Origin of the sequence: Devosia sp. 1635, from assembly GCF_013185955.1 — a bacterium.
Lineage (GTDB): Bacteria > Pseudomonadota > Alphaproteobacteria > Rhizobiales > Devosiaceae > Devosia.
Genome location: NZ_JABAOM010000002.1, coordinates 685065 through 740483 on the forward strand (window position 1 = coordinate 685065; position 55419 = coordinate 740483).

General features: G+C 63.4%; 54 protein-coding genes, 1 other RNA gene and 1 riboswitch (2 of these 56 running past the window's edge). Of the genes, 23 read left to right on the forward strand and 32 right to left on the reverse strand.

All coding sequences use genetic code 11. From position 1 onward, the window contains the following. The 8 genes from fliN to HRU92_RS10185 all read left to right on the forward strand — a co-directional run. Positions 1-6: the end of a flagellar motor switch protein FliN gene (gene fliN, locus HRU92_RS10150; protein ID WP_248307110.1), read on the forward strand. 288 nt of this gene lie to the left of the window's left edge; only the last 6 of its 294 coding nucleotides appear in the window; its start codon lies beyond the left edge, outside the window; the stop codon is at positions 4-6. A 12-nt stretch (positions 7-18) separates the two neighbouring features. Next, entirely contained in the window at positions 19-1386 is a 1368-nt protein-coding gene (locus HRU92_RS10155; protein ID WP_172124073.1) for a sigma-54 dependent transcriptional regulator, read from the forward strand. Positions 1387-1394: 8 nt separating this feature from the next. Further along, complete coding sequence (locus tag HRU92_RS10160) at positions 1395-1589, forward strand: hypothetical protein (RefSeq protein ID WP_172124075.1); 195 nt, start codon at positions 1395-1397, stop codon at positions 1587-1589. Further along, entirely contained in the window at positions 1586-3724 is a 2139-nt protein-coding gene (gene flhA, locus HRU92_RS10165; RefSeq protein ID WP_127753922.1) for a flagellar biosynthesis protein FlhA, read from the forward strand. The genes HRU92_RS10160 and flhA overlap by 4 nt, the downstream gene beginning before the upstream one ends. 85 nt (positions 3725-3809) lie before the next feature. Continuing rightward, positions 3810-4874, forward strand: coding sequence for a putative zinc-binding peptidase (locus HRU92_RS10170; protein WP_172124077.1), 1065 nt, complete (start codon positions 3810-3812; stop codon positions 4872-4874). 44 nt (positions 4875-4918) lie between these two features. Next, on the forward strand, positions 4919-5380 hold the full coding sequence (locus HRU92_RS10175) for a GNAT family N-acetyltransferase (RefSeq protein WP_172124079.1): 462 nt from the start codon (positions 4919-4921) through the stop codon (positions 5378-5380). A gap of 275 nt (positions 5381-5655) precedes the next feature. Further along, on the forward strand, positions 5656-6303 hold the full coding sequence (locus tag HRU92_RS10180; RefSeq protein ID WP_172124081.1) for a PRC-barrel domain-containing protein: 648 nt from the start codon (positions 5656-5658) through the stop codon (positions 6301-6303). A 75-nt stretch (positions 6304-6378) separates the two neighbouring features. After that, positions 6379-7314 (forward strand): PRC-barrel domain-containing protein, encoded by a 936-nt coding sequence (locus HRU92_RS10185; RefSeq protein ID WP_172124083.1) that lies wholly within the window; start codon positions 6379-6381, stop codon positions 7312-7314. Positions 7315-7323: 9 nt separating this feature from the next. On the opposite strand, the gene fliJ is transcribed toward HRU92_RS10185, so the two are convergent. Together fliJ and fliI are read right to left on the reverse strand one after the other, a co-directional pair. Then, positions 7324-7734: a flagellar export protein FliJ gene (gene fliJ, locus HRU92_RS10190; RefSeq protein WP_127753927.1), complete on the reverse strand. Its 411-nt coding sequence runs from the start codon at positions 7732-7734 to the stop codon at positions 7324-7326. 48 nt (positions 7735-7782) lie between these two features. After that, positions 7783-9111: a flagellar protein export ATPase FliI gene (fliI, locus tag HRU92_RS10195; protein ID WP_127753928.1), complete on the reverse strand. Its 1329-nt coding sequence runs from the start codon at positions 9109-9111 to the stop codon at positions 7783-7785. Positions 9112-9542: 431 nt separating this feature from the next. Between fliI and ctrA the strand changes: the two genes are divergently transcribed. Then, complete coding sequence (ctrA, locus tag HRU92_RS10200; protein WP_127753929.1) at positions 9543-10247, forward strand: response regulator transcription factor CtrA; 705 nt, start codon at positions 9543-9545, stop codon at positions 10245-10247. A 110-nt stretch (positions 10248-10357) separates the two neighbouring features. Further along, positions 10358-11518 carry a hypothetical protein gene (locus HRU92_RS10205; protein ID WP_172124085.1) on the forward strand — a complete coding sequence of 387 codons (1161 nt, stop codon included), beginning with the start codon at positions 10358-10360 and terminating at the stop codon, positions 11516-11518. Between the two features lie 62 nt (positions 11519-11580). Here the strand turns inward: HRU92_RS10205 and HRU92_RS10210 are convergent, their stop codons facing one another. The 3 genes from HRU92_RS10210 to HRU92_RS10220 form a co-directional block, all read right to left on the reverse strand. Next, the gene (locus HRU92_RS10210) at positions 11581-11964 is read right to left on the reverse strand and encodes a response regulator (protein WP_127753931.1); all 384 of its coding nucleotides are present in this window, start codon (positions 11962-11964) and stop codon (positions 11581-11583) included. A gap of 51 nt (positions 11965-12015) precedes the next feature. Further along, a complete protein-coding gene (locus tag HRU92_RS10215; protein WP_172124087.1) occupies positions 12016-12720 on the reverse strand; it encodes a histidine phosphotransferase ChpT in 705 nt (234 codons plus the stop codon). A gap of 67 nt (positions 12721-12787) precedes the next feature. Continuing rightward, positions 12788-13246 carry a YHS domain-containing (seleno)protein gene (locus tag HRU92_RS10220; protein WP_172124089.1) on the reverse strand — a complete coding sequence of 153 codons (459 nt, stop codon included), beginning with the start codon at positions 13244-13246 and terminating at the stop codon, positions 12788-12790. A 136-nt stretch (positions 13247-13382) separates the two neighbouring features. Between HRU92_RS10220 and HRU92_RS10225 the strand changes: the two genes are divergently transcribed. Both HRU92_RS10225 and HRU92_RS10230 read left to right on the forward strand, forming a co-directional pair. After that, the gene (locus tag HRU92_RS10225) at positions 13383-13949 is read left to right on the forward strand and encodes a DUF1134 domain-containing protein (RefSeq protein WP_127753934.1); all 567 of its coding nucleotides are present in this window, start codon (positions 13383-13385) and stop codon (positions 13947-13949) included. Positions 13950-14116: 167 nt separating this feature from the next. After that, positions 14117-15100, forward strand: coding sequence for a hypothetical protein (locus HRU92_RS10230; RefSeq protein WP_172124091.1), 984 nt, complete (start codon positions 14117-14119; stop codon positions 15098-15100). Here the strand turns inward: HRU92_RS10230 and HRU92_RS10235 are convergent. Beyond that, positions 15097-15462: a DUF6476 family protein gene (locus HRU92_RS10235; RefSeq protein ID WP_173088119.1), complete on the reverse strand. Its 366-nt coding sequence runs from the start codon at positions 15460-15462 to the stop codon at positions 15097-15099. The two genes, HRU92_RS10230 and HRU92_RS10235, sit on opposite strands and share 4 nt — an antisense overlap. Between HRU92_RS10235 and HRU92_RS10240 the strand changes: the two genes are divergently transcribed. Next, positions 15461-16489: an RluA family pseudouridine synthase gene (locus HRU92_RS10240; protein WP_173088121.1), complete on the forward strand. Its 1029-nt coding sequence runs from the start codon at positions 15461-15463 to the stop codon at positions 16487-16489. The genes HRU92_RS10235 and HRU92_RS10240 overlap by 2 nt on opposite strands. A gap of 222 nt (positions 16490-16711) precedes the next feature. Further along, complete coding sequence (gene rpoH, locus HRU92_RS10245; RefSeq protein ID WP_127753938.1) at positions 16712-17587, forward strand: RNA polymerase sigma factor RpoH; 876 nt, start codon at positions 16712-16714, stop codon at positions 17585-17587. Between the two features lie 582 nt (positions 17588-18169). Here the strand turns inward: rpoH and HRU92_RS10250 are convergent. Beyond that, positions 18170-18871 carry a thiamine diphosphokinase gene (locus HRU92_RS10250; RefSeq protein ID WP_172124095.1) on the reverse strand — a complete coding sequence of 234 codons (702 nt, stop codon included), beginning with the start codon at positions 18869-18871 and terminating at the stop codon, positions 18170-18172. 25 nt (positions 18872-18896) lie between these two features. Further along, positions 18897-18997: riboswitch (TPP riboswitch) on the forward strand. A 57-nt stretch (positions 18998-19054) separates the two neighbouring features. On the opposite strand from HRU92_RS10250, the gene thiB reads away from it, so the two are divergent. The 3 genes from thiB to HRU92_RS10265 all read left to right on the forward strand — a co-directional run bounded on the left by thiB (position 19055) and on the right by HRU92_RS10265 (position 22509). Next, the gene (gene thiB / locus HRU92_RS10255) at positions 19055-20071 is read left to right on the forward strand and encodes a thiamine ABC transporter substrate binding subunit (protein WP_173088123.1); all 1017 of its coding nucleotides are present in this window, start codon (positions 19055-19057) and stop codon (positions 20069-20071) included. A gap of 226 nt (positions 20072-20297) precedes the next feature. Continuing rightward, the gene (locus tag HRU92_RS10260) at positions 20298-21884 is read left to right on the forward strand and encodes a hypothetical protein (RefSeq protein WP_172124099.1); all 1587 of its coding nucleotides are present in this window, start codon (positions 20298-20300) and stop codon (positions 21882-21884) included. Continuing rightward, entirely contained in the window at positions 21871-22509 is a 639-nt protein-coding gene (locus HRU92_RS10265) for an ATP-binding cassette domain-containing protein (protein ID WP_172124101.1), read from the forward strand. Before HRU92_RS10260 ends, HRU92_RS10265 begins: the two co-directional genes overlap by 14 nt. 22 nt (positions 22510-22531) lie before the next feature. On the opposite strand, the gene HRU92_RS10270 is transcribed toward HRU92_RS10265, so the two are convergent. The 3 genes from HRU92_RS10270 to HRU92_RS10280 form a co-directional block, all read right to left on the reverse strand. Then, positions 22532-22957, reverse strand: a complete 426-nt coding sequence (locus tag HRU92_RS10270) for a VOC family protein (RefSeq protein ID WP_172125098.1) — start codon at positions 22955-22957, stop codon at positions 22532-22534. 203 nt (positions 22958-23160) lie between these two features. Next, on the reverse strand, positions 23161-25323 hold the full coding sequence (locus HRU92_RS10275) for a hypothetical protein (RefSeq protein WP_173088125.1): 2163 nt from the start codon (positions 25321-25323) through the stop codon (positions 23161-23163). Positions 25324-25370: 47 nt separating this feature from the next. After that, positions 25371-26660, reverse strand: a complete 1290-nt coding sequence (locus tag HRU92_RS10280; protein WP_172124103.1) for an adenylosuccinate synthase — start codon at positions 26658-26660, stop codon at positions 25371-25373. A 133-nt stretch (positions 26661-26793) separates the two neighbouring features. Between HRU92_RS10280 and HRU92_RS10285 the strand changes: the two genes are divergently transcribed. Beyond that, positions 26794-27744, forward strand: coding sequence for a DMT family transporter (locus HRU92_RS10285; RefSeq protein ID WP_172124105.1), 951 nt, complete (start codon positions 26794-26796; stop codon positions 27742-27744). A gap of 59 nt (positions 27745-27803) precedes the next feature. On the opposite strand, the gene serA is transcribed toward HRU92_RS10285, so the two are convergent. Together serA and HRU92_RS10295 are read right to left on the reverse strand one after the other, a co-directional pair. After that, positions 27804-29387: a phosphoglycerate dehydrogenase gene (serA, locus tag HRU92_RS10290; protein WP_127753946.1), complete on the reverse strand. Its 1584-nt coding sequence runs from the start codon at positions 29385-29387 to the stop codon at positions 27804-27806. 154 nt (positions 29388-29541) lie between these two features. Next, positions 29542-30717 carry a phosphoserine transaminase gene (locus tag HRU92_RS10295; RefSeq protein ID WP_173088238.1) on the reverse strand — a complete coding sequence of 392 codons (1176 nt, stop codon included), beginning with the start codon at positions 30715-30717 and terminating at the stop codon, positions 29542-29544. A 328-nt stretch (positions 30718-31045) separates the two neighbouring features. Here HRU92_RS10295 and HRU92_RS10300 point away from each other — a divergent pair, with 328 nt between their 5' ends. Next, the gene (locus tag HRU92_RS10300; protein ID WP_172124107.1) at positions 31046-32392 is read left to right on the forward strand and encodes an MFS transporter; all 1347 of its coding nucleotides are present in this window, start codon (positions 31046-31048) and stop codon (positions 32390-32392) included. Between the two features lie 173 nt (positions 32393-32565). Here HRU92_RS10300 and HRU92_RS10305 read toward each other — a convergent pair whose 3' ends face one another. The 14 genes from HRU92_RS10305 to ruvC all read right to left on the reverse strand — a co-directional run bounded on the left by HRU92_RS10305 (position 32566) and on the right by ruvC (position 46900). After that, positions 32566-33309 (reverse strand): hypothetical protein, encoded by a 744-nt coding sequence (locus HRU92_RS10305; RefSeq protein ID WP_127753948.1) that lies wholly within the window; start codon positions 33307-33309, stop codon positions 32566-32568. Between the two features lie 175 nt (positions 33310-33484). Next, positions 33485-34828 carry a phosphoglucosamine mutase gene (glmM, locus tag HRU92_RS10310; protein WP_172124109.1) on the reverse strand — a complete coding sequence of 448 codons (1344 nt, stop codon included), beginning with the start codon at positions 34826-34828 and terminating at the stop codon, positions 33485-33487. Positions 34829-34957: 129 nt separating this feature from the next. Next, positions 34958-36889, reverse strand: a complete 1932-nt coding sequence (gene ftsH / locus HRU92_RS10315; protein WP_127753950.1) for an ATP-dependent zinc metalloprotease FtsH — start codon at positions 36887-36889, stop codon at positions 34958-34960. Positions 36890-37059: 170 nt separating this feature from the next. Then, the gene (gene tilS / locus HRU92_RS10320) at positions 37060-38337 is read right to left on the reverse strand and encodes a tRNA lysidine(34) synthetase TilS (RefSeq protein ID WP_172124111.1); all 1278 of its coding nucleotides are present in this window, start codon (positions 38335-38337) and stop codon (positions 37060-37062) included. Further along, a complete protein-coding gene (ybgF, locus tag HRU92_RS10325) occupies positions 38322-39287 on the reverse strand; it encodes a tol-pal system protein YbgF (protein ID WP_172124113.1) in 966 nt (321 codons plus the stop codon). The genes tilS and ybgF overlap by 16 nt, the downstream gene beginning before the upstream one ends. A gap of 174 nt (positions 39288-39461) precedes the next feature. Continuing rightward, positions 39462-39959 carry a peptidoglycan-associated lipoprotein Pal gene (gene pal / locus HRU92_RS10330; RefSeq protein ID WP_127753953.1) on the reverse strand — a complete coding sequence of 166 codons (498 nt, stop codon included), beginning with the start codon at positions 39957-39959 and terminating at the stop codon, positions 39462-39464. A 229-nt stretch (positions 39960-40188) separates the two neighbouring features. Then, positions 40189-41499: a Tol-Pal system beta propeller repeat protein TolB gene (tolB, locus tag HRU92_RS10335; protein WP_248305116.1), complete on the reverse strand. Its 1311-nt coding sequence runs from the start codon at positions 41497-41499 to the stop codon at positions 40189-40191. A 61-nt stretch (positions 41500-41560) separates the two neighbouring features. Beyond that, entirely contained in the window at positions 41561-42850 is a 1290-nt protein-coding gene (locus HRU92_RS20365; RefSeq protein ID WP_210258561.1) for a hypothetical protein, read from the reverse strand. A gap of 8 nt (positions 42851-42858) precedes the next feature. Then, on the reverse strand, positions 42859-43302 hold the full coding sequence (tolR, locus tag HRU92_RS10345) for a protein TolR (protein ID WP_172124115.1): 444 nt from the start codon (positions 43300-43302) through the stop codon (positions 42859-42861). Position 43303: 1 nt separating this feature from the next. Continuing rightward, a complete protein-coding gene (gene tolQ / locus HRU92_RS10350) occupies positions 43304-44005 on the reverse strand; it encodes a protein TolQ (protein WP_127755285.1) in 702 nt (233 codons plus the stop codon). Between the two features lie 210 nt (positions 44006-44215). Then, the gene (gene ybgC, locus HRU92_RS10355) at positions 44216-44608 is read right to left on the reverse strand and encodes a tol-pal system-associated acyl-CoA thioesterase (RefSeq protein ID WP_172124117.1); all 393 of its coding nucleotides are present in this window, start codon (positions 44606-44608) and stop codon (positions 44216-44218) included. A gap of 33 nt (positions 44609-44641) precedes the next feature. Further along, positions 44642-45640, reverse strand: coding sequence for a Holliday junction branch migration DNA helicase RuvB (ruvB, locus tag HRU92_RS10360; RefSeq protein WP_248305348.1), 999 nt, complete (start codon positions 45638-45640; stop codon positions 44642-44644). Positions 45641-45779: 139 nt separating this feature from the next. Beyond that, positions 45780-46397 carry a Holliday junction branch migration protein RuvA gene (gene ruvA / locus HRU92_RS10365; RefSeq protein ID WP_173088127.1) on the reverse strand — a complete coding sequence of 206 codons (618 nt, stop codon included), beginning with the start codon at positions 46395-46397 and terminating at the stop codon, positions 45780-45782. Next, positions 46394-46900: a crossover junction endodeoxyribonuclease RuvC gene (ruvC, locus tag HRU92_RS10370; protein WP_172124119.1), complete on the reverse strand. Its 507-nt coding sequence runs from the start codon at positions 46898-46900 to the stop codon at positions 46394-46396. Before ruvC ends, ruvA begins: the two co-directional genes overlap by 4 nt. Before the next feature lie 311 nt (positions 46901-47211). Between ruvC and HRU92_RS10375 the strand changes: the two genes are divergently transcribed. Then, positions 47212-48003, forward strand: coding sequence for a GGDEF domain-containing protein (locus HRU92_RS10375; RefSeq protein WP_172124121.1), 792 nt, complete (start codon positions 47212-47214; stop codon positions 48001-48003). Between the two features lie 16 nt (positions 48004-48019). Here HRU92_RS10375 and HRU92_RS10380 read toward each other — a convergent pair whose 3' ends face one another. The 4 genes from HRU92_RS10380 to ssrS all read right to left on the reverse strand — a co-directional run bounded on the left by HRU92_RS10380 (position 48020) and on the right by ssrS (position 50424). Beyond that, the gene (locus HRU92_RS10380; protein ID WP_173088129.1) at positions 48020-48766 is read right to left on the reverse strand and encodes a YebC/PmpR family DNA-binding transcriptional regulator; all 747 of its coding nucleotides are present in this window, start codon (positions 48764-48766) and stop codon (positions 48020-48022) included. 72 nt (positions 48767-48838) lie between these two features. After that, the gene (locus HRU92_RS10385) at positions 48839-49654 is read right to left on the reverse strand and encodes a TIGR00282 family metallophosphoesterase (RefSeq protein ID WP_172124123.1); all 816 of its coding nucleotides are present in this window, start codon (positions 49652-49654) and stop codon (positions 48839-48841) included. Then, positions 49654-50238 (reverse strand): 5-formyltetrahydrofolate cyclo-ligase, encoded by a 585-nt coding sequence (locus HRU92_RS10390; protein ID WP_172124125.1) that lies wholly within the window; start codon positions 50236-50238, stop codon positions 49654-49656. The genes HRU92_RS10385 and HRU92_RS10390 overlap by 1 nt, the downstream gene beginning before the upstream one ends. A gap of 27 nt (positions 50239-50265) precedes the next feature. Continuing rightward, positions 50266-50424, reverse strand: a non-coding RNA gene (ssrS, locus tag HRU92_RS10395) — 6S RNA. Between the two features lie 252 nt (positions 50425-50676). Between ssrS and HRU92_RS10400 the strand changes: the two genes are divergently transcribed. Continuing rightward, entirely contained in the window at positions 50677-51582 is a 906-nt protein-coding gene (locus tag HRU92_RS10400; protein ID WP_172124127.1) for a lytic transglycosylase domain-containing protein, read from the forward strand. Positions 51583-51584: 2 nt separating this feature from the next. On the opposite strand, the gene HRU92_RS20750 is transcribed toward HRU92_RS10400, so the two are convergent. Both HRU92_RS20750 and HRU92_RS10410 read right to left on the reverse strand, forming a co-directional pair. Continuing rightward, entirely contained in the window at positions 51585-51962 is a 378-nt protein-coding gene (locus HRU92_RS20750; protein WP_127753965.1) for a cell division protein ZapA, read from the reverse strand. Between the two features lie 3 nt (positions 51963-51965). Next, positions 51966-52253, reverse strand: a complete 288-nt coding sequence (locus HRU92_RS10410) for a DUF4164 family protein (protein WP_127753966.1) — start codon at positions 52251-52253, stop codon at positions 51966-51968. A gap of 191 nt (positions 52254-52444) precedes the next feature. Here HRU92_RS10410 and tkt point away from each other — a divergent pair, with 191 nt between their 5' ends. Further along, positions 52445-54424 (forward strand): transketolase, encoded by a 1980-nt coding sequence (tkt, locus tag HRU92_RS10415; protein ID WP_172124129.1) that lies wholly within the window; start codon positions 52445-52447, stop codon positions 54422-54424. Between the two features lie 46 nt (positions 54425-54470). Further along, positions 54471-55419 carry the 5' portion of a type I glyceraldehyde-3-phosphate dehydrogenase gene (gene gap, locus HRU92_RS10420; RefSeq protein ID WP_172124131.1) on the forward strand. It continues 59 nt past the right edge of the window, so 949 of the gene's 1008 nt are visible here — the first part of the coding sequence; its start codon is at positions 54471-54473; the stop codon falls past the right edge of the window.

The following is a 55419-nucleotide window of genomic DNA, read 5'->3' on the forward strand; positions in this document are numbered from 1 at the left end:
CAATAAGGGAGCACCGCCATGCGTCTACTCATCGTCGGAGCTCTCGAAGGCCAGCTCAGCACCGCCACCAAGATGGCCATGGATGGCGGCGCCAAGGTCGCCCATGCCCCCTCGGTCGATATTGCCCTCGCGACGCTGCGCGCCGGCCGCGGCGCCGATCTGCTGCTGGTTGACGTGATGATGGACATCGCCCGGCTCATCGGCGGGCTCGAAGCCGAGCGCATCGCCGTGCCCGTTGTTGCCTGTGGCGTGGAAACCAATGCCGCGGCCGCGGTCAACGCCGTCCGTGCCGGCGCCAAGGAATACATCCCCCTGCCCCCCGATGCCGAGCTGATTGCCGCCGTGATCGCCGCCGTCGCTCGGGATTCCTCCGAATTCCTGTTCCGCGACCCCGCCATGGCCCGCATCGTGAAAATGGCGGACCAGATCGCGGGCTCCGACGCTTCCATCCTTATCACCGGCGAGTCCGGCACCGGCAAGGAAGTGATCGCCAAATATGTTCATTCCCGCTCCAAGCGCGCTGGGAAACCCTTCATCTCGGTCAACTGCGCCGCCATCCCTGAGGCGCTCCTTGAAAGCGAGCTCTTTGGTCACGAGAAAGGCGCCTTCACCGGCGCCGTCGCCCGCCGCATCGGCAAGTTCGAGGAAGCCTCGGGCGGCACGCTCCTGCTCGATGAAATCTCCGAAATGGATGTGCGGCTGCAGGCCAAGCTGCTGCGCGCCATTCAAGAGCGCCTGATCGATCGCGTCGGCGGCGGCAAGCCGGTGGCCGTGGATATCCGCATCCTCGCCACCTCCAACCGCAACCTCGCCGACGCCGTGCGGGAAGGCTCCTTCCGCGAAGACCTGCTGTTCCGCCTCAACGTCGTCAATCTCAAGCTCCCCGCCCTGCGGGACCGGCCGGGCGACATCATCGCCCTGTCCGAGCATTTCGTGGCCAAATACAGCAAGGCTAATGGCCTGCCGCCGCGCAGCCTCGCCGAGGATGCGCGCGACGCGCTGGTCCGCGCTCCTTGGCCGGGCAATGTCCGCGAACTCGAAAATACGCTGCATCGCGCCGTGCTGTTGTCCTCGGGTGAAAGCATCACCGCCGACGCCATCGTCCTGCCCGACGGCATGGGCCTGCATGAAGTGGCATCCGCGGGCTCCCTTTCGTCCCAGCTGGCGCAAACCGCCGAAGCCATGTCCCGTGCCCTTGTGGGCCGCACCGTGGCCGATGTGGAGCGCGACCTGATCCTCGACACCCTCGATCACACGCTGGGCAACCGGACCCACGCCGCCAATATCCTTGGCATCTCCATCCGCACTCTGCGCAACAAGCTCAACCAATATTCCGATGAAGGCACTTTGGTGCCCGATCCCGGTGAACGCAGGGCCGTGGCATGATGGGCCCCGTGAGCGCCCTTGCGGGCAAGCCCGAACTCGCCTCGCGCGAGCCGTCGGCCTTGGCGCTGGCCATCATTGCCGCCCTGACCCTTGCTGTCAGCACCGATCAGCTCGGCACGGCGTCGGCGGCAGCCCAGGCCTGGGAAACTGCCCAAGCCTTTCCCGCTGAGCACGACACCATCCCGGACCAGGCCACCGCATGAGCGAGCTGCCCACCCTGCGCACCCGCCCGGCCTTCAAGCTGCCGACTGGCGCGGCCGTGCTCGATACCCTGCGCTCAGGCGATATTGCCCTTGCGACAGGGGTCATGGGCCTCATCGTCATTCTCATCGTGCCTATGCCGCCGCTCCTGCTCGATGGGCTGCTGGCAGTCTCAATCGTCTTTTCCGTGATGATCCTGATGACGGCACTCTTTATCCAGAAGCCGCTGGAATTCTCGTCCTTCCCGACGGTTCTGCTGATCGCCACCATGCTGCGGCTCGGCCTCAACCTTGCCACCACCCGCCTCATCCTGTCGGAAGGTCACACCGGCACCCACGCCGCCGGCCATGTCATCGAAGCCTTCGGCAACTTCGTGATGCGCGGCAATTTTATCATCGGCGTCGTGGTCTTTGCCATTCTGGTGCTGGTCAACTTCATTGTCATTACCAAGGGCTCGGGCCGCATCGCCGAAGTGGCGGCCCGCTTCAGCCTCGACGCTATGCCCGGCAAGCAGATGGCCATTGATGCCGATCTGTCGGCGGGCCTGATCGATGAAGCCACCGCCAAGGTGCGCCGCGCCGAACTCGAAGGCGAAAGCGCCTTTTTCGGCAACATGGACGGCGCCAGCAAATTCGTGCGCGGTGACGCCATTGCCGGCCTCATCATCACCTTCATCAACGTCGTCGCCGGCATGGTGATCGGCATGATGCAGGAAGGCCTTACCGTCCAGGAAGCTGGCAATGTTTATACCCTGCTGACCATCGGCGATGGTCTGGTCTCGCAGATCCCTGCCCTCATCGTGTCCACCGCCGCCGGCATTCTCGTGTCCAAATCTGGCGTCACGGGTTCCGCCGACAAAGCCCTTTCCGCCCAGTTCACCGGCTATCCGCGCGCCCTGGGCATGTCCGCCGCCGTGATGGGGCTCCTGGCCTTTCTGCCTGGCATGCCGGTCATTCCGTTCCTCGCCATCGCCGCGGGCGTCGGCTACTTGGCTTGGCGCTCCGCTGCGACCAAGAGCGAAAAGCAGGCCGATGCCACGCGCCTCGCCGCGCTGGCAAACCCGCCCCAGATCGGTAGCCCCGGCGGCCCCGCTCCTGAAGTGCCGATCACCGATAGCCTCAAGATCGACGAACTCAAGCTTGAGCTCGGCTATGGCCTGCTGTCGCTGGTCAAGGAAGACGAAAACGGCTCCGACCGTCTCACCGAACAGATCAAGGCGCTGCGTCGTCAGCTCGCGACCGAGCTGGGTTTTGTCATGCCGCCCGTGCGCATCCTCGACAACATGCAGCTCGAGCCCAATGACTACAAAGTGCGCATCAAGGAAGTGGAAGCTGGCCACGGCCAGATCTGGGCCAGCCAGCTGATGGTGATGGACCCGATGGGCCGCTCCATCGACCTGCCCGGTCACCACACCACCGAGCCCACTTTCGGTCTGCCCGCCACCTGGATCGAGCCAGCTCTGCGCGACGAGGCCGAACTGCGGGGGCTGTCGATCATCGATCCCTCTACTGTGATCTCCACCCACCTGACCGAAGTGCTCAAGGCCAATGTCGCGGACCTGCTGAGCTACGCCAATGTGCAGTCGCTCCTGTCCGGCCTGCCCAAGGAGCAGCAAAAGCTCGTCGAGGACATCGTCCCCGGACTCATTACCGTTTCGGGCATCCAGCGCGTGCTGCAGACTCTCCTCAACGAGCGCATCTCCATTCGCGACCTCTCGACCATCCTCGAAGGTGTCGCCGAGATCGCCGGCCCGGGTCGGTCCATGCAGATGATCGTCGAGCATGTCCGCTCGCGCCTCGCCCGTCAGCTCTGTGCCGCCAATCTCGGCCCCGATGGCAACCTGCCGCTCCTGACTTTGTCGCCCACCTGGGAGCGCGATTTTGCCGAGGCCATGATCGGCGAAGGCGACAACCGCCACCTCGCCATGGCCCCCTCGCGGCTGCAGCAGTTCATTGGCGCCATTCAAACCGCCTTTGAACGCGCCGCCCAGCAAGGGGAACTGCCAGTGCTGATCACCTCTCCCGGCATCCGCCCCCATGTGCGCTCCATTATCGAGCGTTTCCGCCCGCAAACCGTGGTGATGAGCCAGAACGAGGTGCATCCCCGCATCCGCCTCAAAACCATTGGCAGCGTTTAACCGGCCCCCTCCTCCAGCCTGGGGCAAGTGGTGGAACTGCCCCCCCCGTTAATCATTGAGGCCTGGCATATCTCTGGGGCCTTCCATGAAGCTGTTCAACTGCGACCATTGCGGCAACACCATCTATTTCGAAAATGCCGTTTGCGAAGTATGTGGCCATCAACTTGGCTATATCTCCGGCAAGAACGCCCTGGTCTCCCTGGTGCAGAACGACGGCGGCAACTGGACCTCGCCCGCCTTTTCCGATCAGCCCTATGTCTTCTGCGCCAATGCCCAGCACGGCGCCTGCAACTGGCTGATCGAAGCGGCCCCGGGCGGTGATGTGTTCTGCGCCGCCTGCCGCCACAACGAAACCATTCCCCCCATTGAGGAACCGGTTAATCTCGCGCGCTGGCAAACCATTGAGCGCGCCAAGAAGCGCCTGATCTATTCCCTGCTCGAACTCGGGCTGCCGCTGCAAACGCGCGGGGAAGATCCCCAGCACGGCCTCGCCTTCCGTTTCCTTGCCGACGAACCCGCCGGCACCGCCCCGGTGATGACCGGCCACGAAAACGGCATCATCACCATCGCCCTTGTGGAAGCTGACGACGCTGAGCGCGAAAAGCGCCGCGCCCAGATGGGCGAGCCCTATCGCACCTTGCTGGGCCATTTCCGTCACGAAATCGGCCACCACTATTGGGACCTGTTAGTCGACAACACCCCTGCCATCGAGCCCTTCCGCGCCCTCTTTGGTGACGACCGGGCCGATTATGGCAAGGCGCTGCAAACCTATTACGCCAATGGTGCCCCGCTCGGCTGGCCCCAGACCCATATCTCAGCCTATGCCACCTGCCATCCCTGGGAGGATTTTGCCGAAACCTGGGCCCATTATCTCCACATCACCGATACCGTGGAAATGGCCGCCGCCTTTGGTGTGCACGCCCGCCCCAAGGGCCAGGACGAAAGCCTTGCCGTGGACGCCGATTTCAACCCGTATCGCCAGCAGGATTTCGCCACCATTGCCGATCACTGGGTGCCGCTCGCCCTGCTGCTCAACAATCTCAATCGCGCCATGGGTCACCCCGACGCTTATCCCTTCGTGCTCACCCCCGCCGTGGTCGAAAAGCTCGCCTTCGTGCATGATCTGGTGCATGGCCGCTTTGCGCACTGACGCAGCCAGTTCCCAGCGGGGCCGACATGAGCTATGGCCGTGCTATGCAATCGCCTCTCACCATCCTGCCCGTCCCGGTCTTTTCCACCCTCTGCAACGCCGCCTTCGCGCTGCGGCGCGAAGTTTTCGTCTGGGAGCAAAAGGTGCCCGAGGAAGAAGAGCACGATAGCTATGATCTGACGGCGACCCATCTTGTCGCCGTAGCGGAGGGCGAAGTGGTGGGCACGCTCCGGCTCATTGCCTTGCCCGAACACACCAAGATCGGCCGTGTTGCCGTGCGTCAGCATTGGCGCGGCCGCGGCATCGCCAAGGCGATGATGGCCGAAGCCACCCGCCTGGCTGCCGCCGCGGGACAGCACCGCCTTTATCTGACCGCGCAGTCCGATAAGCTGGGCATGTACGAAAAGCTTGGCTTTGTCGCCTTCGGCCCTGAATTGATGGATGGTGGCATGCCCCATCGGGCCATGCGCAACTACGACCGCGACACCGCCGCCCTCGCCGATTGAGGATCGCGCGCGGCCCGACTATCAGCGCCGCCCACATTCACTCCCCTCCCAACAGCCCCGCGGCCTGTGGGTCCCGCCAGCACCCGGCGCGGCCTCGCCTTAACCCATGTATCGGCCCCAGCGCGGGCTCGGCTTGCGACGCAATGTCGGCAAATCCGGGAACCCCTCGCACACAGCTGCGTTACCACAGCATCAAGGGCCGCACGGTGCGCCACCTCGCAAGTTTAGCACCGCACGGCCCTGTTCATAACAACAATGAACCTATGGAGCCTATAATGATCCGCACCCTTTTGGCCACTACGGCATTCGCAGCACTGATGACTGCAGGCGCCATCGCTCAGGACGCAACTCCGGTACAGAGCACCGACGCACCTGCCAACAACGAAACCACCACGACCACCACCGAAACCGCACCGGCGACCACTTCGGCCCCTACGGCTCCGGCACCGGCTGCCAATGCTCCGGCTCCTGTTGAAGCTGAGCCAGGCGCTGCGGTTGAAACCTTTGAAATGTCGTCTGGCTATGTTGCCGTAGACAGCGACAACCTGGGCTCCCAGCTGATCGACCAGGCCGTTTATTCGTCCGCTGGCGATGACGCCGAGGAAATCGGCAACATCACCGACATCGTGTTCAATCAGGATGGCCAGATCACTGCCGTCGTGATCGGCGTGGGCGGCTTCCTCGGCATTGGCGAAAAGTCCGTGGCCGTTCCCTTCGACGTTCTCGAATTTGTCATCGCTGCTGACAACACCGAACGTTGGGTTGTTCCCACCACGGCTGATGCCCTGACCAGCGCTCCTGAATTCGTCTGGGAAGAAGACGAGCCAGCTGACGCAGAGACCGATACCACCACGGCTCCTGCCGATGGCACCGCTCCTGCTGCCGGTGGCGCCATGGCTCCGGCTGCTCCCACCACCAACTAATCCCCTGTGGATTAGCGCTTCAGGGCCGGCCTTTGGGTCGGCCCTTTCTGTTTGAGCCTCTTTCTGGAGACCGCTATGCTACGACCCCTGACCCTGGCTTCGACGTTCGCGCTCTTGCTCGCAGCTCCGGCCCTCGCGCAGTCCCCCGCTGCAACGCCACGCAGCGGAACGCCAAGTCAGCTTCAGCAAAGTGGCCTTACCCCTCCCACGATCCTGTCGGAGGGATATTCCAGCCGGGGCGAGGACATCCTGGTGACGGTGCTGCTGGGCGAAACGGTTTATGCCGGGCCCGAAGACGACGCCGAACAGATCGGCACCGTCAAGGACATGGTGGTCACTTCAGGCCAAGGCGTTTCTGCCGTAGTGCTCGGCGTAGGCGGCTTTCTGGGCGTCGGCGAGAAAGACGTTGCCGTTGACTTCACCCAGCTCCAGCAGATCGAGCGCGAAGACGGCAGCCGCCGTTGGGTCCTGCCCACCACTGCCGAAGCATTGACCGCGGCACCCGCGTTTATCTGGAGCGAAAGCGAAGCGGCCACCGGTCCCGAGATGACGCCGGACGAAGAACAGGAGCAGATGGTCGATGGCGACCCCAATGCCGCGCCCATCGATCCCGAACTCACCACCGATCAGCCCGATGCGCCCGTCGAAGCAACCGCGCCGCTCGATCGCACCGGCTTCAGCGAAGTCGACCAGTCCGGCCTAACCGCCGATCAGCTGCGCGGTATTGCGGTTTACGGCATCAATGACGAGCAGATTGGCACCATCGGCAATGTCGTCGAAACGCCCGAAGGCGCCATCGATGCCGTGGTTGTCGATGTCGGGGGGTTTCTGGGCCTGGGTGCCAAGCCGGTCGCCGTGGGCTTTGATAATCTGGTGTTTTCCGCCGATACGGCGGGCATGCGCTATCTCTTCATCAACGCCTCGCGCGAACAGCTCGAAGCGCAACCGGCCTTCGACCCCCTCACCTATGCCACCGCCCGCGACGAGCAGCGCATGGTGATCGTGCCCTAGCCCCTCGGGCTAGCGGCGAAACCGCAGCCGGCCGATTTCATCATAGTCGGATTGCTCTTGCTTGAGCTGTTCGACCGCGTCGCGCTGATGCTCGCGCTGCTCCAGCAGCTCGACCTTCTTGAGGTCTTCGAGCGCTTCAGCCAATGCGTCCTGCGCGCTTTCAAGCTTGCCACGCATGTCATTGGCGGAAGCCAGCAGGTTGTCGCGCCGGATCTGGGCGGCCTTGGCGAAGGTCGAATAAGCGAAATGGGCGACATCCGAGATGCCGGTCTTGCTGTGCTCGATCTCGATCTGCTGGTCGAGCTCGCTCGCCATGCGCTCGAAGTCGTTGACCATCATTTCGATCTGCGTCACCTGGCGGCGCTTCTCGTCGACCTGGAACTTCTTGAGCCGAATGAGGCTCTCGCTACGCGATTTCAAGACCTGTACTCCTTACACACCAAGTCAAACCTCCGAGCAGCGGGCCTTTCAGCCCGGTGCACCCGCCTCCGCAACAATGGCCTCGAGCATATGGTAACCCTCGGCAATCGTGGTCGTTTCTTCCCGCTCCTGGCTCAAGAACGCCTCGAGTGCAGGAAAAACGGCGATGGCGCGGTCCACTTTCGGATCTGATCCCTTCCGGTAAGCTCCCAGCCGGATCAGCTCCTCCATGTCCGAATAGATGGACATGAGTTCACGCGCCTTTGCCAGGACCGGCCTGAACGAGGCCGGAACGCACCCTGGCATGGTGCGCGAGATGGACCGGAGCACGTTGACCGCCGGATAACGCCCCCGTTCGGCAATCCCGCGCTCCATTACGATGTGCCCATCAAGAATGCCGCGTACGGCATCCGCTATGGGCTCATTGTGATCATCACCTTCAACCAGAACGGTAAAGAGTCCGGTAACGGAGCCCGTAAAAGCTGTCCCAGGACCCGCACGTTCCAACAATCGTGGCAATTCTGTGAAAACCGTGGGCGGATATCCCTTGGCCGTTGGCGGCTCGCCGATCGCCAGCCCGATCTCGCGCTGTGCCATGGCAAACCGGGTCAGGCTATCCATCATGCACAAGACCCGCTTGCCCTGGTCGCGGAAGAACTCGCTCAGGGCCAGCGTCAGATAAGCTGCCTGCCGCCGCATCAGCGCCGCCTCATCGGACGTGGCAACCACCACCACCGCCTGCTCGATCCCCACCTCCCCCAGATACTCCTGGATGAACTCGTGCACTTCGCGCCCGCGCTCGCCGATCAGCCCGATCACGGCAACATCCACATTGGTGTTGCGCGCCAGCATGCTCATCAGCACCGACTTGCCCACGCCTGAGCCGGCAAAGATCCCCAGCCGCTGCCCCTCGCAGACGGTGGTGAAGGTGTTGAGCGCCCGCACCCCTAGATCAAGCGGCTCGCCCACGCGCACCCGGTCATGGGCCGCCAGGGGTGACTGGCGCAGCGGATAGGCCTGCGCCCCGCGCCCGAGCGGCCCCTTGCCATCGATCGGCTCGCCATTGGCATTGATCACCCGCCCCAGCCAGTCATGGGCAGGAAACACCGCCCCGTCGCTGCGCTGGAACACGGCCTTGCACCCCAGCCGAACCCCGGCGAGTTGCCCGAAAGGCAGGCACAGTGCGTGGCCATCCTTGAACCCGATGATTTCGGCGGCCAGTTGCCCGTCATTGCTGGTTTCGATCTGCACGCGTCCGCCCACCCGCAACTCGCGGACAGGGCCAACAATTTCCACCAGCAGTCCCTGAACGGACTTGACGCGGCCAAAGACCTCAATCTCGTCGATTGCCTCGATGGCTGAAATCAGCGCCTTCATGCCGGATCTCCCGTCGCCTTAACCGCTCCCGAAAACGTGTTCACGTCGGGATGCCGGTGGCTAAAAACTCGAATCAAACAGTAACCCCGCGTTAAGCAAAAAGCTCTATCGCTACCGCAAGGGCCCCTTCATGCGGGATTTTCCGCCACGCGCCCCTGCTCCCCTTGCCATCGCCGCAATGCTTGAATCCGCCGAGTCACTTGGCCGGGCTACTTAAACCATTTTCTTAAGAAAAACGCGGCCACTTTTTCGTTTAGTTTCAGACAGTTAGATATAATTCACCTTACCAGCTTTTGCGTATTGCGTGATGGAATTAAACTTTGTTAACTATTTGGGCTTAGGGTTCAGTCATATCCAGTACGGGTGACGTGGGGCGAGCATTGGCCGCTGGCTTCACTGTTCCAGCAGGAACGAATCACAAGGGGAATATAATGCGGGTACTCCTTATCGAGGACGATAGCGCGACAGCGCAGAGCATCGAGTTGATGCTCAAGTCCGAAAGTTTCAACGTCTACACCACCGATCTGGGTGAGGAAGGCGTCGATCTGGGCAAATTATACGACTACGATATCATCCTGCTCGATCTGAACCTGCCCGACATGAGCGGCTATGAAGTGCTGCGCACCTTGCGCGTGGCCAAGGTGCAGACGCCCATCCTGATCCTTTCGGGTCTGGCCGGCATCGAGGACAAGGTTCGTGGCCTCGGCTTTGGTGCCGATGACTACATGACCAAGCCCTTCCACAAGGACGAGCTCGTGGCCCGCATCCACGCCATTGTCCGCCGCTCCAAGGGCCATGCGCAGTCGGTGATCTCGACGGGTGAACTCACCGTCAATCTCGACACCAAGACCGTGGAAGTGCAATCGCAGCGCGTGCACCTCACCGGCAAGGAATACCAGATGCTGGAGCTGCTTTCGCTCCGCAAGGGTACGACGCTCACCAAGGAAATGTTCCTCAACCACCTCTACGGCGGCATGGACGAGCCCGAGCTCAAGATCATCGACGTCTTCATCTGCAAGCTGCGCAAGAAGCTCAGCGTTGCGACGGGCGGTAAGAACTACATCGAAACCGTCTGGGGCCGCGGCTATGTGCTGCGCGAGCCCGACGAGAACGAGCTTTATTCCGAAAGCGCCTAAGCTTTCCCCTTCCCTTGTGCAAGGCCCGGCGCAGTGATGTGCCGGGCCTTTGCTCTTGCGGAACTCCCCAACCCGGTTATCGTTAGCTCCCAATCAAGGGGGCCCACGACATGGACAGTTCACTCGCGCAGCGTCTTCGCGAACCGCTCGTTCTTACCATTCTCATTATTGCCATTGTCGGCTGGATTGCCTTTTTGGCAACCTGGATCAGCTCGAGCTCAACCAATGGCGACCTGCAAGGCCAGGTGTCCGCGCTGACCGACGAGCGTAGCGCGCTGCAGATGCAGTTGGCGGACCTCGAAACCGCAAGCGGCGATCTCGAGGCGGTCCAGGAGCAAACCACCGCCGCCCAGGCCCAACTGGACGAACTGACCACCCAGCGCGACACCGCTCAGGGCGAACTGGATGGCGTCAGTGCTGAGCTGGCCAGCACCACTGAAACCCTCAATTCCCGCCGGGCTGAAATTGCGGCGATCCAGGAAGAGTTCGCCCAAAGCGATCAGCGCCGCGCCGAAGCAGAAGCCGCCCGCGAAGAAGCGCAGAACCAGGTTACTGCCCTTAACGAGCAGATGACCGCAATTGGCCAGCGGCTTGAACAGGCCCGCGCCCAGGAAGCCGAAACCCGCGCCGCCGTCGCTCAGCTGACCGAGGAAGCCGCTGCGGTGACCAGCCAGCTCGCCCAGGGCGAACAGCAGCTGCAGGCCGCCCGCGGACAGGAAACCGAGATCCAGACCCGCCTGGCCGATATTGCCGCCCAGACCGAGACCAGCGGCACCCAGCTGGCGGACCTGCAGACCCAGATCGCCGATCTCCAGTCCCAGCGCGACCAGCTCTCCAAGGATGTCGCCGGCTACCAGACCCAGCGCGATCAGCTGCAGCCGCAGGTGACGGACTTGACCAATACGCTGGCTGCCCGCGGCAAGGAGCTCTCGGACCTTGAAGCCCAGATCGCCTCGGCCACCGCCCAGCGCGACGCCGCCAATGCCGCCCTGGTGGGTCGCTACGAGGCCAATGCCGAAGGCCCCGCCGGCGGCATTGCCGTGGTGCTCAATGATGACGACAGCTTTACCATGACCGATCGCCACGGCCGCTCGGTATCGGGCCGCTACACCGCTACCGCCGAGGCGCTGACCTTCACCGATGCGACCGGCAATATCGGCTCGGCGACCTTTCCGATGACCTGCCCCATCCAGGGCTCTGGCCCGGCCTTCACCATCGGCGAAGCACCCGATTGCGTCCTTGCCGGCGCAAGCTTCACCCGCACCCCTTAGGCGCGGCTGGCTCGCTCAAGACGGCAAAAGGCCCGGGCGGTTCTCGCCCGGGCCTTTTGCTGTTAGGCGATTTCGGCTGACGGAAGCGCGCGGTCCAGGTCGAACTTGGCTTCCAGCAAGGCCCGGTCAAACGGCTTCATCATATAGTCGCTGGCGCCGGCCTTGAGCGCCATGGCAATAGCGCCAATATCGTTCTCGACCGTGCAATAAACGACGTGCGGCCGCTCGCCTCCGACATAGCCGCGCAGATGCTTGAGGAACTCGAGCCCACCCATGATGGGCATGCTCCAGTCGAGAAGGATCGCGTCGGGCATCTCGAGGCGGCATTTGTCGATAGCCTCCTGCCCGTCCTCGGCCTCCTCGACAATATAGTCCATGTCTTCGAGAATGCGGCGCGCCACTTTGCGCACCACACTCGAGTCATCGACGATCAGGCACGACTTCATGAATGTGTTTCCCCGGCCAAAGGCTCGGAAACAACTATGAATGGCAACTGCCTACGGAATGGTTAGCGCCTCGGGTGCAGCTTCTTCCTGGATGGGCGGCTTGGGCAGCGCACGCAGGTAGAACTTGCCGTCCTCAAGCCCGATGCTGATCTCCATATCGGTCATCCGAGCCAGCAGGCCTGTATAAAAGGGCTGGATGCCGCGCGCATCCACGGCGCCCTCTTCGGGCATGCCCGAGAGCAATCCCGCCGCGCCTGACGGCACGAGCGTCTTTTGCCGCTTCTCGGGATCGCTGTACGAGGTGAACTCAAACACCTCCGCTCCGGCCGGTCCAGTGATACTAGCCGTAACCGTGCCACCGCGCGGCACCGAGCCTGCTGCGATCAGCAGCATGTTCATGAACAGCTTGGCCTTGTGCTTGGGAAGCAGGATCAGCGGCACCTGCCACTCCAGATCGGCCTTCTCGATCTCGAAATAGATCCGCGCCACCCGCTCGCATTCGCGCGTGTCGATATCGGTGCCCGCCGTCGAGGAGGCACCATAAGCCAGGCGCGCAAATTCGAGCTTGGCCCGGCTTTGATTGGCCGCGCTGGCGATCAGGTCGCGGGCGCCTTCAGCCATGTCACCCTGCGTGGGGTCGGCCAGAACCTCAAGCCCGTTGCCAATCGCCCCAATCGGGTTGATCAGGTCGTGACAGACCCGGCTGCACAACATTGCCGCAAGGTCGGTTGCCTTGAGCTCGATGATATCGGCCATGGGTTTTCTCCATCAGGGGCGCGTTCGAATCACTTGCGCCGACCTTAGTGGGGGTTGCGCTTCTGCACTATTGCCAGACCAGAGATTTGGACAAAACCGCCCAATTGGCTTGTGCCTCGCGGGCCGCGGCGTTGGGCGCCAGCAAAAAGGCTTCCCGGCTCGCCGCCGAATAAAACAGATAAAGACGCTGCTTGAAGACCGTGTAGATTGCCGGGTCGCCGTCCGACAAAAAGCCGCGCGCCATGCTCATCGCCGCATGGCCCCCGAACTGGGGTGCATAGATCTGCGGCGCCCGCGCAAAGGCGTCGCGGTTGGCCGCGCTGCTAAACTGCCAGGGTGCCCCGCCCCACTCATATTCGAACTCGCTGCGTCCCGGCACCGGCTGGCTTTCCACGAAATAGGAGACCGGATCCATGCCCCCGAGCGCCAGCCCGGTAAGGGGATCGCTTACCACGGCCGTGTTGATTGACTGGCTCCATGCCGGTGCCGCGCCGCCCCCCAAAAGCGGCAGAACAAAGGCAAGCATGGTTAAGATTTGTTTACGGGTTTGCGTCATCATTGATCCACGGGCCAGCCCTTGTCCAGCGCTGGCCCGACCAACCATGACCGAGAAACTTTAAAGTCTTGCGAAGTCCCGGCTCGCCTGTTTTAGGGGGAACACCATGTTCAAACGCCTGCTTTGCACCCTGACCCTGCTCCTCGCCCTCGCTGGCGCCGCTCCTGCCTTTGCCCAAGGCTCGCTCAGCGACAGCTATTCCGGCGATGAGTTGGTCGACAAGGGCCACCAGTTTTTCGGCTCCGCTGCCCAGGGCCTCGCATCCCTCGTTGAGCGCGCCGTTTCCGAGTTCGGCCTGCCCAACGGCTACATCCTGGGCGAAGACGCTGGCGGCGCGCTGTTTGCCGGCGCCCGTTACGGCGAAGGCCGGCTTTACACCCGCAATGCCGGCGAGTTGCCCCTTTATTGGCAAGGCCCCAGCCTTGGCTTTGACGTTGGCGGCGATGGCTCCAAGGTCATGATGCTGGTCTACAATCTCTCCAGCACCAATGACGTGTTCGGCCGCTTCGCCGGCGTTGATGGCTCCGCCTATGTGGTGGGTGGCTTCGGCATGACGGTGATCAAGTACGGCAACGCCATCATGGTCCCGATCCGCTCGGGCGTGGGCGCGCGGCTGGGCGTTAATATCGGCTATCTCAAGTTCACCCAGCAGCCCACCTGGAACCCTTTCTGATATCAGCGCTTTGGTAGATGCTGCGAGCCGGAGGCGTGCACCCTCCGGCTTTTTCGTGACGTAGACCACCGGAACCGCTAAGCAATGGCCCGACCACTACCCTTTGCGGCGCTTAAGTCAGCTTCCTGTCGACCGCATCTGGACGGCCTGGTTCCGGAGTTCGCACGATGATGATCGAAAACATCATGTATTTCGCCCTCGGCCTGCTGTTTGCCGGGCTCTTGGCCGTGATCATCCTGCCCGCGGTGTGGAAACGCGCTGTCCGCCTCACCAAAAAGCGCATCGAGGCCGCGACCCCCATCACCCTCGCAGAATTCCGTGCCGACAAGGATCAACTGCGCGCCGAATTCGCCCTCCAAACGCGCCGGCTCGAAACCACAATCGAGGGGCTGCGCGCCCGTCTCGCCGAACAGGTGGGCGAATACAATGACCGACGCGCAGAATTTGGCGCCATGCGGGCCGAGCGCGACAGCGCCGTCGACAAGATGACGGAACTCGAAGCCCGCGAAGCGGCATTGCGTGATCGCGTGCTCGAACTCGAGCGCGAAACCACCGATCTTGCCCAGCAACTGCGCATGCGTGAGCGCGACCTTGAAAACCGCACGGCCGAGATCCAGGCGTTGCGCGACGAATACGCGCAGGCCGCGCTCGAGCAGGCCGCCCTGGAAGAAGCCGCGCTCGAAGAGGCCGAAAGCATTGAGATCGCCCAGGCGCGCATTGCCGAAGCCGGCTCCAGCCTGGACGCCATGGCCGGGCAAACCGCCGCCCAGGCCGATGGCACCATGCCCCCGGCGCTTGCAGAAGAGCTCAACCTCGAAGACCAGCTCGGCCAGTTGCATCGTCGCATCAACCATGTGGAAACCACCATCATGGCCGATTGGGAAACCGAGCGGCTCGATGAAACCGCCTTGCGCGCCCAGCTCGACGCCATTGCCGCCGATACCAGCCGCATCGTTTACGCCGCCGATACCGAGCCGCCCCAGCAGCCCCCGCCAGCCGAAGAAAGCCTGTTTGATCGCATCCAGCGCTTTGCCGATGGGCGCGAGGAAACCCCTGCGGCGCCACCACCACCTGGGCCTATTGCCACAGCCAGACGCGGCGGCAGCGTCACCGACCGTATGGCAGCGCTGCGCGAAATCCAGGGGCGCTAAAGCCGGGGCGCACCGTCCGCAACGATCTGCACCGAACTGATATGTTCGCCCGTGCCCCGATCGAACAATGCCAGCACCATCGCCCCATCAAGACGATACAGCACATTGATCGCGCCATCGCCCGTGGTGGCCGAAACCACTTCGGCCCCGGCGGGCACGCTCAGCGTTTGGGCCATGCTGGGCGGCGGTGCGTCGCGCATCACCCGATAGACAATGGCAAAGCCAATCGCCATAAAGCCCAGCAGCAGAATGCCGATGGAGATGCCGAACGACCGGCGCGCCTTTCCCAGCACGGCTTGTGCTTCGGGCGACAAACGCTCGGCATCTTGGCCCACCGGGCCGGTATTTGAAGGATCGCTCATGGAACACCTAACCGCTGACGACTTCGAGGGCGACGAAGTCCAATTCACTATCACTACCGAACAGGCCGGCGGCCGGCTCGATGCCGTTCTGGCCAAGGCACACCCGGCGCTCAGCCGCAGCCGCCTCAAGGACCTGATCCTGGGCGGAGCCGTATCCCTTAACGGCCAGCCGATCAGCGAGCCCAAATATCGCGTAACGGCCGGCGAAACAATCACCCTCCTCGCCCCGCCGCCCGAAGATCCCGAGCCCAAGCCCGAAAACATCCCCCTTGATATCCTCTACGAGGATGATCAGCTGATCGTAGTCAACAAGCCCGTCGGCATGGTGGTCCACCCCGCTCCCGGCAGCCCTTCGGGCACCCTGGTCAACGCGCTAATCTATCATTGCGGCGCGAGCCTGCAGGGCATTGGTGGCGTGCGCCGGCCCGGCATCGTTCATCGCCTCGATCGCGACACCTCAGGGGTCATGGTCGCGGCCAAGACCGATCTGGCCCACCAGCATCTGTCCGCGCAATTTGCCGATCATGGCCGCACCGGTCCGCTCCATCGCGCCTATATCGCCTATGTTTGGGGCTCCACCGAAACGGCCAAGGGCACGATCGAGGCGCCCCTCGGGCGCGACGCCAATAATCGGCTCAAGCAGGCCGTGCGCAAGGATGGCCGCGAAGCCATCACGCATTACATGGTCGAGCAGCGCTTTGGCGGCGATGGCTGGGACATCACCCGCATCCAGTGCCAGCTGGAAACCGGCCGCACCCACCAGATCCGCGTCCACATGGCTCATGTCGGCCACCCCCTGGTTTCCGACACCGTTTATGCCTCGGGCTACGCCACCAAGATCAACCGCCTGCCTCCCGAGGTCGCCGCACCCATCGTTGCGCTAGGCCGGCAGGCCCTCCATGCGGCCGAGCTCGGCTTCGAGCATCCCGTAACCGGAGAGGAAATGTTCTTTGAAGCCCCCCTCCCGCCTGACCTTGTGGCGCTCGAGGAAGCGCTCGAGCCCTATGACAAGGCCTTCGCCCGCTAGGATTTGCGGGGGCCGGTAACCGAGAAGTGCAGGCCGGCCCTCCCCTAATGCCCGCACCACGGGCAACCCTTGCGCTGCCTGCACCGTTCGTCTGCATTCGGCGGCCTTACAATTGCGGCAATACGCCATATATTATGACCTGACTTCTTCCGCCGGGCCGCCAGGACGGCCGAAGATCGATCCGCCCGCCTGTGCGGGGGAATAAGTAAAAGGGGTGCATAAATGGCCCAGACCAATCTGCCTGTCCTTTCTGCCGAAGGAGGCTTGAGCCGCTATCTTCAGGAAATTCGCAAGTTCCCCATGCTGGAACCCGATGAAGAATTCATGCTGGCCAAGCGCTACAAGGAGCACGCCGATCCGGCCGCTGCTCAACGGCTTATTACGTCCCACCTGCGCCTGGTTGCCAAGATCGCCATGGGCTATCGCGGCTATGGCCTGCCCATTGCCGAAGTGATCTCGGAAGGCAATGTCGGGCTCATGCACGCGGTCAAGCGCTTCGAGCCCGACAAGGGCTTCCGACTTGCGACCTATGCGATGTGGTGGATTCGTGCTGCGATCCAGGAATATGTCCTGCGCTCCTGGTCGCTGGTGAAAATCGGCACCACCGCTGCCCAGAAGCGGCTGTTCTTCAACCTGCGCAAGGTGAAGGGCCAGATCGCCGCGCTCGACGATGGCTCGCTCCATCCCGACCAGATCAAGCAGATCGCGACCACCCTCAACGTCACCGAGGATGACGTCGTCTCGATGAATGCGCGCTTGTCGGGCGATGCTTCGCTCAATTCGCCGATGCGCGCCGATGAAGGCTCCTCCGAATGGCAGGACTGGCTCGTCGACGACACGCCCAGCCAGGAAACTGCCCTTGGTGAAAGCGAGGAATATTCCGAACGCATGGGTCTGTTGACCAATGCCATGGATGTTCTCAACGATCGTGAGCGCGCCATCTTCCAGGCTCGCCGCCTGCAGGAAGATCCGCTGACGCTCGAAGAGCTGGCCCAACAATACGATGTCAGCCGCGAGCGCATCCGCCAGATCGAAGTGCGCGCCTTCGAAAAAGTGCAAGACGCCGTTCGCGAAGCTGCCCGCTCCAACGCCGCATAAGGCTGGACCGCCGCAAGCAACCAATGCAGCCCTCGGTTTCCCCCGAGGGCTTTTTTACGCCTGCGAGCCCGCCGCCGATGCCAACCTGGCCTTGAGCCCGGGGCCCATCGAGCCTCCGGCATACTCATGCCCCCCAAAAGCCCTTACCCCCCGGAAGTGCGGAATGAGCGGGAATGTGCCGGAGCCCTCATGGTGAGGTGCGCAGCGTAGCGCAGCCTCGAACCACGAGGGCGGCCATCACCACCCCACAAACTTATCCCCGCCCCCGAAAACCTCAGGCACAATCCCCCTTGTTCCCGGGCAAGCTGCGCGGTCGCGACGAACGGTCGGTGCGGGGATATCGGATGGGCTTGGGGTCGCCCAAGCTCCTTCGGGACGAGGATGATCCGGGACCGATTTCATCCCCCGGTCCATGAAGCCCCAGGGCTTCTGGCGTTTGGCACGGGTCTAGCCACGGACGGTCCTCACCGAAGAGTCTCCGATAGAGCATGGGGCGAAGCTTGCTTCACCTTCTACCCTTTTGCCGGACGACCGGCACCGAGGCGACCTTCGCCCCATGTCGCAGCACCAACCGCAGGGTCATCAGACCCGGGCGGGATTTTGGCACGCCTGGACGAGATCCCACAGCCGAGCCTTGGGCAGGATCAGCAGCCAGGGCACGGGATCGACCGGCACAATCTCGATCCGCCCGCCCAGGGCCGCATTTGAGGTGCCGATCAGCCCGCCCGGCGCCAGCTGCAGGCCATCCATCGGATACAAGAGCCCCTCCGAGCGCTCGAACCCGATCGGCACCAGCGGATGGATCGACACCCGCTCCCCGGCCGCCGCGTCAAAGGCAATCCGCCCCACCACCGCCAGCGCCACATCGATCTCGTCCACCAGCAGCAAGTGCCGCTCGGGGGCATATTGCAGCACTGCGCTCAGTGCCGCGAGCGTATGGTCGAGCCGCTTGCCGGTCATGCCCAACGCCAGCGTCACCGGCGCCTGCGTCGAGCGCAGTGCCTTCTGGAAATCGGTGGTCACTTGCTCGGGCAGGTGAAACACGCGGGTGCGCCGCTCCCAGTCGGCGCGATCCTGCAGCGAATCGAGATCCCCGATGATCGCCGCAGGCACCAGCCCTACCGCCCCGATCGCATCCGCCCCGCCATCGGCCCCGATCAGCGTCACTCCCGCTGCCGCGAGGTCACGCAGGGTTTGGCTCTCCACCGCCCCGCCGCCCACAATGGCGATCGGTCCGGCAAAGCGCAGGGGCGCGTCGGCAGCTGGGCTGAAATTCTCTTGCACTTGGGGGGCGCTCTTATAAGATCATGGCGTCTCGCTGGGGTGTTCCGGGTCAAGCCGGAGCTGAGAATTACCCATTGAACCTGAACCAGGTCATGCTGGCGGAGGAAGTTCGAGATGGCAAGGGCATCTCGTGCCCGCCATTGACACCCATCCCTTCACTCATGGCCGCACACCAATGAAGGGATGACCATCTTGGTCCACACCACTCACCTGGCGCTTGCGGTCCTTTTCGGACTGGCCGCCTCGCCCGCCTTGGCCCAAACCGCACCGGCGCTCACCATCTATACCTATGATGGCTTTGCCGCCGAATGGGGCCCCGGCCCCCAGCTCGCCGAAGGCTTTGAAGCCCAATGCGCCGGCTGCACTGTCGAGTTCATCGCCGCCGATTCCTCCATCGGCGCCCTGCGCCGCGTCCAGCTTGAAGGCGCCACCACCCCGGCCGACCTCATCGTCGGTCTCGACGTCGCCACCGCCGGGGAAGCCCGCGCCACCGGCCTCTTTGCCGATCACACTCTGGAGCTGGGCGATCTCGCCCTCCCCGAGCCCTGGACCGATCCGCAATTCGTGCCGGTCGACTACGCCCATTTCGCCTTTGTCTACGATACCGACCGCACCGCCACCCCGCCCGCCTCCTTCGAGGAGTTGATCGCGCTCCCCGACGATCTCAAGATCGTCATCCAGGACCCGCGCTCGGCCACCCCCGGCCTTGGTCTCGTGCTCTGGATCAAGGCCGCCTATGGCGACCGTGCCCCCGAAATCTGGGCCGGCGTCAAGCCCCATATCCTCGCCGTCACCCGCGACTGGTCGGAAAGCTATAATCTCTTCCTGACCGGGGAAGCCGATATGGCGCTCTCCTACACCACCTCGCCCGCCTACCACATCGTCGATGAAGACGATCACACCATCAAGGCCGCGCTCTTCGATGAGGGCCATATCGTGCAGGTCGAGATTGCCGGCATGCTTGCCTCCACGGACCAGCCCGAGCTCGCCCGTCAGTTCCTGGCCTATCTCGCTTCCCCCGCCGCCCAGGCGATAATCCCCACCACCAACTGGATGTTCCCCGTGGTTGACCTGGGTGCCGACCTTAACCCGGCCTTTGGCACCCTCCCGCAACCCGCGAAAACCCTGACGATCAGCGACACCGACCTCGAAGCCAACCGCGCCGCCTGGATCGACGAAATGCTCGCCGCCATCCAGTAGGAATCAGGACAGCCACAAGCTTCGAACCCCTCAGTGTGCCTCCCCTCCCCCTTGAGCGGAGGCACACTGAGGGGGGCGATCAAGGGAACACAGTCCCTGATAGCCACACAACGACTCTCCGCCATCCCAGCGCCATCAGCCGACGTCCCCTCCCCCTTGAGGGGAGGGACAGGGTGGGGGATCAGGCCCATCAACCCGCTCCAAGGCTAGCGCCAACCACCGGACCATGACCCTCCCACCCCGCCCCTTGCGCATCGCCACCGCTTGCCTCCTCGCGCTTGCCATCGCCGGGCTGATTGCTCTCGTCCTCTGGTCCATTCTCGCCGCCGCCACCGATGCCGCCGCCACCAGCCGCATCGATATTGCCCACCTCCTGCGCATGACCTCGATCCAGGCCGGGCTCACCACCGTGCTTTCCTTGCTGGTCGGCACGGCATTGGCCTGGTCGCTCAATCGTCTGCGCTTCCCCGGACGCGATCTCCTCGTCGCCTTCTTTGCCTCCGCCATCGTCACCCCCGGCATGGTCGTGGCCTTCGGGCTCCTCGCCATCTGGGGCCGCAACGGCTGGATTAATCGCGCTGCCGAAGCCGTGCTCGGCTTCCCCTTGGGCAATCCTGCCTACGGGCTCGGGGGCATTCTCTTTGCCCATGTCATTCTCGATGGTGCCTTTGCCGCGCGCATCATCCTCGCCCGTCTCGACGCCATTCCCGCCGCCCGCCTCAAGACCGGCCAGTCCCTGGCCCTCTCCGCCTGGCAGCGCTTCACCCTCATCGATTGGCCCGCCCTGCGCGGCACCCTGCCGGGGCTCGGGGCCATCATATTTCTCCTCGCCTTCACCAGCTTCCCTATAGTGCTGCTGCTGGGCGGTGGCCCGGCCAACCAGACGCTGGAGGTCGCCATCTACGCCGCTGTCCGCCAGGATTTCGATCTCGTCGGCGCCGTGCGCCTCGCCCTGACGCAAATCGCGGTTTGCTCGGTGGTGATCCTCGCCGCCTCGGCTTTGGCCCCCGTGCCCACCGCCTTTGGTTCTTCCCCCGCCACGACCTGGCGCGACGGGCCCGCCAGCCGCCTGCTGCAATGGCTGATACTCGCCACTGCAACCCTCTGCTTCGGTCTGCCCCTGCTCTCCGTGCTGATAGATGGCCTCGCCGCCGGTCTCGGCAGCCTCCTGGCCCAGCCGAGCTTCTGGTGGTCGCTCCTCACCAGCCTCCTTATCGGCAGCGCCTCCGCACTCCTCACCCTGCTTCTGGCGCTTGCCCTCGCCCTTGGCCGCGGCGCCACCGGCAGCCCGCCGCTGCGCACGCTCCTGGGCATCCCGGCCTATGCCTATCTCGCCGTGCCCGCCGTGGTGCTGTCGCTGGGCTTCTTCCTGCTGGTACGCGACCTGGGCCTTGCGCCGGCCGCCGCCGCGCCCGCTGTCGTCATCCTTGCTAATAGCCTCCTCGCCCTGCCCTTTGCCATGGCAACGCTTGCGCCGCCGCTCGAAGCCATTGCGAAAACCCGCGGCAAGCTCATCCGCTCGCTCGGGCTGGGCGGCTGGCGTCAGTTCTTCCTCGTGGAACTGCCCCTTATCGGCAAGGATCTGGGCGTCATGCTCGCCCTCGCCTTTTGCTTTTCGCTAGGGGATCTGGGCGTCATCGCCCTATTCGGCACGCAAGATTTCCAAACCTTGCCGCTGCTGATGTTCCGCTCGCTCGGCGCCTATCGCAACAATGATGCAGGGGCCATTGCCGCCATTCTCCTCATCGGCACCATCATTGCCTTTGTTGGCCTGCCTCGCCTTGCCGAAAGGATCGCCCGTGCTGCGCGTTGACGAGCTTTGTTTTGCTTATCCCAACACGGCCGAGCCCTATCGTTTTTCCCTCGCCGCTGCGCCCGGCGAGATCACCGCCGTGTCGGGCGCCAGCGGTTCGGGCAAGTCCACCCTGCTTGATCTCCTCGCTGGCTTTCTCACGCCGACCTCGGGCAGCATCGTGCTCGATGGCCAGCAACTCGTGCCCCTGCCACCCGAGCAGCGCCCGGTATCGCTTCTGTTGCAAAGCGAAAGCCTCTTCGAGCACTTGAGCGCCGGCCGCAACATCGCCCTCGGCCTGCCCGCCCGTACGCCAAAAGCAAGCGTCCACCAGCAGGTCGAAGCCGCTCTCGCCGAAGTTGGTTTGTCCGGCATTGGCGCCCAACCGGCCGCGACCCTTTCGGGCGGGCAAAAGCAGCGCGTCGCCCTCGCTCGCACCCTGCTGCGCGCCCGTTCGGTTTTGCTGCTCGATGAGCCTTTCTCAGCCCTCGACGATCAAACCCGCGCCGTGATCCGCGATCTGGTGAAGACGCTGACGGTCCGGCATGGCTGGCACACCATCCTCGTCAGCCACCACAATGATGATATCCTCGCCCTCGCCAGCCGGCGCTATCATCTGGCGGACCGAAAGCTGGTGGCGGACTAAGCTGCCACGGCGAGGAGGCGCTTTATTCATCCGCCGGCAGCAAATGCGGGTTCCAGACCACCTCCCAGAGATGCCCGTCAGGGTCGCGGAAATACCCGGCATAGCCGCCCCAGAACGTGTCTTGCGCGGGCTTGATGATCGCGGCGCCCGCGCCCTCGGCGTTCGCCATGATCGCGTCGACCTCGCCGCGTTCCCTTACATTGTGCCCCAGCGTCATGGCAGTGGACGACACCGGCTCCCGGGCAAGGCCCGTGTCGAACGCAATATCGTCCTGCGCCCAGATCGCGAGCTTCACTCCGCCCGCCAGATCAAAGAACGCGACGGCGCCGTGCTCGTACTCCTGCCCGACAATGCCTTGCGTCGGCAGGCCCAGCCCATCACGATAAAAGCGCAGCGCCCGCTCGAGATCGCCAACGCCTAGAGTGATAACGGAAATCCGTGGTTTCATGTCCATGCCCTTTCGATCGGCGCCCGCCCGATGCTGGCGCCGTGATCGTCATGGGCCGCTGCAGTAGCGGAAGGACCCGCAAGCGGGGCCGGGCCAACCTTCCCGAACTAACCTGTTTTAGACACGCCAAGGCTAAGCCAGCCCCGCCGGAGCGTCAATCCGCGAGGCCTCTGTCCGGCCAAACGCGGATGCAAAAAGGGGGGCTAATTGCCCCCCTGTCCCCAAGCCGCAAAGACCTTGTCGAACAGCGCCTGCGCTTGCTCATCCTTTTCAAGGGTGATGATCGCATTGCGCCCGGTGCCATACACCACTGCCAGATCCATCCACTTTCGGCTGCGCAGCAGGTCCTGGTTGGTGTTGGCATCCTGCTCGGCCGCACTCAGCGCAAACAGGTAGGAATTACCCACGACGCGGGCCGAAGCCCCCACCAGCGGCGTTCCGGGCACCAGTTCCTGGTCCTTGAGCAACACGCCCGGCAGCCCCGCAATCGTGCCGCCGATAAAGGTGTCGCTCACATCGAAATCCACCTCCATGAGGTGGCTCGCGGGCAGGCTCGGATCGGAATTCTTGCGAATGGTCATCTCGACCCCGAGATTGCGCGCCGGAATATTGGCCTGGCCGATCAGCGTGGGCTGGCCGATCTCGTCGACCCCCTCGCGCCACTCGATCGTGCCCGAGAACGGTACCGCACCGGTGCGGCCATCCTGCGAGGCTTCCAGCAGCAGCGACTGGCTGCCCGACAGCACGGCCGGATCGACCGATGCCGCCGGATCATTGAGCGCCACGGCAGCATTAGGGTCTTCCCCGGGCAGCCGCTCCTCGCTCTTGTCGTCCACACCACCACCCGGTTCGGGCAAGCTGGTCTGCGTCCCGTCGGGCACCACCGGCTCTGGCGTGGGCTCCAGCCGATCCTCGGTTTCCAGTGCCTCGAGCGCCGTAGTCGGCTCGGCCGCTGTCTGGGTCGCCGTATTGCCCGGCACTGCGGGCTGGTCGGTCGCGGCAATGTCCCCATTGGGCGGCACCGGATCGAGCGTCGGGGTCGTAAGATCAGGTTCTGGCTCGGGCGCTTCGGCAACCGCCGTGCTGGCCTGCCCGAACATCTGGTTGAGGTCCACATAGCCTTCGCGCCAGGCCCAAAAGCCGGCGCCACCCACGCCAACCAGAAGCACTGCAAAAACGATCAGGAAAATGCTCAGGCCCGTTCCGCTGCGCGGCTCGCTCACTGGCACGAAGTTGTCGGAATTGTCCTCGCCTGCCCCGCCCGGCAATTCCGCGCGCTCGGGCATGGCAAACATATTGGGCACCGCCGGCCGGGCCGGGCCCACAGCCACCGGCTCCGTGGACTCTGCCGGAGTAGCCTGGCTTTCGCCCCGCGCTTCGCGATCCAGCGTCTCGATCGCCCGCTCGATAGCGCCCTCGGCTTCGCTGGTGTCGGGCTGCGCCGCCTCAACTTCGACTTCGCGCACACTCGACAGTGCCGCTTCAACGGGGCTTGGTCCCATGCTGCTGGCGGGTTCGGTGCGGCGGGCGAAATTGAGCAACGCTCCCCGGCGGGCACCCTCCTCAGCGGCAGGCTTGTCGTCGGCAAACGAATCCGGCTGGTCCTGAGGCTCCTGCACCGGCGCATGGAGCGGCGCGTCGCTGGGCAACTCGCTCGCGCCTGCCGTTTCCGCCTCGGCCTTGCGCGCTCCCTTGGCTCGCCCGAAAGACGGCAACCAACGCGCCCGTGGCTTACTGATCTTCTCGACGGACTCAGGCTCGCTCTCGGCCACTGGCGTAACCACCGCCTGGGCCTCGTTTTCGTTTGGAACCGCCACGGGCACGTCGACCGGGCCCTCCTCGCGCACCAACTCTGCCCCGCTCGCTTCGGCGGCATCGGCGATGATGTCTTCGATCGAGGTGCCGGAGCGCGCTGGGCTATCCCCTTGCGCCTGGGGGTAGGCGGGCTGTACCGGCTCGAACGCGGGATAGTTTGGTTGTGCCGGCTCAAAGCGCGGCCTCAGCTCGAACCGGGGTTGCGGTTCGGGCTCAGGTTCGGGTTCCGGCTCAGGCTGGGGTTCCGGTTCCGGCTCCGGCTCGGGCGCTGCTACCGGCGGCTCGACCGGTTGCGCCATCGGCCGTCCAAACACCGAACCACGCCGCAGCGAAATTACGGCTTCGCTGGCTTCCTGCTCAACCTGCCGGATACAATCTTCCAGCTGCAGCCGATGCTGCGTTATGTCGCGCGCCGGCAGCGGTGGCTGAATGGCCCGCAACTGGCCCACAAGTGCCGAACGCGCCTTTTCGTAAACCGCACGGCGAGCCGCGCCGTTATTCTCGGGCAATGCCGAGATGGCCCGGCGCAGCAGCTCCTTGTAGTCGGCCATAGCTTACTTGGTACTCACAATTGCCGCAGGTGTTGTATCAAAAACACTCAATCTTGGAACGGGTCAACCACAAGGATAGTATCGGCGCGCTCGGGGCTCGTCGACAACATGGCAACCGGCGCCCCGATCAGTTCCTCGATATAGCGCACATACTTGACCGCCTGGGCCGGCAGCTCAGACCAGCTGCGCGCCCCGGCTGTGGTTTGCGACCATCCTTCGAGGGTTTCGTAGATGGGCGTAACCCGCGCCTGTGCCTCCATCAAGGCAGGCAAGTAATCGATCCGTGATCCATCCAGCTCATAGCCGACGCAGATCTTGATTTCCTTCAGCCCGTCCAGCACGTCCAGCTTGGTCAGTGCAATGCCCGAAATGCCGGAAGTCTTGACGGTCTGGCGCACCAGCACGGCATCGAACCAGCCGCAGCGACGCGCCCGGCCGGTATTGACGCCGACCTCGCGCCCGACCGTGGCCAGATGCTCGCCGATCTCGTCATCCAGCTCGCAAGGGAACGGGCCCTCGCCGACGCGGGTCGTATAAGCCTTGGTGATTCCCAGCACATAGCCGATTGCCGTTGGCCCCAGCCCGGAACCGGCCGCAGCCTGCCCTGCCACAGTGTTGGACGAGGTCACGAAGGGATAAGTGCCGTGGTCATTATCGAGCAGCGCACCCTGCGCTCCCTCAAACAGAATGCGTGCGCCAGCTTTGCGCTTTTCGTCGAGCACCTGCCAGACCTGGTCCATGAAGGGCAGGATCTGGTCGGCTACCGAGATCAGCTCCTGCCGGATCGTTTCGGCCTCGATCTCGGGCAGACCCATGCCGCGGCGCAGCGCATTGTGGTGCGTCAGCAGTCGCTCGATCTTGGGCATCAGCGTTTCGGGCTGGCTCAAATCGATCAGCCTGATCGCCCGACGACCCACCTTGTCCTCATAGGCCGGGCCGATGCCACGCTTGGTGGTACCGATCTTGAGCCCGGACGTGCTGTCTTCGCGGATGGCGTCGAGTTCGCGATGTAGCGACAGGATTAGCGGCGCGTTGTCGGCAATGCGCAGCACATCGGGAGTGATCGTGACGCCTTGCGCCCGCAGCTTGGCCATCTCGGCCACAAAATGGTGGGGATCCACCACCACCCCGTTGCCGATCACCGACAGCTTGCCCTGCACCAGGCCAGATGGCAGCAGCGCCAGCTTGTAGCTGACGCCATCGATCACCAGCGTATGGCCGGCATTGTGGCCGCCATGATAGCGCACCACCACATCGGCACGCTCGGAGAGCCAGTCCACGATCTTGCCCTTGCCCTCGTCGCCCCACTGCGAGCCGACGACAACCACATTCGCCATGAAAACTTCACTCCACCAATCATGCCGGCGCGGGGGCGACCCAAACCCGGGGGCCCGCGCAACTGTCCGGCGCCGGGTTTGACCATACCCGAATACCTGCTAAGTCCGATTGTCCTTACATCACCGAGCGCCGATGACAAAGCCGCCAATAACCCAAAGTCGCGGCATTTCCGCCCGCCTGCTGGACCGCCCCTATCTGCTGCTGGTTCTGACCACCATGTTTTGGGGCGGCAATGTCATCGCCGGCAAGCTTGCCGTCGGACATATCGACCCCTTCACCCTCACCGTGCTGCGCTGGGGCGGCGCCCTGCTGCTGATTCTGCCCTTCGCCCGAACGTCGCTTGAACGCGACTGGCCCGTGATCAAATCGCGCTGGCCCCTCTACTTATTCTACGGCGCGGTTGGCTATGTTACATTCAATATCCTGGTCTATATGGCCTCCTACCATGCGAGCGGCATCAACATTGCCCTCGAGCAGGTGACCATCAACCTTTTCGTCATGCTAGCGAACTTCGCGCTCTTCCGCACCCGGGTGCGGCCGCTGCAGATTCTGGGCGCGGTGCTGACCATTCTTGGCGTGCTGGTTACTGCCACCCATGGCGAGGTCGGCCGGCTCCTCGCACTCGACATCGGCTTTGGCGACAGTCTGGTCCTGCTCGCCTGCGCCGCTTACGCCGCTTACTCGGTGTCGCTGCGCTACAAGCCCCCCACTGGATGGATCAGCTTTCTCGTGGCGACCTGTACCGGTGCCTTTGTCGCCGCCATCGCCTACCAGATCGGGTTGGGCGGTGGCATGGGTGCGCTTTTTGCCGCCCTTCCAGCCGTCACGCCTCAGGGCTGGCTCATCGCCCTTTACACCATGGTGCTGCCCTCGATCGTTTCGCAGATGTTCTATGTGCGCGGCGTCGAGTTGATCGGCGCGAACCGTGCCAGCCTCTTTATTAACCTGATCCCCATCTTTGCCGCCACCTTTGCCGTGCTGGTGCTGGGCGAGCGGCTCGAACTCTACCACATGGCTGCCGCAGCCCTCGTCATCGTCGGCATTGCGCTGGCCGAATGGGGCGCCCTGCGCGCCTTGCGCTAGCACCAACAAAAAAGGCGGGACACGCTGCCCCGCCTTTCAAATCGTAGAACCCTTGGCTCTTAGAACCGCAGTGCCTTGGCCTGCTTGACGCCTTCGAGTTGGGCGATCTCCGCCAGCTGCGGCTCGGACAGCGTGCCATCGATCGAAACCAGCGCAATGGCATCGGCGCCCGGATCGGTACGGCCCAGGTTGAAGTTGGCGATGTTGATGCCAAGCTTGCCCAGCAGCGTGCCCAGCCGGCCGATATGGCCCGGCTTGTCCTCATTGGTCACATAAAGCATGGACGGGGTCAGTTCCGCTTCCATGTTGATGCCCTTGACCTGGATCACCCGCGGCTTGCCATTGGCGAATACGGTGCCTGCAAGGCTGCGTTCCTGCTTTTCGGTCGCGACCGTCAGCCGGATATAGTTCTCATAGGCGCCCTGCTGCTCGCGGGTCGTCACCTGCACGGCAATGCCGCGATCCTTGGCGATCTGCGGGGCCGAAACCATGTTGACCTCGCCCATCATTGGCTTGAGCACGCCATTGAGTGCCGCCGCCACCATCGGCCGCGTATTCATAGCAGCCACATCGCCTTCGAACTCGATGGTGATCGACTTGATCGCGGTTTCCGTCAGCTGCCCGGCAAACGAGCCCAGCACTTCGGCCAGCTTGATGAACGGGGTCAGCCGCGGCGCTTCCTCGGCCGAGATCGAAGGGAAGTTGAGCGCATTGGTGATTTCGCCGGTCATCAGATAGGCCGAAATCTGCTCGGCCACCTGCAGCGCTACATTCTCCTGCGCTTCGGTGGTCGATGCACCCAAATGGGGCGTGCAGATCACATTGGGCAGCTCGAACAGCGGATTGTTCTGCGCCGGCTCCTCCAGGAACACGTCGAGCGCTGCGCCGGCCACCTGGCCGGACTTCAGCGCATCATAAAGCGCGGTTTCATCGATGAGACCGCCACGGGCGCAGTTGATGATCCGCACGCCCTTCTTGGTCTTGGCCAGCGTCTCGGCATTGAGAATGTTGCGGGTGGCTTCGATCAGCGGCGTGTGCAGTGTGATGAAGTCGGCGCGCGCCAGCAAGTCGTCCAGCTCGACCTTTTCGACGCCCATATCCTGCGCCCGCTCGGGGGTTAGGAACGGATCATAGGCGATGACCTTCATCTTGAGGCCCTGCGCCCGATCGGCAACGATCGAGCCGATATTGCCCGCCCCGATCAGGCCAAGAGTCTTGTTGGTGACCTCAACGCCCATGAAGCGGTTCTTTTCCCACTTGGAAGCGCGGGTGGACGCGTCAGCCTCGGGCAACTGGCGGGCGAGCGCCATCATCATGGCAATGGCGTGCTCGGCGGTGGTGATCGAGTTCCCAAAGGGCGTGTTCATCACGATGATGCCCTTCTTGGTCGCAGCCGGGATGTCGACATTGTCGACCCCGATGCCAGCCCGCCCGATCACCTTGAGGTTGGTGGCGGCGGCGATGACCTTCTCGGTGACCTTGGTGGCCGAACGGATGGCGAGGCCATCATATTGCCCGATCACCTCGAGCAGCTTTTCCTTGTCCTTGCCCAGATCGGGCAAATAGTCGACCTCGACGCCGTTATCCTTGAAGATTTGCACGGCTGTAGGGCTGAGTTTGTCGGAAACGAGAACCTTGGGCATTTTTGTAGTCCTGAATGGGGTGCGGCCAGCGGCCGGCAAAAAACTGATCGACCCGCCCGTCCCCAGCCTGAACTTGTCCGGCACCGGCCTGTGAGCCGGGTCTTCCCTCCCCTTTGAGGGGAGGGATCGAGGGAGGGGTCGCGCTATTGAGCGACTAAGCCGCGGCGGCCTTGAGCGCGTTGAGCTCTTCGGCAAAGGCCCAATCGAGCCAGGGCGTCAGTGCCCGCAGGTTCTCGGCATTGATGGTCGAGCCGGCCCAGATACGCAGACCCGAGGGAGCGTCCTTGTAAGCGCCGATGTCATAAGCCGCGCCAATCTTGTCGAGCCGCGCGACAAGGGCCTTGGCAAACGCCGCCTGCCCCGCATCGTCGAGCGCCGTAACCGCCGGATCGACGATGGAGAAACACACCGAAGTGTTGGAGCGCGTCGCTTCATCCTTGGCGAGGAACTCGACCCAGGGGGTCTTGGCCACCCAATCGGCCAGCACGGTATAGTTGGCATCGGCCCGGGCTTGCATGGCCTTGAGCCCACCCTGGGCGAGACCCCATTCCATCGCGTCGATCGCGTCCTCGATGCACAGCATCGAGGGCGTATTGATGGTGGCAGCCTCAAAGATCTCGCCGATCAGCTTGCCGTTCTTGGTCAGACGGAAGATCTTGGGCAGCGGGCGCTCGGGCTTGAAGCTCTCGAGTCGCTCGACGGCGCGCGGCGACAGGATCAGCACGCCATGCGCACCCTCACCGCCCAGCGCCTTCTGCCAGGAAAAGGTCACCACATCGAGCTTGGCGAAATCGAGCTTCTGGGCAAAGGCCGCCGAAGTGGCGTCGCAGATGGTCAGGCCTTCACGGTCCGCGGCGATCCAGTCGCCATCAGGCACCCGCACACCCGAAGTCGTGCCATTCCAGGTGAAAACCACGTCACGGGCGAAATCCACCTGCCCAAGGTCGGGCAGCTCGCCATAAGGCGCCTTGATGATCCGCACATCTTCGAGCTTGAGCTGCTTGGACACGTCAGTGACCCAGCCCTCGCCAAAGCTTTCCCAGGCGAGCATGTCGACGCCGCGCGCGCCCAGCATCGACCACATTGCCATCTCTACGGCGCCGGTATCGGAAGCCGGCACGATGCCGATGCGGTAGTCGGCGGGGACTTCCAGCAGTTCGCGGGTCAGATCGATCGCGCGCTGGATGCGCGCCTTGCCGGGCTTGGAGCGGTGCGAGCGGCCCACCAGCGCATTGGCCAGCGCTTCAACCGTCCATCCCGGACGCTTGGCACAGGGGCCCGACGAAAAATTCGGATTAGCCGGTTTCACCGCCGGCGCGGTCAGGGGCATTGCAGCCATCTTCAGCGACCCTCCCAGGTCTATGCGTCTTGCGTTAGGGCAAGATGTCCTGAGGCCGCAGATATGCCTGATACCGCTCCGCGTCAATGCCGTTTTGGGAAAAGTGCTGTTCGGGAACCATGTCGAATTCAGCTACGGCCCACCATCGAGTGATCTTGTTCGGTTCAAAGCGCCGCAGGTTGCGCTCTGGTCTTGCATGCAGGCCTGCACTGGCAGTAAGGCGTGGCTAGTTTTTGCAGTCCCTCGCCCTGCTCCAACGGCAAGCCGAGCGAGAGACAACTGGGCAGGGCGCGTCGCCTTGCGCATTTTGGATTCGATCATGACCCAGACTTCCGCGGCTGCTTCCCCTCAACCAGCCAATTCGCGCTCCCGCGTTCTGCTCGCGAGTCTGGTCGGCACCACGATCGAGTTCTACGACTTCTACGTCTACGCGACGGCGGCCGTTCTGGTGTTCCCGCACCTGTTCTTTCCTGCCGGCAATGAGACCACAGCCCTTCTGGCGTCCTTCGCCGTATTCGGCGCCGCCATGGTTGCCCGGCCGCTCGGCGCCGTATTCTTTGGCCATCTCGGGGACAGGAAGGGCCGCAAAACCACATTGGTTGCGGCCCTGCTGACCATGGGTCTGGCGACCTTCCTGATCGGGGTGCTACCGACCTATGCAATGGTCGGCTGGCTCGCGCCGGCATTGCTGGTGGTCCTCCGGCTGGCGCAGGGCTTTGCGCTGGGCGGGGAATGGAGCGGCGCTGCCTTGGTCGCCACTGAAAACGCACCCAAGGGCAAGCGCGCGCTCTTTGGCACCTTCCCCCAGCTTGGCGCCCCGCTCGGCTTCATCATCGCCAACGGCCTCTTCCTGATCATCGCGGCCATGCTGCCCTCCGATGATCCCTCCCGCCCCTCGCTGGCCTTCCTCGACTGGGGTTGGCGTATTCCCTTCCTGTTTTCAGCCGTGATGGTGGTGGTCGGCCTCTGGGTCCGGCTCAACCTGGTGGAAAGCAGTGCCTTCGAGAAAACGGTCAAGACCGGCCAGGTCCGCAAGATGCCGCTCGTCACCGTCCTGCAGCAGAATATGCGCGAACTGGTGCTCGGCACCTTCTACATGCTGGCGACCTATGTGCTGTTCTACCTGATGACGACCTTCTCGCTGAGCTATGGTCGCGCCGCCATCGACGCCGCCGTGCCGGGGCTTGGCTACCAGTATTCGACCTTTGTGCTGATGATGATCGTTGGCGTCGTGTTCTTCGGCATCTTCACCCTGGTGTCCGGCCCCTGGGCCGATCGCTTTGGCCGCCGCAAGACGCTGATCTGGGTGACGCTCGCCATCGCCGTCTTTGGTTTGCTCTGGGTGCCCTTGCTCAACGCCGGCTTTGTCGGCGTCATGGCCTGGCTCATCATCGGCTTTACGCTGATGGGGCTGACGTTCGGCCCAATGGGCGCGCTGCTGCCGGAGCTGTTTCCCGCCAATGTGCGCTATACCGGCTCTGGCATTTCCTACAATGTCTCCTCGATCCTCGGCGCCGCCCTCGCCCCTTTTGTGGCTGTGGCCCTGTGGAGTGCCGGCGACGGCAGCCCGTTCTGGGTCGGCGTTTATCTCACGGCCATGGCGGCCCTGACCTTGATTGCCCTGCTGCTCGGGCGCGAAACCAAGGATGTCGATATCGAGGCTTAAGCCCGCAGCCACGCCCCGCGGCCATTCCAGCCGAGGCTAACGACCGGTTTGCGCTGCAAGCCGCTGCAAGGCACAACAGAGGATGACAGGTTACCCGCCAAATGCAATCGGCGCCCCCAGGGGAGCGCCGAAGCCAAGAGCGGATCTGCCAAGCGCCTGTGGCGCCCTGCCGATCAGTTGAAGCGGTAGCGCAGCGTGCCGCGCACTTCGTGCAGCCAGTTGTTCTCCGAATGAACATTGGCGGGGAAGTCAGCACCATTGTCGAGATCGGCAATGTAAACGCCGCGATAGCCCACATCGGCAACGACGGCACCGAAGTCATAGCCCACGCCGACCATACCGGCCGCAGCAAAGCTGGTGTTCTCGCCCGATGGAACCGGGAAGCCGTTGGAAGCCTCGATCGAGGATTCGTTGAAGGCCGCACCGGCACCAGCGCCGACATAACCAAAGGCGCCGCCGGCAGCGTTGTAGCCAAAACCATCGCCGCCCAGCGAGAAGTCGTAGTAAACGTTGGCCAGCGCGATGGTGGAGCGCAGCCCCAGTTCGTAATCGCCGGCGTCGCCGGTGGCGATCAGCCCATCATTGGAAACGTAGTCGACAGTCGCGTCAAAGCGCAGTCCGGTGCCCGTCTCGAAGCCGAGACCCGCGCCGACGCTGTAGCCGTAGCCGGCTTCATCAACGGAGAAGGTTTCTTCTTCGGGAGTGACACCGCAGATCACGCAGTCGATGCCATAGGCTTCCTTCGTCCAGAAGGCGTTACCCGCCGCGCTGCCGCGCAGGTAGAACGAGCCCTGCACGCCGTAATCGACGTCCGGGATTTCAACAACAGGCGGGTATTCGGGGAAGTCGGCCGCCAGTGCGGGGCCGGCGATTGCAGTGGCTGCTGCCACCAGCACCGCAGCGGAAAGCATGCGCATGATCAAGAAGTCCTTCGGTTGCCACGACACCAGTCGATTGACGCCCAATATCGAACAACATTCTTAAAGGGCGCTTAACCCTGCGGCTTAACCCTAACGATTGGTGATTATCTATCGAAACAAGAACGCCGGCACGGAGCCGGCGTTCTGAACTCGTTTGTGACTGGCGTGTGGCCTAGGCGACTGCCTGAATTGCGGCCTCGATTTGCCCCACTGCCGAGGTGACCAGAGCAGCATCGTCAGCCTCGCCCATCACCCGGATCACCGGCTCGGTGCCCGACTCACGGATCACCAGCCGGCCCCCGCTACCCAGCATTGCCTTGGCGTCGGCCACGGCCTGCATCACCTGCTTGTCCTCGAGCGGCTTGCCGGTCTTGAAGCGCACGCTGCGCAGCAGCTGCGGCACCTTCTCAAAGCGCGTGCACACTTCCGAAATCGGCAAGGAGCGCTGCTTGAGCACCGCGAGCAGCTGCAGGGCCGCGACCAGCCCGTCGCCCGTGGTGGTGAAATCGGAAAGAATGATATGGCCGGACTGTTCACCGCCCACATTGAAGCCCTTCGTGCGCATGGCTTCGAGCACATATCGATCCCCCACCTGGGTACGCTCGAGCGTCAGCCCCAGGGAGGTGAGATAACGTTCAAGCCCAAGATTGGACATCACAGTGGCGACGATCCCGCCGCCGGCCAGCATTTCCCGTTCCATCCAGCTCTGGGCGATTACCGCCATGAACTGGTCGCCATCCACCACCTGGCCCTTTTCATCGATGATGATGACGCGGTCCGCGTCGCCATCCAGCGCAATGCCGATATCGGCGCGCACTTCACGCACCTTGGCTGCCACCGCTTCAGGCGCCGTGGAGCCGACCTTGTAGTTGATGTTGAAGCCATCAGGCTCGGCGCCAATGGTGAACACCTCAGCACCCAATTCCCAAAGGGCAATCGGCGCTACCTTGTAGGCCGCGCCATTGGCGCAATCGAGCACGACGCGCAGGCCCGTCAGGTCGATATTCCGTGGCAGGGTGCGCTTGGCGTATTCGATATAGCGGGTGCGCGCTTCCTCATCGCGATGCGCCCGACCGATCTCGCGGCCATGGGCGAGGAACTGGCTCATGTCGCCGTCGATGAGGCTCTCGATCTCCGCTTCGACCTCGTCGCTGAGCTTATAGCCATCCGGCCGGAACAGCTTGATGCCGTTGTCATCATAGGGATTGTGCGAGGCTGAAATCATCACGCCGAGATCGGCGCGCAGCGAGCGCGTCAGCATGGCAACGGCGGGTGTTGGCATTGGGCCCAACAGATACACATCCATGCCCACGGCGGTGAAACCTGCGGTCAGGGCGTTCTCGATCATGTAGCCAGAACGCCTGGTGTCCTTGCCGATCACCACGCGATTGCGGTGTTCCCCGCGCACAAATTTCTGGCCCGCAGCCATGCCCACCTTGAGGGCCAGCTCCGGGGTGAGCTTGCTGCCATTGGCCAAGCCGCGAATGCCATCAGTGCCGAAATATTTTCTGGCCATTGCTTTGCCCTGTCTGCGCGCTGTCATGCGCATAATTTATCGCACAACCGTTAAGGACGCTTTTCGGCGGAAAAGCGGTGACCGGCAATACATAAAAGGGCCGCCTCGCGGCGACCCTTGGTGTCAGTGTCAGCTATTGGGCTGAGGCTCCAGCCCGCCCTCGGGCGGCGCATCGGGCCGCTTCTTTGGGGACTTGCCGGCAGCGGGGACGCCCGACGCCTTGGGCGCCGATGGGCCGCTGTCGTCCGGACGAACCGGCTGGTGCCCATCCATCAGGGCCCGCAGTTCATCGCCGGTCAGCGTTTCATATTCAAGCAGGGCCTGGGCCACCGCTTCAAACTGATCCACATGGTTGCGGATGATATCGCGGGCAGCCTGCTCGCCATCCTCGATCAGCTTGCGCACTTCCTGGTCGATCAGCTTGGCCGTGTCGTCCGACATATTGTTGGACTGGGTCATGGAATGACCGATGAACACTTCCTGCTCGCTCGACTTGTAGCGCACGCGGCCAAGCTTTTCGCTCATGCCCCACTCCATCACCATGGAACGAGCCAGGCTCGTCGCCATCTGGATGTCGCCCGAAGCACCCGAGGTCACTTTCTCGGGGCCGAACTTGTAGATCTCGGCTTCGCGGCCGCCAAACAGCATGGTCAGGCGTGCCAGGGCCTTTTCCCGGCTAAACGAATAGCTGTCGCTTTCGGGCAGGGTCATCACCATGCCCAAGGCACGGCCACGCGGAATGATCGTCGCCTTGTGGATGGGGTCGATCCCCGCCACCTTGAGCGCAATGATCGCATGGCCCGCTTCGTGGTAAGCCGTAAGCTTTTTTTCGTCCTCGGACATGGCCATGGTGCGGCGCTCGGCGCCCATCATGATCTTGTCCTTGGCGTCTTCGAACTCGGCATGGGTGACAAAGCGTTTGTTGCGCCGTGCCGCCATCAAAGCCGCCTCGTTGACGAGGTTCATCAGATCCGCACCCGAAAAGCCGGGCGTACCACGGGCCAACACCTTGAGGTCCACATCGGGAGCCAGCGGCACCTTACGCACATGGACCTTGAGCACCTTCTCGCGGCCCGCAACATCGGGATTGGGCACAACGACCTGGCGGTCAAAGCGACCGGGACGCAGCAGGGCCGGATCAAGCACGTCGGGGCGGTTGGTCGCCGCGATCAGGATGATGCCTTCATTGGCTTCAAAGCCGTCCATCTCCACCAGCAACTGGTTGAGGGTCTGCTCGCGCTCGTCGTTACCACCGCCGAGACCGGCGCCACGCTGGCGGCCGACGGCGTCGATTTCGTCGATGAAGATAATGCAAGGAGCGTTCTTCTTGGCCTGCTCGAACATGTCGCGCACGCGGCTGGCGCCAACGCCCACGAACATTTCCACGAAGTCGGAACCCGAAATGGTGAAGAAGGGCACATTGGCTTCGCCGGCGACCGAACGGGCCAGCAAGGTCTTACCAGTACCGGGAGGGCCGACCAGCAGCACGCCGCGCGGGATACGGCCACCCAGGCGCTGGAATTTGCCAGGGTCGCGCAGGAATTCGACGATTTCTTCTAGGTCCTGCTTGGCTTCATCAACGCCAGCGACGTCCTCGAAGGTCACCTTGCCATGCGACTCGGTCAGCAGCTTGGCGCGCGACTTGCCAAAGCCCATCGCACCACCACGGCCACCGCCCTGCATCTGCCGGATAAAGAAGAACCAGACGCCGATGATGACGATGAACGGGAGCCAGGAGCTCAGCAGCACTGACCAGAACGGGCTCGATTCGGGAGCGCGCGCCGTGATCGACACGCCGCGATCCTCGAGGCGGCTGATCACATCGGCGCCAGCCGGCATCACGGTTTCAAAGCGGGTGCCATCATTGAGCACGCCCGAAACGACGTCATTGGTGATGGTCACGCTTTGCACGCGCCCGCCTTCGACGTCGGATACGAATTGGCTGTAGCTCTTGTCGGCGACCGAAATGGAGCGGGTGGAAGACTGGAAGACCTGGAACAGGCCCATCAGCATAAAAAGAATAACTAGCCAAATGGCAAAGTTGCGGAAGTTTCCGTTCATCAAACCTGTCCCGGAGAGACCGACGCAACCAAGCTGCCGGTGTTAGCGCCGAATGTATGATCGGCATTGGGGCGTTACAAGGGCACTGCTGCTAGCCTTGCGCCTCGTCGTCTAGTCATTTTGTCGCGACGGGTTAACGCCTCCCTCACGACAAAAGCGGGCAAACTTGCTCAGTCCACCAGCAGTTGCACGCGAATTCGCTCGTCGAACGACCACCCTCCCAACGACAACACGCCACCCTGTGCATCCCTGACAATGGGTGCTGTGCGGATGGCTTCGGCGGGCGCGGTCACCTTGAAGCCCAGGAATTCCTCGAGCCGGTGCCGCGGCAGGTAATCGGACACGCCCGCGGTTAAGCCCGGCTCGTCCGAGCCATTGGTGATCAGGAATCGCTCGTCCCAGACGAGCTCGGTGCCGGGCGGCAGGGCCAGATCGGGCGGCAATACCCGGCCCGGCTCGCGCGCCACTGCGACGGCACCGTCCTTTTCGCGCACCACGCAACCCAGCAGTGTCGTCGCCTTGCCATGGGTGCCAGATGCCAGCGCCTGCTGCAGCCGTTCCACCTGCCCGAGAGCCCGCGGCTTCTGCCGTCCGCCCACAATGTTGAGTACCCGTCCCAGCACCCGCACCGCGAGGGCGGGGCTCAGCGCCAGCAGCGGCTCGCGCTCGATCCGCGCGGATCCAAAACCATCCAGCCGCACCATCGTCTGGAATGCGCCATCGGCCATCTGGGCCAGCGCCCGGTCGGCTTCCCCCATCCGCTCGGCAAACAAGGCGAGGGTTTCGCTATCGAGGCCCAGCGCTTCGAACTGCGGCATGGCCTTGCGCCAGCGCACCCGCTCGTAATGTTCGTCGTTGTTGGAGGGGTCTTGGGCGGGCACCAAACCGGCTTCGCCCACCACTTGGTGCAGCGCCTTGGGATCGAGCCCCAGCAAGGGCCGATGCACCCGCACCCCCTCGACAACCGACATGTCGGCCATCCCGCGCAGCCCTTCGAGCCCGCTGCGATGGGCCAATCGCATCAGCACGGTTTCGGCTTGATCCAGCCGATGATGCGCCGTCAGCAGCACCTCAACGCCGTCTTCAGCCATTGCCTGGCCCATCAAGCGATAGCGCGCTGCCCGCGCCGCTTCCTGCAAGGCGGTGCGTGGCTTGTCGCCCGTCCAAACCAGACCGCGAGCCGGAACGCCCAGTTGTTCGGCGACCCCGAGCACCATCGCGACCTCCGCCCCGGCCTCGGGGCGCAAGCCGTGATCAACGCAATAAACCTGCAAGGCCGGCGCCGCGGCACCCAGGCTTGCCGCCCAGCGCTGCGCCAGCAGCAGCAGCGCCAAACTGTCGGCACCGCCCGAAACCGCCAAACCAATGGCCCGCTCGCCGGCAACCGCCGCAAACAAGGCCTGCAATGTTGCTGGATCGTCCAGCGGCGGAATTAAGCGGGTGGGCATTCGGCCTTGGTCTTTTCCGCCGCGAGCCGCGCCGCAAAGGCGGGGGTCAGCGTCGTGTAGCGCCGCTCGATTTCCGCATACGTCCGGCAGGCAGTTTCCCGCTCGTCGGCCCCGGCAAGCGAAACGCCGAGGCGCAGCAACAGGTCGGGCGAACGCGGGCTGTCGGGCGCTTTCTGGAACGCGTCCAGCAACACTTCTGCGGCCTCGTCATAAGCCTCACGCTGGATCAGCGCTTCCCCCAGCCAGTTGGCGGCGTCCGTCGCCTGGGCATTGTCAGGGTATAGCTCGATGAACTGGCTGAACTGGTCTTCGGCAAAGGCATAATCGCCGCGAACAATGGCTTCATAGCCCGCGGTGAACTGCGCATCCGCATCGGAATCCCCGGTAGCGGTGGCCTCCGGATCATAGCTCAAATCCAGCGGCTGGCCGGTGGCGAGGTCCACACTGCCCCCCTGCCCCGTGCCGGCCAGCGGATCATCGGAAGTGCCAACGCTGCCATCATCAAAGGTCGGGTCGAACTCGGCCTCTCCCGGCAGCGGCCGCACGCCCTGTGGTGGAATTTCGGTCGAGGGAGCCGCGCTGCTTTGGGCAGGTGCTGGGGGCGCAGCGCCGCCAGTGCCAAGTCCCTGCAAGCGTGCATTGGTTTCTTCCGCCTGCCGCTCGATCAGGGTCTGCATCTGCGTCAGCTGAAAAGTCAGCCCTTCGATCTGTCCGTTGAGCGAGCGCACCTGCTCTTCCAACTGCTGCACCCGCACTGCCAACTGGGCGGTATCGGCCGCTTGCGCCACATGCACCCGGGTTGGCTGCGCATTGGTGAGCGTCAGCCCGCCCAACTCAGCCGGTGGAAAGGCTTGCGCCTCGGCCCGGCTTTGCAGGCTCGTGCCCAGCAGCAGCGCACAGGCCGCTGCCAGGGCAGTGCGGCCCTTGGATTGCAACAGGGGGATCTTCAATGGGGAGCCTCCGGTGTGTTCTCTGCGTCGCTTGGTGCCGACATGGTGATCGAGGCAAAGCGAGTAAAGGCCAACTTTGGTGAAAACAAAGCGCCGGAGCCACAAAGGGCGTCCGGCGCTTCTGGATGCCGGCCGGGGCCGGGTCATTTGGGCCTGGTGAACCAGGCCCGCTACTTATTGAACGACGGTGACCGCGCGGCGGTTCTGGCTCCAGCAGGAGATGTCGTTACAGATCGCGACGGGGCGCTCCTTGCCGAACGACTTGGAGGTGATGCGCTGGGCATTGACGCCACGCGACACGAGATAGTTCACCACCACCGAAGCGCGGCGTGCGCCCAGGGCGATGTTGTATTCGCGGGTGCCACGCTCGTCGGCATGGCCCTCGATCATGATGCGGTAGTTGCTGTACTGGTTGAGCCAGGCGGCCTGCTTGTCGAGGGTCGCGGCGGCTTCGGTGGTCAGCGAAGAAGAGTCGGTTTCAAAGAACACGCGGTCGCCAACCGAAACCAGGAATTCCTGCTGGCTGCCCGGCGCGCCGCCGCCCGGGCCGAGATTGCCCACGCCGGTCATCATTGCGTTATCGGGCGTACGCGAACACGCCGCTATCGCGACGACGAAAAGCAGCATTGCGGCGGCGCGCAACGCGGTGGTGATCGGTGCAAGGGACAGCATCCGGAAAAAGCTCCTGAAAGGCAATAATTCTAGGTACGGCATTTACCGTGCTTATTCTTAAGGCCGGGTTCCAAGTCGTGGTTAATTGAAGCTTAACGGGGCGCGAATGTGGCGGAAACGCGGGCTTTTTCCGGCTGCGTCATTCCTGCTACAGCGCTTGGTGAACTGGTCGTATGGTTAAACGCGCCGGGGCTCTACTGCCCCGGCCGCGTAGTAGAAAGCTTGCGCCTTAGCTGCGCAGCCCGGACCAGGCGGGGTCGGACGCATAGCTTTCGGTGGGGATGGTCTGGAGGTTGCGGCCCCAGATATCGACGCTCTGCAGCTTGGGGCCGTCATTGCCACCGGGATCTTGGAAGAACATGATCACGCGGCCATTGGGCGCCCAGGTCGGACCTTCCGCATGGAAGGTTGAATGCAGCATGCGCTCGCCCGAACCATCGGGGTTCATGATGCCGATATTGAACTGCCCGCCCGACTGGCGCGTAAAGGCGATCAGATCGCCCTTGGGTGACCAGACGGGCGTCGAGTACAAGCCTTGGCCATAGGAAATGCGCTGCGGGTTACCCCCGCCCGAGCTCATCATATAGATCTGGGGCGAACCGCCGCGATCGCTTTCAAACACGATCCGGCTGCCATCGGGCGAATAGGATGGACCCGTATCGATCGCCGCGCCCGAGGTGAGCTGCACCGGCTGGCCGCCACTCGTGCTCACGGCATAGATATTGGTCGCTCCACCCTGCTCCACGGAAAACGCCACCGTGCCGCCATCGGGTGAGAACCGGGGCGCAAAGGTCATGGCGCCTAGCGAAGCCAGCCGCTGCTGCCGCCCGCTCGACAGCTGCAGCAGATAGACCTGCGGATTGCCGTCCTCGAAGTTGAGGTAAGTGATCAGGTCATTATTGGCCGAGATGCGCGGCGTCAGCGCCAGCGTGCGCCCATCGGTCAGGTACTGCGGATTAGCGCCATCCTGGTCCATGATCGCGAGGCGCTTGACCCTGTTCGCCTTGGGACCGCTTTCGGCCACATAAACCACGCGGGTATCGAAATAGCCGCTGCCACCGGTCAGCGCCTCATAGATGGCGTCCGAAATGATATGGGCGACGCGTCGCGCGCTGTTGGGATCGGTGTTGTAGCTCTTGCCCACCACCTGGGCGCCCTGCTGGGTGTCCCACACGCGCACCGAAGACGCGATCTGGCCGCCGCGGTCCACCGCACCCATGACGAGCGCGGTCACATTGGCCGTGCGCCAGGTGTTGAAATCGGGCGTGGCATTGACGTCCCCGACCTGTACCGGCAACGACGCCGGATCGAGCGGCAGGAACAAGCCCGAGCGGCGCAGATTGGCGCGCACGATCTCGGCCGTTTCGCGCCCAAAGCTTGGGTCCGAGGAGGCAAAATCGGGGATGGCGATCGGCAGTGGCTGGAAATTGGCGCCCTCGACCGTGATGTTGAGCTGTGCCTGGGCAGTGCTGGCGGTGGCGAGGGCCAGCCCGCCGGCAACGCCGAGCTTGAGGGCGCTGCGCCGGGTTAAACGGGTCATTTCAGTCTCCATTCATGCCATTCACCGGCATCTTGCCGGGGAAAGGCGCGCTTCAAGGACGTCACGGACGCAACGTGACATTGATATTCTGCCATTGGTCATAGGAAGCCGCCGACAACATGCTGTAGGGCCCGCAGCCTGCCACGGCGCTCACGGCCTTCTGGGCAATGGTGATCGCTTCAGGCTGCTCGCTAACCGAAACAATTCGAGGCACATCCGCCAGCGAGCCATCCTGATTCAACCGCATATTGACCACCACCTGCGCGCTGCTGATCTGCTCATTGGGGAGCAGGTTCCAGCATTGCTTGATCTTGGCGACCAGCGCACCGATTTCGGTCTGGCTCAGCGTCGCCGAGGTTCCACTAGTGTCGCCCAGCGTCGGTGAACCGCCACTACCGGTGGTGGCGCCGGTGGAAGTATCCTTGTTGATGATGGCCGAAATATCATCAGCCAGCGAAGCATCGAGTTGCTCGCCCGCTTGCTGCTTTTCGGCTGCCTGTGCCGCAGCCTGGCGCTTGCGCTGGGCTTCGGCTTCCGCTTTGGCCTTGGCATCGGCTTCGGACTTGGCCTTGGCTTCCGCCACCCGCTTGCGTTCTTCTTCCTCGCGCTTCTTGCGCTCTGCTTCGGCGGCCGCAAACTGCTGGCGCTTCTGCTCGAGATTGGTTGGACGCGATGCAGGCACCGGCGCCGCGACTGCCGGCTCGGCAGGCTCAGGCGTGGGTTCGGGCTCCGGGGTGGGCTCGGGCGTCGGCTCGGGTGCAGGTTCTGGCTCAGGCGCTGGTTCTGGCTCCGGCGCGGGTTCTGGCGTCGGCTCAGGCTCCGGCTCTGGCTCAGGCGTTGGCACCGGCTCGGGCGGCGTCGGCCGCGTCGCGGGCGTCGGCGGCACCGGCGCTGGCGTTGGCTCGGGCTCCGGCAGCGGTTCGGGCTCGGGCTCCGGCTCAGGCAGGAGTTCTGGTTCTGGCGCAGGAGCGGGCGCCGGGGTCGGTTCGGGCACGGGCTCGGGTTCAGGCTCCGGTTCCGGCGCAGTCTCGGGTTGAGGCGCCGAATTGGTCACCGGCATCGGCACCGGCCGATCAGCCTCTTGCGGCGTCGGCTGGTCTTCTTGCGTATTCCCAGTTGGCTGCGCGACCTCGGCAGGCTCATCGGATTCCACCACGGCTGGCGTGTCGGTTTCCACCACCGTGCTGTTGAGCGAGCCCATGCGGATCGCCGCAAAATCGCTGATGGGGACGAGGTCCACGGCGATGGCGTCTTCCACCACGGTCATAGGCTCGGCCATGCCGAGATTGACCAGGCCAATCGTCAGCACGGCAAGGTGGGCAGCGATGGAAGCGACAAGACCGGTGCGCATTGGCCCGACTAATTTTCCTGTTGCGTGATAAGGCCGATCTTGGTGTAGCCACCAGCCGACAGCAGCCCCATGACCCGCATCACCGCGCCGTAATTGGCGGTGGTGTCCCCCCGAAGAAAGATACGATCCTCGGTGCCATTGACGGCCTGCTGCGACACCGTCGCGACGAGGTCCGCTTCACTGACGGGATCCTCACCCACAAAGATGGCGCCCTCGGGCGTGACTGCCACGGTGATAGGCTGGGTCTGGCTCGAGAGCTCGCCGGCAGCCGTACGCGGCAGGTCGATCGGTACGCCAGCCGTCATCATCGGTGCTGCCACCATGAAGATGATCAGCAGCACCAGCATCACATCCACCATCGGCGTGATGTTGATTTCGCTCATTACCGCTTTCTTGCGGCCGCGCCGACGACGCCCGCCGCCGCCGCCGCCTGAAGCTACGCCCATGCCCATGTCAGCGGCTCCGCGCTTCGAGTTGGCGGCTCAGAATGGTGGAGAACTCGTCGGCAAAGCCTTCGAGCCGCCCGATCATCTTGCCCGCATCAGCGGAAAGCTTGTTGTAGGCGATAACCGCGGGGATAGCGGCCACGAGGCCAATGGCCGTTGCAAACAGCGCCTCGGCAATGGGGCCGGCCACAACAGCCAGATTGGTGTTTGACGACGCGGCAATGGCGGTGAACGCATTCATGATGCCCCACACCGTGCCGAACAGGCCGATAAAGGGGCCGGCGGAGCCAACAGTGGCCAAAAAGCCGAGCCGCTTTTCGAGGTTCTCGCTTTCGCGCGAAATGGCGACATCGAGCACCTTGTCGAGCCGCTGCTGCATGCCGACGAAAGAAGCCGCGTTCTGCTCGTGGCTGCGCTTCCATTCCTTCATTGCGGCAACAAACACGGCGCCTAGCCCACCCGAAGTGCGCTCGGACTGCTGCTGGTACAGCTCCTCCAGCGATTGCCCCGACCAGAAGGTGCGCTCGAAGCGGTTCATCTCCGCCTGCATGCGGCGATAAGTGAGGGTCTTGTCTATGATAATGGCCCAGCACCAGACCGAGGCCGCAAGCAAGCCCAGCATCACTGACTTCACGATCCAGTCGGCCGCCCAGAACAGGCCCCAAATAGATAAGTCCGTGTGCGGCGCTACTGCGCCCACCGCATCCATGGCTTCCATGTCGTGATCCTTCTGGCTGGCCTCTTGCTGCCGGCCCGTGCACCCGTGGCGATGGGGCCCAAATCTGTCAAAATTAAGAGAAAAGCCTTGCCTAACGGAGCGTTGAGAGCACCGGTGCAAGTACTACTCTTTCTGTGACTCGATTATGGTCAAGAAGAGGTTAACAAACCGCCCACCGCCGCCATGCGACGCCACGCCGCGCTAATCGGCCAGGGCGCGCAGTGCTGCCGGCAGCCGTGTCGGCTTGCCGCCCATGTTGATCGCCACCACGACGACCTGGGAATCGACCAGCAGTTCGGCGTCGCGCCACACGCCTTGGCTCAACTGCAGGCGCGCGCCGCTTGCCCCTGCCACCAGCGTTTCCACCCGCAGCACATCATCGATGTGCGCGGCCGCCCGGAAGTCGAGCTGCATGCTACGTACGGCAAAGGCCAGCCCTTCCCGGCCCAGTTCGGCATGGTGGATGCCTTGCGCCCGCAGCAACTCGGTGCGCGCCCGCTCCATGAACTTGAGGTAAGCGGCATGGTACACATTGCCGGAGAAATCGGTGTCCTCATAATAGACCCGAACAGCAAAAACATGCGGCTCAGCCATGGCGCAACCGGCTGATCTGGCGGATCTTCCGGCTCACGGCTCCTCGGGCTCCTCGAACAAGGTTGCTTGCGTCCCGATAAAGCCCTGCGGCACGCTCTTGCCCAGGTGCTGGAAGGCTGTGCCCGTCAGCATTCGCCCCCGAGAAGTGCGCTGTATGAAACCTTGCTGGATCAGATAAGGCTCGACAATCTCCTCGATCGCGTCACGCGGCTCGCTCAGCGCTGCGGCAATGGTCTCGATCCCTACGGGCCCCCCGCCATAGAAATCGGCAATCATCGTCAGATAGCGCCGATCCAGTTGATCGAGCCCGCGGGCATCCACGTCGAGCCGCAACAAGGCCTTGTCGGCAATCGCCCGCGTGATCTCGCTCGAGCCCTCGACCAGCGCAAAATCCGTTACCCGCCGCAACAGCCGGCCGGCAATGCGGGGTGTCCCGCGCGAACGGCGCGCGATCTCCAGCGCGCCGTCGGGCGCCATCGGCGTGCCCAACAGCCGGGCGCCGCGCTGCACGATCTGCACCAGCTCTTCGGGCGTATAAAAATTGAGGCGCACGGGAATGCCGAAGCGATCCCGCAGCGGCGTGGTCAACAAGCCCGCCCGCGTCGTCGCGCCCACCAGTGTGAACCGCGCCAGATCGATCCGCACCGAGCGTGCCGCCGGCCCCTCCCCGATGATCAGGTCAAGCTGGAAATCCTCCATCGCGGGATACAACACCTCCTCGATCGCGGGATTGAGCCGATGGATCTCGTCGATAAACAGCACATCGCGATCTTCGAGATTGGTCAGGAGTGCCGCCAGATCCCCGGCCTTGGCGATCACCGGGCCCGAAGTCGCGCGAAAACCCACCCCAAGCTCGCGCGAGATGATCTGCGCCAGCGTGGTCTTGCCCAGCCCTGGTGGGCCAACGAACAACACATGGTCGAGCGCCGCACCGCGCTTCTTGGCGGCCTCGATGAACACCTCAAGATTGGCACGCGCCGCCGCCTGCCCGACAAATTCCGAAAAGCCGGACGGGCGCAGTGCCACATCCAGTGGCTCATCGCGCCCGGCAACGGGAGAAGTAAGATCGGTCAAACGGATGCCCTGACTTGCGTTAGCGGGAGCACCATGGCTGTCTCCAACATCATGTTCGCCGGCTCAGCGCTGGCGGCGGAGCGGCTCGGAAAGACCATCACTGGCTCAACTCGCGCAGGCCCAGCCGGATCAGCTTTTCGGTCGCGGTATCATCCCCCTCACGGGCCACAACCCGCGCCAGGGCGGCGGAAGCTTGCGCCCCCGAATACCCCAGATTGACCAAAGCGGAAACTGCATCGGCTACATTCCCGCTAGCTGTTCCCTCGCCTAAGGCGGTCTGCAGCCCGAGCGTGCCCGCGTCAATGCCCCCGCCCTGCGGCGCCTTGCCCTTGAGCTCGGTCACCAATCGCAACGCCAGCTTGGGCCCAACCCCATTGGCCCGCCCGATCATCGCCTTGTCACCTAGTGCAATAGCGCTCGACAATTCCGATGGTGACAGGGCGGACAGGATCCCAAGCGCCACCCGCGCGCCAACGCCCTGCACGGTCATGAGGAGGTTGAACCAGTCCTTTTCGGCTTCGCTGCCAAAGCCATAAAGCCGGATCATGTCTTCGCGCACCACGGTTTCGATGAACACCACGGTTGCTTCCCCGACCCGGGGCAATCCCTGCAAAGTGCGCGACGAGCAAAAGGCCTCGTAGCAGACCCCTCCCACATCGATGAGCACATGATCATCGCCAAAGCTGTCGACGGCACCCTTGAGCTTGCCGATCATGCGCTCATCCGTGCCCGTTGCGCCGCAACCCGATGATGGGCATGGCAGATCGCGATGGCGAGCGCGTCGGCCGCGTCGGCGCCCTTGATCTTGGCCGTGGGCAGCAAGGTCTTGACCATCAGCGCCACCTGTTCCTTTTCCGCGTGCCCGGTGCCTACGATCGATTTCTTGACGAGATTGGTGGCATATTCCGCCACCGGAATGCCGCGATGGGCCGGCGTCATCAGCGCCACCCCCCTCGCCTGTCCCAGGATCAGCGCCGAGCGTGGTCCCGAGTTCACGAAGGTTTCTTCCACCGCCGCCTCATCGGGCGCAAACCGCTCCAGCAGGTCCAACAACTCCGTAAAAAGGACCGCGAGGCGCTGCGCCAATTCGCCTTCCGTGGGCGGAGTGACCGTGCCGCAGGCGATGAATTGCAGCTTGTTGCCTTGGGTTTCGATTACCCCCCAACCGCAGCGCCGCAGTCCTGGATCGATGCCGATGATTCGCACTGGTGGTGTCATGTTTCACCCATACCTGAAGGCGCTTCTCCTACCAAGCAGAAGTGAACAAAGCAGCAACGGAGCCCTGTGGAAGAAGCGACACGCGTAAAATTCCACCCATTGCACAAACCCCATTTTCAAGAAGCGCCTTCTAGGTTCGGCAATGTTCATGAAGGGGCATTAACTTATGAGCTGTGACCTGGTTTGCTGCGCCCCTTTGGCGCCGCGACGCTTCTGTGCATTGCCGCGCCTGACCGCGTTATCCCGCCCTGGGCACTCGCTCGCTTCTGCGCTCACCACCTATGGGCAGCGCCCGGAAAGGTGGGTAGCCAATGGCTAGCCCTTGTCAGGATAGCATCGGGGGGAGCGGCTCACGTACCTGGTCGAGCGTCACCCGCTGGACCGTGTTCGGCACCTTGGGCTGCGTCCTGGTTTCCGTCGGGTTCAATGCCCTGCTATTTGAAAATCTAGGTGGTGCAGCGCTGCAACGGGCGATGATCAGCGCTACGGTGCTACCCATCTTCCTGGGCGTGCCGCTGCTTTTTCTCCTGAGCTTGCGGCTGCGGCGCCTTGCCATTGCCAATCGCCGGCTGGGCATGGTCGCCCGCACGGACAGCCTCACCTCTTGTCTGAATCGCGGCGCCTTCACCGCCCAGGTGACGACGCAGTTGGCGCGCGCCGGCAGCACCCCGGGCGGTGCCTTGCTAGTGATCGACGCCGACAACTTTAAATCCATCAACGATCGGTTCGGCCACGATGCCGGCGACCTTGCCCTGACGGTGATCGCCCGGGCGATCCGCTCGGTGCTGCGGGCGGGAGATCTGGTGGGGCGGATGGGCGGCGAGGAATTTGGCGTGTTCCTGCCGGGCGTCGATGCCGACATCACTCGCGCTATTGCCGAACGCATCCGCAGCGCGGTCAATGAAGCTGAATTCGTGCCGCGCGGCACCGTACAAGCCCTGTCCGTCAGCATTGGTGGCGCTGTGTTCGGCAGCGCCATCGGTTTTTCCGAATTGTTCCGGGTTGCCGATCAGCGCCTTTATGACGCCAAGCAAACCGGCCGCAATCGCGTGACGATCGTCGCGGCCGATCAGTTCTTCCCCCAGGCCCTGCAACGCGCCTGAGGAACCTTGTCGAGGCTTAGTCGGCCAGCTTGGCCATGTCCTCGTCGCTCATCTCGAAGTTCGAATAAACATTCTGCACGTCATCGTCTTCTTCGAGCGCAGCGATCAACTTCATCAGCGTCGCGCCCTTGTCGGCATCGATGGGGGTATTGGTCTGCGGCTTCCACACGGCCTTGACTGATTCTGCTTCGCCCAGTGCCTTTTCCAGCGCGGCGGCCACTTCCACCATCGCCTCAAAGCTCGTGTAGATATAGTGGCCCTCTTCGTCGCTTTCGACGTCATCGGCGCCTGCCTCGATGGCGGCTTCCATGATCTCATCGGCACTGCCGGCGCTTGCCGGATAGGTGATCTCGCCAACCTTGTCGAACATGAACCCGACCGAGTTGGTTTCCCCCATCGCGCCACCATTCTTGGAGAAGTAGGAGCGCACATTGGAGGCGGTGCGATTGCGATTGTCGGTCAGCGTTTCCACGATGATCGCGACGCCACCTGGGCCATAGCCCTCGTAGCGGATTTCGTCATAGTTCTCGCCGTCGCTGCCGATCGCCTTCTTGATAGCGCGATCGATGTTGTCCTTGGGCATGGACTGGGCGCGCGCATTGGTCACCGCCAGGCGCAACCGGGAATTGAAAGCCGGATCGGGCATTCCCATCTTGGCGGCCACCGTGATTTCGCGCGCCAGCTTGGAAAAGACCTTGGAACGCACCGCATCGCTTTTGCCTTTGCGGTGCATGATGTTCTTGGCATGTGAATGGCCGGCCATCGGTCAGTCCTTGGGGTGTGGTGTTGTTGTGGTGGCGCGTTATAGGCAAGCCCGGCGCGAATGTGAAGCGGGCTAGAACTCCGGCAGCGCCTGCGCCAGCACCCCGCCCACCCGCACCGGCAGCACCTTGACCGCCAGTCCCGTGCGCGGATCGGTTTCCACCGCCACGCCGCACAAGGTCGCTTCCCCTTCGGCTGGCGTGAACCGGCCATTGGCAATGCCGGTGAGGAACCGGTTCAGCGGCTCGTCGGGGTCCACCCCGATCACCGAGTCGTAGTCCCCGCACATGCCGGCATCCGCCAACAGCGCCGTGCCGCCCTTGAGAATGCGCAAGTCAGCCGTCGGGATATGGGTGTGGGTGCCGACGACGAGACTCGCCCGCCCATCGAGAAAGTGCCCCATGCCCTGGATTTCGGAAGTGGCTTCCGTGTGAAAATCCACGATAATTGCGTCGGCCTGCTCGCCCAGCGGACAGGCGGCAATCGCCGCTTCCACCGCCCGGAACGGATCATCGGCGGGCCCCATGAACACGCGCCCGAGCGCGTTGATCACCAGCACTCGATGCCCATTGCGGCCCTCGACAAACATTGCCCCGCGACCGGGGGTGCCTGGCGCCATGTTGATGGGCCGCACCAGCGTCGTTTCCCGCTCGATAAAAGAGATGGTGTCGCGCTGGTCGAACGCATGATCGCCCAGGGTCACGATATCGGCGCCTGCCGCCCGGATGCCGTTGAAATGCGGCTCGGTCAGCCCGCGCCCATGGCTGGCATTTTCCCCGTTCACCACCACAAAATCAAAGCCGTAGCGCTCGATCAATCCGGGCAGGCGATCGGCAATTCCCTCGCGGCCTGCACGGCCCACGACGTCGCCCAAGAATAGAAATTTCATTATCTGCCGCCGAACTGTCGAATGCCGGTTTCCGTTATCACAGCGTCCAGCGCAATGTCATGCTCGTCCCGGGGAATGGCGTCAAACTCTTGCGCGCTGTAAGCCAGGCCGACCATCAGTGGCCGCCCTTCCCGCTCGGCAAAGCTGCGGTCATAATAACCACCGCCATAGCCCAGCCGGGTGCCCAGCCGGTCAAAGCCCAAAAGAGGCACCAGCACCAGGTCCGGGTGGGCGTGAGGCGCAAGTTCGGAGGGAGCGAGCGTGCCGAACCCCGCCGGGTAAAGCGGTGCGTCCGGCTCCCACACTCGCATCTGCAGCGGGCCGTGCGGCCGGACTATCGCCGGCAACACCACGGTGCGGCCATCATCGAGCAAGCGCAGCAAAATTGGCCGGCAATCCAGCTCATCCACCAGCGGCCAATAGCCCGCGATCACCTGGGCGAGCCCGAACCGAGGCTCGGAAAAAAACAGCTGGGTAACACTCTCGGCCGCCTGGGCCCGCGCGCCGGCGGATAACGCCGCCCGGCGGGCCTTTGCCGATTGTCGCAAGCTCGCCTTGGTGTCTTCGTTACGCTCAACAACCATAAGGCGCTTTGTTGCCTGTCGCGAAAATAAGGTGCCACCCTGGCCGTGGGATAGGCGATCCCGGGAACCTACTTACGTAGGTGGGCGCCGTATGTCCGAGCCCACGGGCCCGGTCAGGGACAGCTCCCTTTAGGATCGATAAGGCCCCGGGGATATTGGTATCCAACACGCACCGGGCAGCGCTCGACATATAGGCCTTTCGCAGGCGGGTGCAAAGGGCCGCGCAGCACAAAATCTGGCAAATCGCGGCGGGCCAATTAACCCGCTATATGTCGACCAATCCGATGGCGTCTTGGATCCTGCCGCCCTTTAACTCATTCTAGCCCTGCGCAGCCCTCTGGCGGTGTGCATTCTGGGGCCGCTCGGGACATGAACTTGGTGAAGTCTTTGCCGACATGGCGATCGAAATCCCTGGCGTGGCTGAGAGCGCTGCTCCTGATGGTGCTCGCGCAGCCCGCCGCCCTTGGCGTGGAAACCGAGTCCGCCGCGGCGTCCGCCAATCCAGAGGAGCCCGAAGAGCCCGCCCCCTCCTGCTTCACCCTCAATGACGAGCCGGTCTGCATCGCTGAAACCAGCTATGTCGCCGATGTCTGCAGCGCCATTTCCCGCTTTTCCAATCATTACGAGATTCCCGAAGCGTTTCTTGCCCGCCTGATCTGGCAGGAAAGCCGCTTCGATCCGCAAGCCATCAGCCCCGCAGGTGCCCAGGGCATTGCCCAGTTCATGCCGGGCACCGCCCGCCTGCGCGCACTCGACAACCCCTTCGACCCCGCCCAGGCGCTGGCCCGTTCGGCCGAATATCTGCGCTTCCTGCAGCAAAAATTCGGCAATCTGGGCCTTGCCGCTGCGGCTTACAACGGTGGCGAAGCCCGCCTCTCACGCTATCTGGCTGGCACTGGCGGCCTTCCGGCCGAAACGCGCAACTATGTCTCGGTGATCACCGGCCGCCCCGCCGATTATTGGCGCAACGATGCGCCCGAGCCGGTGGACTTCACCCTCGAGCCCGAAAGCCCCTTCCTCGATTCCTGCCTCGACATGGCCTCGGCCGTCAAAATTCCCAACCTGGATACCACCAACGCCGCCTGGCAGCCCTGGGGCGTGTTGATCGCCCAGCACAACACCAGCGAAGTCGCCCGCAACCGCTTCGATACCGCTCAAAGCAAATTTTCCAACGTGCTGGGTGAGGAAAAGCTACTGCTGATCACGGTGCGCAATCCCAATTTTGGGCGTCAATTGCGCTTTTCGGCCATGGTAGGCCGCCCTACCCGGCAGGAAGCCAACGCCCTATGCGAGCGCTTGATGGCCGCCGGAGGCAACTGCATCGTCCAGAAAAACGGCTCCTGAACTTATTTCTGGGGGCCGACCGCCGTTTCGTCCAACACCCCGGCGACAATTTCGAGCGAGCGCGCGGCCTGCTCGAGCTTGCCGGCAAAGCGCTGCTCGAGCGCATCCATTTCCCCGGCGATCTGCTGGCCGGCGGCGCTCAACTGCTCGATTTCAGCCTGCAACGCCGCTATGCGCTTTTCGGCTTCCGCCAGTTCATCGACCACGGCGATCCCGGCCATCACCGTCAGACGCGTATCCCCGATTTCCCCGACCACGCCCTTGATCGCATCCACCTCCCCATCAAAGCGCTTGGCCAAGCCAATCAGGTGCTTTTGCTGGCCTTCTTCGCACGCCATACGGTAGCGGCGGCCATTGATCTCGACATTGACTTCAGGCATCGCCTACTCCGCTTTGGCCAGCACTTCGCGCACGGTTTCCATGGCCGCCACCAGCCGACGCGACACCTCATGGGCGCTGTCGTCGAGGCGCTTGGCCTTGGCCGCGGTCTTGTCCAGCTCGCTTGCCAGCCGCGCCCGCTCAGTTACCAGCCGCTGCGTATCGACCTCGATGCGGTTGAGCCGCTGCATGCGCTGCTGCAGATTGGCCGAACTGGTTTCGAGTCGCGCCAAGGCACGATCAAATCGCGCTACTGCCGCGCTGATCCCGTCTTGAAGTTCGCTCTCACTCATCGCCAACAACACTTTCTGCGACCGATCATTCCAGCCCCTGCAGGGTGCCCCAGCGCCCTGTCTAATGCAACGGCCTTCCCACCCACGGCAATTGACAGGGTGGTCGAACCTGTTATGCCTCGAACCCGCCTCGGGACGCTGGCAAAAGCGGTCTTGCGTCCCGCCTTTTGTGCCACCGAAACGAGCGGACAATGACCAATACACCCCAGCAGAACGATCTGGCTAACGCCATCCGCTCCCTTTCAATGGATGCGGTGGAAAAAGCCAATTCCGGCCATCCCGGCCTGCCCATGGGCTGCGCGGATATTGCCACCGTGCTGTTCACCAAGATCATGAAGTTCGATCCCACCGATCACAAATGGCCTGATCGTGACCGTTTTGTGTTGTCGGCCGGCCACGGCTCCATGCTGCTCTACTCGGTGCTGTACCTGACCGGTTATCCGGACATGACCATCGAGGAAATCAAGAATTTCCGCCAGTTGGGCTCCAAGACCGCTGGCCACCCCGAATATCATTTCGCCCCAGGCATCGAAACCACCACTGGCCCGCTCGGCCAGGGCGTGGGCAATGCCGTCGGCATGGCCATCGCAGAGGCCAAGCTCGCTGCCGAGTTCGGCGAAAGCGTGATGAACCATTACACCTATGTACTTGCTGGTGACGGTTGTCTGATGGAAGGCATCTCCCAGGAAGCCATTACCCTCGCCGGTCACCTCAAGCTCAACAAGCTGGTGCTGATCTGGGACAACAACGGCATCACCATTGACGGCAAGGTTTCCAACGCGGACTCCACCGACCAGCTGGCCCGCTTCCAGGCCTCGGGCTGGAACACGGTGGCCGTTGATGGCCACGACCAGGACGCCATCGAAGCGGCGCTGCGCGACGCGCGCAACAGCGACAAGCCCACCATGATCGCGGCCAAGACCACGATCGGCTTTGGCGCGCCCAAAAAGGCGGGCTCGGAAAAGGTGCACGGCTCCCCGCTCGGGGCCGAAGAACTGGCCGGTGCCAAGGCCGCGCTGGGCATTGACTACCCCGCATTCGAAATTCCGGCTGCAACGCTCGACGCCTGGCGCGCGGCCGGCGCTCGCGGTGCCCAGGCCCGCGCCGCCTGGGCCGAGCAGTTCGCGGCTCTGCCTGCTGACCAGCGCTCGGAGTTGGACCGCCGCTTCCGTGGCGATCTGCCCGAGGGCTATGCCAAGGTCGTCAGCGACTACAAGCGCAAGCTCACCGAAGAAAAACCCAAGGTTGCAACCCGCAAGTCGAGCCAGATGGCGCTCGAAGTCATCAACGGCGTCGTTCCCGAAACTTTGGGCGGCTCGGCCGATCTCACCGGCTCCAACCTCACCAACACCACCCAGACTCTGCCCTTCACCGACACCGACCGCCTCGGCCGCTACATGCGCTATGGCATTCGCGAGCACGGCATGGCGGCGGCCATGAACGGCATTGCGCTGCATGGGGGCCTCATCCCTTATGGGGGCACCTTCCTCGTGTTCAGCGATTACGCCCGTCCATCCATTCGCCTGTCGGCGCTGATGACCCAGCGCGTCATTTATGTGATGACCCACGACTCCATCGGCCTGGGTGAAGACGGCCCCACCCACCAGCCCATCGAGCATCTCGCCGCCCTGCGTGCCATTCCGAACCTCCTCGTCTTCCGTCCGGCCGATGCCGTGGAAGCGCTGGAATGCTGGCAGCTCGCGGTGGAAACCAAGGACGCGCCGTCGCTCCTGGCCCTGTCGCGTCAAAATCTGCCCACGGTGCGCACCGAGTTCACCGAGGAAAACCGCTCCGCCAAGGGCGCCTATACCCTCGCCGGCGATGCCGACGCGCAGGCCGTGATCTTCGCCACCGGCTCGGAAGTCGAAATAGCGCTGGCCGGCAAGAAGCTGCTCGACAAGCAGGGCATTTCCGCTCGCGTCGTGTCCGTGCCCTGCATGGAGCTCTTTGCCGCCCAGGATGAAGCCTACCAGAACGAGATCATCGGCTCGGCCAAAGCCCGCGTCGCGGTGGAAGCGGGCATCAGCCTCTCCTGGGGCACCTTGCTTGGTCCTAAGGGCAAGTTCATCGGCCTGCATGCCTTTGGCGCTTCGGGCCCGATCGACAAACTCTACGAATACTTCGGCATCACGCCTCAAGGTATTGTTGAAGCGGTAACCGCGCAGCTGTAAGAGAACCCACCTCCCCTTTTCCCTTCCTCCTCAAGGAGTGCCTCCCATGGCAGTTCGCGTCGCCATCAATGGCTTTGGTCGTATTGGCCGCAACATCCTGCGCGCCATCATCGAGTCGGGCCGCACCGATATCGAAGTGGTCGCCATCAACGATCTGGGTCCGGTGGAAACCAATGCCCACCTCATCCGCTTCGACAGCGTACATGGCCGCTTTCCCGGCACCGTGACCGTGGCCGGTGACACCATCGATGTGGGCCGCGGCCCCGTCAAGGTGACCGCCGTCAAGAACCCGGCCGAACTGCCGCACCGCGAGATGAACATCGACATCGTGCTCGAATGCACGGGCATCTTCACCTCCAAAGAAAAGGCTTCGGCCCACCTGCAGGCCGGCGCCAAGAAGGTGCTTGTTTCCGCACCCGCCGAAGGCGCTGACCTGACCGTGGTTTACGGCATCAACCATCAGCAGCTGACCAAGGATCACGTGGTCGTTTCCAACGCCTCGTGCACCACCAACTGCCTCGCGCCGCTCGCCTATGTGCTGCACAAGGAATTCGGCATCGAAAAGGGGATGATGACCACCATCCACTCCTATACCGGTGACCAGCCGACCCTCGACACCATGCACAAGGATCTCTATCGCGGCCGCGCTGCGGCCCTGTCGCAGATCCCGACCTCGACCGGCGCCGCCAAGGCCATCGGCCTCGTCCTGCCAGAACTCAAGGGCAAGCTCGACGGCGTCTCGATCCGCGTACCGACCCCCAACGTGTCCTGCGTCGATTTCAAGTTCATCTCCTCGCGCAATGTCACGGCCCAGGAAGTCAACGACGCGATCAAGCGCTACGCCGATGGCGAGCTCAAGAACGTGCTGGGCTATACCGACCAGCCCAATGTGTCGATCGACTTCAACCACGACCCCCACTCCTCCACCATGGCGCTCGAGCAGACCAAGGTGATGGACGGCAATTTCGTCTCGGTCCTGTCCTGGTACGACAATG

What these genes read in the sequence shown, in the direction of transcription:
- HRU92_RS10155 (WP_172124073.1), top strand. Translation starts at nt 19, where the DNA reads ATGCGTCTACTCATCGTCGGAGCTCTCGAAGGCCAGCTCAGCACCGCC.
- flhA (WP_127753922.1), top strand. Translation starts at nt 1,586, where the DNA reads ATGAGCGAGCTGCCCACCCTGCGCACCCGCCCGGCCTTCAAGCTGCCG.
- HRU92_RS10170 (WP_172124077.1), top strand. Translation starts at nt 3,810, where the DNA reads ATGAAGCTGTTCAACTGCGACCATTGCGGCAACACCATCTATTTCGAA.
- HRU92_RS10175 (WP_172124079.1), top strand. Translation starts at nt 4,919, where the DNA reads ATGCAATCGCCTCTCACCATCCTGCCCGTCCCGGTCTTTTCCACCCTC.
- HRU92_RS10180 (WP_172124081.1), top strand. Translation starts at nt 5,656, where the DNA reads ATGATCCGCACCCTTTTGGCCACTACGGCATTCGCAGCACTGATGACT.
- HRU92_RS10185 (WP_172124083.1), top strand. Translation starts at nt 6,379, where the DNA reads ATGCTACGACCCCTGACCCTGGCTTCGACGTTCGCGCTCTTGCTCGCA.
- fliI (WP_127753928.1), bottom strand. Translation starts at nt 9,111, where the DNA reads ATGAAGGCGCTGATTTCAGCCATCGAGGCAATCGACGAGATTGAGGTC.
- ctrA (WP_127753929.1), top strand. Translation starts at nt 9,543, where the DNA reads ATGCGGGTACTCCTTATCGAGGACGATAGCGCGACAGCGCAGAGCATC.
- HRU92_RS10205 (WP_172124085.1), top strand. Translation starts at nt 10,358, where the DNA reads ATGGACAGTTCACTCGCGCAGCGTCTTCGCGAACCGCTCGTTCTTACC.
- HRU92_RS10210 (WP_127753931.1), bottom strand. Translation starts at nt 11,964, where the DNA reads ATGAAGTCGTGCCTGATCGTCGATGACTCGAGTGTGGTGCGCAAAGTG.
- HRU92_RS10215 (WP_172124087.1), bottom strand. Translation starts at nt 12,720, where the DNA reads ATGGCCGATATCATCGAGCTCAAGGCAACCGACCTTGCGGCAATGTTG.
- HRU92_RS10220 (WP_172124089.1), bottom strand. Translation starts at nt 13,246, where the DNA reads ATGCTTGCCTTTGTTCTGCCGCTTTTGGGGGGCGGCGCGGCACCGGCA.
- HRU92_RS10225 (WP_127753934.1), top strand. Translation starts at nt 13,383, where the DNA reads ATGTTCAAACGCCTGCTTTGCACCCTGACCCTGCTCCTCGCCCTCGCT.
- HRU92_RS10230 (WP_172124091.1), top strand. Translation starts at nt 14,117, where the DNA reads ATGATGATCGAAAACATCATGTATTTCGCCCTCGGCCTGCTGTTTGCC.
- HRU92_RS10240 (WP_173088121.1), top strand. Translation starts at nt 15,461, where the DNA reads ATGGAACACCTAACCGCTGACGACTTCGAGGGCGACGAAGTCCAATTC.
- HRU92_RS10235 (WP_173088119.1), bottom strand. Translation starts at nt 15,462, where the DNA reads ATGAGCGATCCTTCAAATACCGGCCCGGTGGGCCAAGATGCCGAGCGT.
- rpoH (WP_127753938.1), top strand. Translation starts at nt 16,712, where the DNA reads ATGGCCCAGACCAATCTGCCTGTCCTTTCTGCCGAAGGAGGCTTGAGC.
- thiB (WP_173088123.1), top strand. Translation starts at nt 19,055, where the DNA reads ATGACCATCTTGGTCCACACCACTCACCTGGCGCTTGCGGTCCTTTTC.
- HRU92_RS10260 (WP_172124099.1), top strand. Translation starts at nt 20,298, where the DNA reads ATGACCCTCCCACCCCGCCCCTTGCGCATCGCCACCGCTTGCCTCCTC.
- HRU92_RS10270 (WP_172125098.1), bottom strand. Translation starts at nt 22,957, where the DNA reads ATGAAACCACGGATTTCCGTTATCACTCTAGGCGTTGGCGATCTCGAG.
- HRU92_RS10275 (WP_173088125.1), bottom strand. Translation starts at nt 25,323, where the DNA reads ATGGCCGACTACAAGGAGCTGCTGCGCCGGGCCATCTCGGCATTGCCC.
- HRU92_RS10280 (WP_172124103.1), bottom strand. Translation starts at nt 26,660, where the DNA reads ATGGCGAATGTGGTTGTCGTCGGCTCGCAGTGGGGCGACGAGGGCAAG.
- HRU92_RS10285 (WP_172124105.1), top strand. Translation starts at nt 26,794, where the DNA reads ATGACAAAGCCGCCAATAACCCAAAGTCGCGGCATTTCCGCCCGCCTG.
- serA (WP_127753946.1), bottom strand. Translation starts at nt 29,387, where the DNA reads ATGCCCAAGGTTCTCGTTTCCGACAAACTCAGCCCTACAGCCGTGCAA.
- HRU92_RS10295 (WP_173088238.1), bottom strand. Translation starts at nt 30,717, where the DNA reads ATGCCCCTGACCGCGCCGGCGGTGAAACCGGCTAATCCGAATTTTTCG.
- HRU92_RS10300 (WP_172124107.1), top strand. Translation starts at nt 31,046, where the DNA reads ATGACCCAGACTTCCGCGGCTGCTTCCCCTCAACCAGCCAATTCGCGC.
- HRU92_RS10305 (WP_127753948.1), bottom strand. Translation starts at nt 33,309, where the DNA reads ATGCGCATGCTTTCCGCTGCGGTGCTGGTGGCAGCAGCCACTGCAATC.
- glmM (WP_172124109.1), bottom strand. Translation starts at nt 34,828, where the DNA reads ATGGCCAGAAAATATTTCGGCACTGATGGCATTCGCGGCTTGGCCAAT.
- ftsH (WP_127753950.1), bottom strand. Translation starts at nt 36,889, where the DNA reads ATGAACGGAAACTTCCGCAACTTTGCCATTTGGCTAGTTATTCTTTTT.
- tilS (WP_172124111.1), bottom strand. Translation starts at nt 38,337, where the DNA reads ATGCCCACCCGCTTAATTCCGCCGCTGGACGATCCAGCAACATTGCAG.
- pal (WP_127753953.1), bottom strand. Translation starts at nt 39,959, where the DNA reads ATGCTGTCCCTTGCACCGATCACCACCGCGTTGCGCGCCGCCGCAATG.
- tolB (WP_248305116.1), bottom strand. Translation starts at nt 41,499, where the DNA reads ATGACCCGTTTAACCCGGCGCAGCGCCCTCAAGCTCGGCGTTGCCGGC.
- HRU92_RS20365 (WP_210258561.1), bottom strand. Translation starts at nt 42,850, where the DNA reads ATGCGCACCGGTCTTGTCGCTTCCATCGCTGCCCACCTTGCCGTGCTG.
- tolR (WP_172124115.1), bottom strand. Translation starts at nt 43,302, where the DNA reads ATGGGCATGGGCGTAGCTTCAGGCGGCGGCGGCGGCGGGCGTCGTCGG.
- tolQ (WP_127755285.1), bottom strand. Translation starts at nt 44,005, where the DNA reads ATGGATGCGGTGGGCGCAGTAGCGCCGCACACGGACTTATCTATTTGG.
- ybgC (WP_172124117.1), bottom strand. Translation starts at nt 44,608, where the DNA reads ATGGCTGAGCCGCATGTTTTTGCTGTTCGGGTCTATTATGAGGACACC.
- ruvA (WP_173088127.1), bottom strand. Translation starts at nt 46,397, where the DNA reads ATGATCGGCAAGCTCAAGGGTGCCGTCGACAGCTTTGGCGATGATCAT.
- ruvC (WP_172124119.1), bottom strand. Translation starts at nt 46,900, where the DNA reads ATGACACCACCAGTGCGAATCATCGGCATCGATCCAGGACTGCGGCGC.
- HRU92_RS10375 (WP_172124121.1), top strand. Translation starts at nt 47,212, where the DNA reads ATGGCTAGCCCTTGTCAGGATAGCATCGGGGGGAGCGGCTCACGTACC.
- HRU92_RS10380 (WP_173088129.1), bottom strand. Translation starts at nt 48,766, where the DNA reads ATGGCCGGCCATTCACATGCCAAGAACATCATGCACCGCAAAGGCAAA.
- HRU92_RS10385 (WP_172124123.1), bottom strand. Translation starts at nt 49,654, where the DNA reads ATGAAATTTCTATTCTTGGGCGACGTCGTGGGCCGTGCAGGCCGCGAG.
- HRU92_RS10390 (WP_172124125.1), bottom strand. Translation starts at nt 50,238, where the DNA reads ATGGTTGTTGAGCGTAACGAAGACACCAAGGCGAGCTTGCGACAATCG.
- HRU92_RS10400 (WP_172124127.1), top strand. Translation starts at nt 50,677, where the DNA reads ATGGTGCTCGCGCAGCCCGCCGCCCTTGGCGTGGAAACCGAGTCCGCC.
- HRU92_RS20750 (WP_127753965.1), bottom strand. Translation starts at nt 51,962, where the DNA reads ATGCCTGAAGTCAATGTCGAGATCAATGGCCGCCGCTACCGTATGGCG.
- HRU92_RS10410 (WP_127753966.1), bottom strand. Translation starts at nt 52,253, where the DNA reads ATGAGTGAGAGCGAACTTCAAGACGGGATCAGCGCGGCAGTAGCGCGA.
- tkt (WP_172124129.1), top strand. Translation starts at nt 52,445, where the DNA reads ATGACCAATACACCCCAGCAGAACGATCTGGCTAACGCCATCCGCTCC.